At 61.3% G+C, this 52,147-nt stretch carries 75 protein-coding genes (2 of these 75 running past the window's edge); 26 read left to right on the top strand and 49 right to left on the bottom strand.

From position 1 onward, the window contains the following. Together D1227_RS06495 and D1227_RS06490 are read right to left on the bottom strand one after the other, a co-directional pair. Positions 1-52, bottom strand: partial view of a Rha family transcriptional regulator gene (locus tag D1227_RS06495; RefSeq protein WP_119404277.1) — the start only. Its footprint begins 662 nt before the window's first position; the window shows 52 of its 714 coding nt (coding positions 1-52); the start codon lies at positions 50-52; its stop codon lies off the left edge, out of view. A gap of 9 nt (positions 53-61) precedes the next feature. Beyond that, positions 62-304: a hypothetical protein gene (locus tag D1227_RS06490; RefSeq protein WP_119404276.1), complete on the bottom strand. Its 243-nt coding sequence runs from the start codon at positions 302-304 to the stop codon at positions 62-64. 139 nt (positions 305-443) lie between these two features. On the opposite strand from D1227_RS06490, the gene D1227_RS20030 reads away from it, so the two are divergent. Continuing rightward, on the top strand, positions 444-599 hold the full coding sequence (locus D1227_RS20030) for a hypothetical protein (RefSeq protein ID WP_199288312.1): 156 nt from the start codon (positions 444-446) through the stop codon (positions 597-599). Here the strand turns inward: D1227_RS20030 and D1227_RS06485 are convergent. The 12 genes from D1227_RS06485 to D1227_RS06435 form a co-directional block, all read right to left on the bottom strand. Then, a complete protein-coding gene (locus tag D1227_RS06485; protein ID WP_119404275.1) occupies positions 596-1,213 on the bottom strand; it encodes a hypothetical protein in 618 nt (205 codons plus the stop codon). The genes D1227_RS20030 and D1227_RS06485 overlap by 4 nt on opposite strands. Positions 1,214-1,219: 6 nt before the next feature. Beyond that, a complete protein-coding gene (locus tag D1227_RS06480; RefSeq protein WP_119404274.1) occupies positions 1,220-1,675 on the bottom strand; it encodes a hypothetical protein in 456 nt (151 codons plus the stop codon). A 107-nt stretch (positions 1,676-1,782) separates the two neighbouring features. Beyond that, entirely contained in the window at positions 1,783-5,250 is a 3,468-nt protein-coding gene (locus D1227_RS06475) for a phage tail tape measure protein (RefSeq protein WP_119404273.1), read from the bottom strand. Then, on the bottom strand, positions 5,250-5,387 hold the full coding sequence (locus tag D1227_RS19905; protein WP_158586586.1) for a hypothetical protein: 138 nt from the start codon (positions 5,385-5,387) through the stop codon (positions 5,250-5,252). Before D1227_RS19905 ends, D1227_RS06475 begins: the two co-directional genes overlap by 1 nt. Positions 5,388-5,562: 175 nt before the next feature. Continuing rightward, positions 5,563-6,039, bottom strand: a complete 477-nt coding sequence (locus D1227_RS06470; protein ID WP_119404272.1) for a gene transfer agent family protein — start codon at positions 6,037-6,039, stop codon at positions 5,563-5,565. After that, the gene (locus tag D1227_RS06465; protein ID WP_119404271.1) at positions 6,039-6,491 is read right to left on the bottom strand and encodes a phage tail tube protein; all 453 of its coding nucleotides are present in this window, start codon (positions 6,489-6,491) and stop codon (positions 6,039-6,041) included. Before D1227_RS06465 ends, D1227_RS06470 begins: the two co-directional genes overlap by 1 nt. Positions 6,492-6,595: 104 nt before the next feature. Continuing rightward, positions 6,596-7,015, bottom strand: a complete 420-nt coding sequence (locus D1227_RS06460) for a DUF3168 domain-containing protein (protein WP_119404270.1) — start codon at positions 7,013-7,015, stop codon at positions 6,596-6,598. Continuing rightward, entirely contained in the window at positions 7,002-7,298 is a 297-nt protein-coding gene (locus D1227_RS06455; protein WP_119404269.1) for a hypothetical protein, read from the bottom strand. The genes D1227_RS06460 and D1227_RS06455 overlap by 14 nt, the downstream gene beginning before the upstream one ends. Before the next feature lie 4 nt (positions 7,299-7,302). Continuing rightward, the gene (locus D1227_RS06450) at positions 7,303-7,713 is read right to left on the bottom strand and encodes an HK97-gp10 family putative phage morphogenesis protein (protein ID WP_119404268.1); all 411 of its coding nucleotides are present in this window, start codon (positions 7,711-7,713) and stop codon (positions 7,303-7,305) included. Then, positions 7,706-8,065, bottom strand: a complete 360-nt coding sequence (locus D1227_RS06445) for a hypothetical protein (protein ID WP_119404267.1) — start codon at positions 8,063-8,065, stop codon at positions 7,706-7,708. The genes D1227_RS06450 and D1227_RS06445 overlap by 8 nt, the downstream gene beginning before the upstream one ends. Next, complete coding sequence (locus D1227_RS06440) at positions 8,065-8,439, bottom strand: DUF4054 domain-containing protein (RefSeq protein ID WP_119404266.1); 375 nt, start codon at positions 8,437-8,439, stop codon at positions 8,065-8,067. Before D1227_RS06440 ends, D1227_RS06445 begins: the two co-directional genes overlap by 1 nt. Positions 8,440-8,442: 3 nt before the next feature. Next, positions 8,443-8,727 carry a hypothetical protein gene (locus D1227_RS06435; RefSeq protein WP_119404265.1) on the bottom strand — a complete coding sequence of 95 codons (285 nt, stop codon included), beginning with the start codon at positions 8,725-8,727 and terminating at the stop codon, positions 8,443-8,445. A gap of 108 nt (positions 8,728-8,835) precedes the next feature. On the opposite strand from D1227_RS06435, the gene D1227_RS06430 reads away from it, so the two are divergent. Then, positions 8,836-9,423, top strand: coding sequence for a helix-turn-helix domain-containing protein (locus D1227_RS06430; protein ID WP_119455252.1), 588 nt, complete (start codon positions 8,836-8,838; stop codon positions 9,421-9,423). 26 nt (positions 9,424-9,449) lie between these two features. Here D1227_RS06430 and D1227_RS06425 read toward each other — a convergent pair whose 3' ends face one another. From D1227_RS06425 to D1227_RS06285, 27 genes are all read right to left on the bottom strand, one after another. Next, complete coding sequence (locus D1227_RS06425) at positions 9,450-10,469, bottom strand: major capsid protein (RefSeq protein ID WP_119404263.1); 1,020 nt, start codon at positions 10,467-10,469, stop codon at positions 9,450-9,452. A gap of 55 nt (positions 10,470-10,524) precedes the next feature. Beyond that, positions 10,525-10,902 carry a head decoration protein gene (locus D1227_RS06420; RefSeq protein WP_084398284.1) on the bottom strand — a complete coding sequence of 126 codons (378 nt, stop codon included), beginning with the start codon at positions 10,900-10,902 and terminating at the stop codon, positions 10,525-10,527. 3 nt (positions 10,903-10,905) lie between these two features. After that, the gene (locus D1227_RS06415) at positions 10,906-12,027 is read right to left on the bottom strand and encodes a DUF2213 domain-containing protein (protein WP_119404262.1); all 1,122 of its coding nucleotides are present in this window, start codon (positions 12,025-12,027) and stop codon (positions 10,906-10,908) included. 3 nt (positions 12,028-12,030) lie between these two features. Beyond that, positions 12,031-12,651, bottom strand: coding sequence for a hypothetical protein (locus D1227_RS06410; protein WP_233349771.1), 621 nt, complete (start codon positions 12,649-12,651; stop codon positions 12,031-12,033). Beyond that, positions 12,641-13,174, bottom strand: a complete 534-nt coding sequence (locus D1227_RS06405) for a DapH/DapD/GlmU-related protein (protein WP_119404260.1) — start codon at positions 13,172-13,174, stop codon at positions 12,641-12,643. Before D1227_RS06405 ends, D1227_RS06410 begins: the two co-directional genes overlap by 11 nt. Then, entirely contained in the window at positions 13,171-13,755 is a 585-nt protein-coding gene (locus tag D1227_RS06400; RefSeq protein ID WP_119404259.1) for a motility associated factor glycosyltransferase family protein, read from the bottom strand. Before D1227_RS06400 ends, D1227_RS06405 begins: the two co-directional genes overlap by 4 nt. Continuing rightward, positions 13,752-14,024, bottom strand: coding sequence for a hypothetical protein (locus D1227_RS06395; protein WP_119404258.1), 273 nt, complete (start codon positions 14,022-14,024; stop codon positions 13,752-13,754). Before D1227_RS06395 ends, D1227_RS06400 begins: the two co-directional genes overlap by 4 nt. A 4-nt stretch (positions 14,025-14,028) precedes the next feature. Next, positions 14,029-14,304, bottom strand: coding sequence for a hypothetical protein (locus D1227_RS06390; protein ID WP_119404257.1), 276 nt, complete (start codon positions 14,302-14,304; stop codon positions 14,029-14,031). Between the two features lie 16 nt (positions 14,305-14,320). Continuing rightward, the gene (locus D1227_RS06385; RefSeq protein WP_119404256.1) at positions 14,321-14,539 is read right to left on the bottom strand and encodes a hypothetical protein; all 219 of its coding nucleotides are present in this window, start codon (positions 14,537-14,539) and stop codon (positions 14,321-14,323) included. After that, positions 14,539-17,085, bottom strand: a complete 2,547-nt coding sequence (locus tag D1227_RS06380; protein WP_119404255.1) for a minor capsid protein — start codon at positions 17,083-17,085, stop codon at positions 14,539-14,541. The genes D1227_RS06385 and D1227_RS06380 overlap by 1 nt, the downstream gene beginning before the upstream one ends. Next, entirely contained in the window at positions 17,082-18,968 is a 1,887-nt protein-coding gene (locus tag D1227_RS06375; RefSeq protein WP_119404254.1) for an anti-CBASS protein Acb1 family protein, read from the bottom strand. Before D1227_RS06375 ends, D1227_RS06380 begins: the two co-directional genes overlap by 4 nt. Then, positions 18,968-20,401, bottom strand: coding sequence for a phage terminase large subunit (gene terL / locus D1227_RS06370; protein WP_233349777.1), 1,434 nt, complete (start codon positions 20,399-20,401; stop codon positions 18,968-18,970). Before terL ends, D1227_RS06375 begins: the two co-directional genes overlap by 1 nt. Beyond that, the gene (locus tag D1227_RS06365) at positions 20,370-20,864 is read right to left on the bottom strand and encodes a DUF2280 domain-containing protein (protein ID WP_119404253.1); all 495 of its coding nucleotides are present in this window, start codon (positions 20,862-20,864) and stop codon (positions 20,370-20,372) included. Before D1227_RS06365 ends, terL begins: the two co-directional genes overlap by 32 nt. 26 nt (positions 20,865-20,890) lie before the next feature. Then, on the bottom strand, positions 20,891-21,514 hold the full coding sequence (locus D1227_RS06360; protein WP_119404252.1) for a putative metallopeptidase: 624 nt from the start codon (positions 21,512-21,514) through the stop codon (positions 20,891-20,893). A gap of 331 nt (positions 21,515-21,845) precedes the next feature. After that, positions 21,846-22,049: a hypothetical protein gene (locus tag D1227_RS06355; protein WP_119404251.1), complete on the bottom strand. Its 204-nt coding sequence runs from the start codon at positions 22,047-22,049 to the stop codon at positions 21,846-21,848. A gap of 37 nt (positions 22,050-22,086) precedes the next feature. Further along, complete coding sequence (locus D1227_RS06350; protein WP_119404250.1) at positions 22,087-22,380, bottom strand: hypothetical protein; 294 nt, start codon at positions 22,378-22,380, stop codon at positions 22,087-22,089. Beyond that, positions 22,380-22,898, bottom strand: coding sequence for a hypothetical protein (locus D1227_RS06345; protein ID WP_119404249.1), 519 nt, complete (start codon positions 22,896-22,898; stop codon positions 22,380-22,382). Before D1227_RS06345 ends, D1227_RS06350 begins: the two co-directional genes overlap by 1 nt. Positions 22,899-23,112: 214 nt before the next feature. Continuing rightward, positions 23,113-23,649, bottom strand: a complete 537-nt coding sequence (locus D1227_RS06335; RefSeq protein WP_119404247.1) for a DUF1643 domain-containing protein — start codon at positions 23,647-23,649, stop codon at positions 23,113-23,115. Further along, the gene (locus D1227_RS06330) at positions 23,646-23,954 is read right to left on the bottom strand and encodes a hypothetical protein (protein ID WP_119404246.1); all 309 of its coding nucleotides are present in this window, start codon (positions 23,952-23,954) and stop codon (positions 23,646-23,648) included. Before D1227_RS06330 ends, D1227_RS06335 begins: the two co-directional genes overlap by 4 nt. Before the next feature lie 412 nt (positions 23,955-24,366). Then, a complete protein-coding gene (locus D1227_RS06320) occupies positions 24,367-24,738 on the bottom strand; it encodes a helix-turn-helix domain-containing protein (RefSeq protein ID WP_119404244.1) in 372 nt (123 codons plus the stop codon). Continuing rightward, on the bottom strand, positions 24,738-25,016 hold the full coding sequence (locus D1227_RS06315; RefSeq protein WP_267896853.1) for a DUF2312 domain-containing protein: 279 nt from the start codon (positions 25,014-25,016) through the stop codon (positions 24,738-24,740). The genes D1227_RS06320 and D1227_RS06315 overlap by 1 nt, the downstream gene beginning before the upstream one ends. Positions 25,017-25,100: 84 nt before the next feature. Next, complete coding sequence (locus tag D1227_RS06310; RefSeq protein WP_147373271.1) at positions 25,101-25,400, bottom strand: hypothetical protein; 300 nt, start codon at positions 25,398-25,400, stop codon at positions 25,101-25,103. Continuing rightward, positions 25,357-26,316 carry a hypothetical protein gene (locus D1227_RS06305; RefSeq protein WP_147373270.1) on the bottom strand — a complete coding sequence of 320 codons (960 nt, stop codon included), beginning with the start codon at positions 26,314-26,316 and terminating at the stop codon, positions 25,357-25,359. Before D1227_RS06305 ends, D1227_RS06310 begins: the two co-directional genes overlap by 44 nt. Next, positions 26,313-26,738 carry a VRR-NUC domain-containing protein gene (locus D1227_RS06300; RefSeq protein WP_119404241.1) on the bottom strand — a complete coding sequence of 142 codons (426 nt, stop codon included), beginning with the start codon at positions 26,736-26,738 and terminating at the stop codon, positions 26,313-26,315. The genes D1227_RS06305 and D1227_RS06300 overlap by 4 nt, the downstream gene beginning before the upstream one ends. A 94-nt stretch (positions 26,739-26,832) precedes the next feature. Continuing rightward, complete coding sequence (locus tag D1227_RS06295; RefSeq protein ID WP_119404240.1) at positions 26,833-27,516, bottom strand: hypothetical protein; 684 nt, start codon at positions 27,514-27,516, stop codon at positions 26,833-26,835. 118 nt (positions 27,517-27,634) lie between these two features. Continuing rightward, entirely contained in the window at positions 27,635-28,114 is a 480-nt protein-coding gene (locus D1227_RS06290) for a helix-turn-helix domain-containing protein (RefSeq protein ID WP_119404239.1), read from the bottom strand. Between the two features lie 77 nt (positions 28,115-28,191). After that, positions 28,192-28,584, bottom strand: coding sequence for a hypothetical protein (locus tag D1227_RS06285; RefSeq protein ID WP_119404238.1), 393 nt, complete (start codon positions 28,582-28,584; stop codon positions 28,192-28,194). Positions 28,585-28,628: 44 nt separating this feature from the next. Here D1227_RS06285 and D1227_RS06280 point away from each other — a divergent pair, with 44 nt between their 5' ends. Further along, the gene (locus tag D1227_RS06280; protein WP_119404237.1) at positions 28,629-28,835 is read left to right on the top strand and encodes a hypothetical protein; all 207 of its coding nucleotides are present in this window, start codon (positions 28,629-28,631) and stop codon (positions 28,833-28,835) included. Positions 28,836-28,960: 125 nt separating this feature from the next. Here the strand turns inward: D1227_RS06280 and D1227_RS06275 are convergent, their stop codons facing one another. Further along, positions 28,961-29,143, bottom strand: coding sequence for a hypothetical protein (locus tag D1227_RS06275; RefSeq protein ID WP_119404236.1), 183 nt, complete (start codon positions 29,141-29,143; stop codon positions 28,961-28,963). Next, positions 29,140-29,346, bottom strand: a complete 207-nt coding sequence (locus D1227_RS06270; RefSeq protein WP_119404235.1) for a hypothetical protein — start codon at positions 29,344-29,346, stop codon at positions 29,140-29,142. Before D1227_RS06270 ends, D1227_RS06275 begins: the two co-directional genes overlap by 4 nt. 90 nt (positions 29,347-29,436) lie before the next feature. Here D1227_RS06270 and D1227_RS06265 point away from each other — a divergent pair, with 90 nt between their 5' ends. From D1227_RS06265 to D1227_RS06185, 16 genes are all read left to right on the top strand, one after another. Beyond that, a complete protein-coding gene (locus tag D1227_RS06265; RefSeq protein ID WP_158586585.1) occupies positions 29,437-30,099 on the top strand; it encodes a S24 family peptidase in 663 nt (220 codons plus the stop codon). Next, positions 30,096-30,476 carry a hypothetical protein gene (locus D1227_RS06260; RefSeq protein ID WP_119404233.1) on the top strand — a complete coding sequence of 127 codons (381 nt, stop codon included), beginning with the start codon at positions 30,096-30,098 and terminating at the stop codon, positions 30,474-30,476. Before D1227_RS06265 ends, D1227_RS06260 begins: the two co-directional genes overlap by 4 nt. A gap of 81 nt (positions 30,477-30,557) precedes the next feature. Then, positions 30,558-30,893, top strand: coding sequence for a hypothetical protein (locus tag D1227_RS06255; protein ID WP_119404232.1), 336 nt, complete (start codon positions 30,558-30,560; stop codon positions 30,891-30,893). Next, positions 30,894-31,187 carry a hypothetical protein gene (locus D1227_RS06250; RefSeq protein WP_119404231.1) on the top strand — a complete coding sequence of 98 codons (294 nt, stop codon included), beginning with the start codon at positions 30,894-30,896 and terminating at the stop codon, positions 31,185-31,187. Beyond that, the gene (locus tag D1227_RS06245; RefSeq protein ID WP_119404230.1) at positions 31,184-31,564 is read left to right on the top strand and encodes a hypothetical protein; all 381 of its coding nucleotides are present in this window, start codon (positions 31,184-31,186) and stop codon (positions 31,562-31,564) included. The genes D1227_RS06250 and D1227_RS06245 overlap by 4 nt, the downstream gene beginning before the upstream one ends. Beyond that, a complete protein-coding gene (locus tag D1227_RS06240) occupies positions 31,561-31,998 on the top strand; it encodes a hypothetical protein (RefSeq protein ID WP_119404229.1) in 438 nt (145 codons plus the stop codon). Before D1227_RS06245 ends, D1227_RS06240 begins: the two co-directional genes overlap by 4 nt. After that, a complete protein-coding gene (locus D1227_RS06235) occupies positions 31,995-32,207 on the top strand; it encodes a hypothetical protein (RefSeq protein ID WP_119404228.1) in 213 nt (70 codons plus the stop codon). Before D1227_RS06240 ends, D1227_RS06235 begins: the two co-directional genes overlap by 4 nt. Next, positions 32,197-33,084 (top strand): PD-(D/E)XK nuclease-like domain-containing protein, encoded by an 888-nt coding sequence (locus D1227_RS06230; RefSeq protein WP_158586584.1) that lies wholly within the window; start codon positions 32,197-32,199, stop codon positions 33,082-33,084. The genes D1227_RS06235 and D1227_RS06230 overlap by 11 nt, the downstream gene beginning before the upstream one ends. After that, positions 33,081-34,010, top strand: a complete 930-nt coding sequence (locus D1227_RS06225; protein WP_158586583.1) for a recombinase RecT — start codon at positions 33,081-33,083, stop codon at positions 34,008-34,010. Before D1227_RS06230 ends, D1227_RS06225 begins: the two co-directional genes overlap by 4 nt. Further along, positions 34,010-35,008, top strand: coding sequence for a coiled-coil domain-containing protein (locus D1227_RS06220; protein ID WP_119404225.1), 999 nt, complete (start codon positions 34,010-34,012; stop codon positions 35,006-35,008). The genes D1227_RS06225 and D1227_RS06220 overlap by 1 nt, the downstream gene beginning before the upstream one ends. Then, positions 35,008-35,604: a 3'-5' exonuclease gene (locus tag D1227_RS06215; RefSeq protein WP_119404224.1), complete on the top strand. Its 597-nt coding sequence runs from the start codon at positions 35,008-35,010 to the stop codon at positions 35,602-35,604. Before D1227_RS06220 ends, D1227_RS06215 begins: the two co-directional genes overlap by 1 nt. Continuing rightward, positions 35,604-35,801 carry a hypothetical protein gene (locus D1227_RS06210; RefSeq protein WP_119404223.1) on the top strand — a complete coding sequence of 66 codons (198 nt, stop codon included), beginning with the start codon at positions 35,604-35,606 and terminating at the stop codon, positions 35,799-35,801. Before D1227_RS06215 ends, D1227_RS06210 begins: the two co-directional genes overlap by 1 nt. Positions 35,802-35,808: 7 nt before the next feature. After that, positions 35,809-36,150, top strand: coding sequence for a hypothetical protein (locus D1227_RS06205; protein WP_119404222.1), 342 nt, complete (start codon positions 35,809-35,811; stop codon positions 36,148-36,150). Then, positions 36,147-36,395, top strand: coding sequence for a helix-turn-helix domain-containing protein (locus D1227_RS06200; protein ID WP_119404221.1), 249 nt, complete (start codon positions 36,147-36,149; stop codon positions 36,393-36,395). The genes D1227_RS06205 and D1227_RS06200 overlap by 4 nt, the downstream gene beginning before the upstream one ends. Beyond that, positions 36,392-36,991: a J domain-containing protein gene (locus tag D1227_RS06195; RefSeq protein ID WP_119404220.1), complete on the top strand. Its 600-nt coding sequence runs from the start codon at positions 36,392-36,394 to the stop codon at positions 36,989-36,991. The genes D1227_RS06200 and D1227_RS06195 overlap by 4 nt, the downstream gene beginning before the upstream one ends. 216 nt (positions 36,992-37,207) lie before the next feature. Beyond that, positions 37,208-38,359 (top strand): hypothetical protein, encoded by a 1,152-nt coding sequence (locus tag D1227_RS06185; protein ID WP_119404218.1) that lies wholly within the window; start codon positions 37,208-37,210, stop codon positions 38,357-38,359. Positions 38,360-38,363: 4 nt separating this feature from the next. Here D1227_RS06185 and D1227_RS06180 read toward each other — a convergent pair whose 3' ends face one another. Continuing rightward, positions 38,364-38,984 carry a hypothetical protein gene (locus D1227_RS06180; RefSeq protein WP_119404217.1) on the bottom strand — a complete coding sequence of 207 codons (621 nt, stop codon included), beginning with the start codon at positions 38,982-38,984 and terminating at the stop codon, positions 38,364-38,366. A gap of 278 nt (positions 38,985-39,262) precedes the next feature. Between D1227_RS06180 and D1227_RS06175 the strand changes: the two genes are divergently transcribed. Beyond that, on the top strand, positions 39,263-39,766 hold the full coding sequence (locus tag D1227_RS06175) for a thermonuclease family protein (RefSeq protein WP_119404216.1): 504 nt from the start codon (positions 39,263-39,265) through the stop codon (positions 39,764-39,766). Between the two features lie 54 nt (positions 39,767-39,820). Here D1227_RS06175 and D1227_RS06170 read toward each other — a convergent pair whose 3' ends face one another. Together D1227_RS06170 and purL are read right to left on the bottom strand one after the other, a co-directional pair. Continuing rightward, on the bottom strand, positions 39,821-41,689 hold the full coding sequence (locus D1227_RS06170; protein ID WP_119404215.1) for a M2 family metallopeptidase: 1,869 nt from the start codon (positions 41,687-41,689) through the stop codon (positions 39,821-39,823). Positions 41,690-42,018: 329 nt separating this feature from the next. Then, positions 42,019-44,313, bottom strand: a complete 2,295-nt coding sequence (gene purL, locus D1227_RS06165; RefSeq protein ID WP_119404214.1) for a phosphoribosylformylglycinamidine synthase subunit PurL — start codon at positions 44,311-44,313, stop codon at positions 42,019-42,021. 128 nt (positions 44,314-44,441) lie between these two features. Between purL and D1227_RS06160 the strand changes: the two genes are divergently transcribed. Both D1227_RS06160 and D1227_RS06155 read left to right on the top strand, forming a co-directional pair. Continuing rightward, complete coding sequence (locus D1227_RS06160) at positions 44,442-45,047, top strand: hypothetical protein (protein WP_119404213.1); 606 nt, start codon at positions 44,442-44,444, stop codon at positions 45,045-45,047. 95 nt (positions 45,048-45,142) lie between these two features. Next, entirely contained in the window at positions 45,143-46,264 is a 1,122-nt protein-coding gene (locus D1227_RS06155) for an FAD-dependent oxidoreductase (RefSeq protein ID WP_119404212.1), read from the top strand. 20 nt (positions 46,265-46,284) lie between these two features. Here D1227_RS06155 and D1227_RS06150 read toward each other — a convergent pair whose 3' ends face one another. Continuing rightward, positions 46,285-47,520, bottom strand: coding sequence for a DUF3089 domain-containing protein (locus tag D1227_RS06150; protein WP_119404211.1), 1,236 nt, complete (start codon positions 47,518-47,520; stop codon positions 46,285-46,287). 158 nt (positions 47,521-47,678) lie between these two features. Between D1227_RS06150 and D1227_RS06145 the strand changes: the two genes are divergently transcribed. Beyond that, complete coding sequence (locus tag D1227_RS06145) at positions 47,679-48,854, top strand: hypothetical protein (protein WP_119374698.1); 1,176 nt, start codon at positions 47,679-47,681, stop codon at positions 48,852-48,854. On the opposite strand, the gene D1227_RS06140 is transcribed toward D1227_RS06145, so the two are convergent. Continuing rightward, complete coding sequence (locus D1227_RS06140) at positions 48,780-49,976, bottom strand: DUF418 domain-containing protein (protein WP_119404210.1); 1,197 nt, start codon at positions 49,974-49,976, stop codon at positions 48,780-48,782. The two genes, D1227_RS06145 and D1227_RS06140, sit on opposite strands and share 75 nt — an antisense overlap. 69 nt (positions 49,977-50,045) lie before the next feature. Beyond that, a complete protein-coding gene (gene purQ / locus D1227_RS06135) occupies positions 50,046-50,708 on the bottom strand; it encodes a phosphoribosylformylglycinamidine synthase subunit PurQ (protein WP_119374696.1) in 663 nt (220 codons plus the stop codon). Between the two features lie 127 nt (positions 50,709-50,835). Between purQ and D1227_RS06130 the strand changes: the two genes are divergently transcribed. The 3 genes from D1227_RS06130 to D1227_RS06120 form a co-directional block, all read left to right on the top strand. Beyond that, positions 50,836-50,985, top strand: coding sequence for an entericidin A/B family lipoprotein (locus D1227_RS06130; RefSeq protein ID WP_119374695.1), 150 nt, complete (start codon positions 50,836-50,838; stop codon positions 50,983-50,985). Positions 50,986-51,060: 75 nt separating this feature from the next. Further along, positions 51,061-51,999 (top strand): oxygen-dependent tRNA uridine(34) hydroxylase TrhO, encoded by a 939-nt coding sequence (gene trhO, locus D1227_RS06125; RefSeq protein WP_119404209.1) that lies wholly within the window; start codon positions 51,061-51,063, stop codon positions 51,997-51,999. Next, positions 51,999-52,147, top strand: the start of a protein-coding gene (locus D1227_RS06120) for a glutathione S-transferase (protein WP_119404208.1). 505 nt of this gene lie beyond the right edge of the window; the window shows 149 of its 654 coding nt (coding positions 1-149); the start codon lies at positions 51,999-52,001; its stop codon lies off the right edge, out of view. The genes trhO and D1227_RS06120 overlap by 1 nt, the downstream gene beginning before the upstream one ends.

Genomic DNA, 52,147 nt, shown 5'->3' with positions numbered 1-52,147 from the left:
CCGTGAGGCTGTCGGCCTTGGGTTCGCCGTCGATGATATGAACCAGTTCCATGCTCGCCTCCTATGCGTCTGACTGCTGTTGCAGGGTCTTCACCTGCGAACGCATAGAGATGAGCGCGACAGTGAGCGCCTCGTTGAAGGTGTTGCAGTGCCCGGACAGGCCGCGCATCTGAAGCACCTGCCAAAGCTCATCCTGCATGGCCTCGGCCAGGGTGATGAACCCGTCGATCATGCTTGCGGCTTCGTGAACTTCATCCTTCAGGTGATTTACGTCCTTGGGATGTGCTAGGGCAATTGTAGCCATGAGAGTCTCCAAGACAGACTTGAGTGGTTAGGCCCTCTTCGGTGCGGTAACACCGTGGGGGGCCGCTGTTGCATTTGTGTGCAACTGAGTGCATATTGCCTTCTTCGTTTTGAATGTCAACTGCACACAAAGTAATTCAATGGCAAAAACCTCTGCAATATCCGTTCGCGTTCCAGATGCAACAAAGGCCGCTGCAGAGGCAGCGGCCCAGGATGAAAGGCGTTCGGTCGCCTCGCTAGTCGAGCTGATCCTTACGGACTGGCTGAAGGATAAGGGCTATCTGCCGAAGGATTAGCGGGGTCGGTGCTTCTTTTTGTTCAGCCGCTCAACGCGTTTTTGCCAATCTCCATTCCAGCCGCTGCTGATTGCCGCCTCACACAGATCAATCGCCCGGTCGAAATCGCCCCGTTTCTCTTCGATGATGGCGAGTTGCTTGAAGCAGTGGTGGGCGGGTACCGGATCGCCATATTGCTGTTTCCATTCTTGCGCAGCCCGCTCATTAATCTCGATACTACGCTCGCAAGCTGCGATAGCCCTTGAGAGAGCGGCTTCGTCCTCATCCCGCCAGCGATAAAATACCTGGCAGTGGTTCATGTATGCAAAGTGCAGGTCGAGCACATTCACATCATCGACCGGCGACTCGTAGGCTTTGTCGATGAACGCATAAGCGCAGTGGCGATAGCCTTCTTTGTTGAACCAAACTGCTGCATTCGAAAGGTATACAAACGGATGCGGCCGGGGCGTGTACGGCCTGCCTTCGATTAGCGGTCGCGCCGTTGCCCCCATCGGGGCGTAGGTGTCCGCCATCCATTGGCGATCCTCTTCGGTGAATGTCTCAAACCACCAGTGCTCAAGCCCAAGCAGCGCGATGTCACCTCGCACTCGCTTTTTTTTGAATATCCCAAGCATGCCACCTCAGCCGCCTGCAGCAGATATTTCAGCCGAAAATCGTCTCAGGGCGTGATACGCTTTGCTGTCCTTGCCACCGTCGATGACGGCATCTTCGAGATTTCCATCGCTGGTCGTGACGCGCATCCAAACCCGATCCGCCGTAAGTATACGGTCAATCAAGCTGATCGGAGCAACAAAGTCCTTTTCAGAGCCTTCGACGGTATCGAGCACGCGCTCAAAGTCGGTGAATCCGCCAGCAGGTTCCAGTTCGACCACCTCACCGTCGATATTGAACGAAGCGCCGAGGATGGCCGTTGTCTCATTGAAGACTGCCGCCCTGAGCAGAAACATGTCGGGCTTGGCCTCCTGCCATTGTCCGCCGAAACCCGTACAGATGAACTGCGTGCAGGCGTTGCCATGCGGATTGATGTGAACGACGGCAGAGTCGTCAAATCCACTATACGTGGTCTTGGCCGCCATTCCGGTCGTGGTCCCGCAGGCTGCCAATGCGAGCGCTGCCGCCAATGCTGTGAATCCCCTCAAACTGTTGTCCTCCTGTGCTTGGGAGAAGGCAACGTAAGGCAGATTTACCCGTTAAGGAACCTCTCCCTTTGGTGGCGCGGCGTAGACCGTTTCTTTTCCCGGCTGATTTCGCGGCGAACGTTTTCAAGCATTCGACGGTCACGCGCCTCCAGTTCGCGCATCATGTCCGGCAACGTGTCCTGATTGACAGGGCCGTAGAAGTTGACCGGACTTCCCGTCACGCTCACCCGCTGTCCGCCACCTGAGACGTAGGTCGGATTTACAGGCTGGCTGATGCGGGCGAGCTGGGCTTCCATGTTCGGCGCGGTCACCGCTGGCTGGACCTGCCCGTATCCGCCAGACATCAGGTAGTATTTGCCGCCGCGCTCCAGCAGCTCCGGCTTTCCCTTCTCGTTGACTTCGTAGAACTCGTCGGGGCGAACCGGACCACCGCGCTCGCGCCCGCCGCCGAAATTGGCGGCAACGCCCTGGATCGTGGAAACGACCTGGGCGCCCTGCGCTGCCACCGTCGCGGCCGCCGCAAGGTTTGACGGGAAGGGCAGGCTCAGCGCCTTTGCCACGCCGCTCTGGATCTGGACAATGGAAGACGCGATCGCAAACGCCTTCTCGACGGCGAAGAGCGCCTTGTAGATGCCGGACTGCTCGCCCGCGAATGTCTTGGCGAGCCCGGCAAGCCCGTCAAACAGCTGCTGACCGGCCTCAAGTTGCTGGATGGCGGATTGAGCCCGAATTTCGGCGATCTTCTCTTCGCTTTCAGCGATGATCTCCTGCCGGCGAAGCTCATACTCCTCCTCAAGAATTTGCTTTTTTTCCAGAAGCTCCTTCAGGTCTTTTATTTCGGTATCTCTCTGCGCTTCGATCTGATCGGCCGGGTCAGACGAATACTCGCCCTCGCCCATGACCTTTTTGCGATATTCCTCTTCGGCCAGCGCGCGTTCTTCCGCCAGCGCGGCAAGCGCTTCGTTCCTGCGGCCCTCATGCTCGATCTCGTCTTCAATGGCCTTGGCCCGGCGGTCATATTCTCGTTCGATCAGCGCGAAGCCGCGCCCGGCAAGGCGGTCTCGCGCAGCGGCGATCTGGTCGATGATGTCGAGTTCGCGATCAAGCTTATCCTTATCGGCCTTCTCTTCCGCGTCATTGATGCGGTTGACCTCTGCAAGGTATGCTTCGAGCGCATGGCCACGCTTCAAAGTGGCTTCCTCGCCTTTCAGGCCGAGCGTTTCTATCGCCTTGATTTGCTCGTCATAGGCGGCTTTGGCCTCGTCGCGCTCGATCTGATAGGTCGTTTTGAAAGCGTCTTCGAGTTCCTTTAAGGCGTCCTTGGCGGCGTCGATGTCGGCGGTCGATGTCGGGCCACCGGACGTGCGTTCGCCCTGCACCGTTTCGCGCGCCAGGTCGCGGGCTGTGACTTCATCCAGACCGGCTTCGAGAAGTCGGATGGTTTCTTCGGCAATTTCGATCTGCTGCTGAAAGCGCTCGACCGCAGCGTCCGTTCCGGCAGCGCGCGCCTGCTCAAGCGAGTCCTTCAGCTTATCGATCTGCTCTAGCTCTGCCTCGATGAGGCCGACATTGCGAAGCTCTGTCGATCGTCTGTCGAGCGCCTTCCTCAGTCCCTCGACACCGCCATCGGCCAAGGCCTCGCCAATATTGACGCCGCCTTCACCAAAGGCACCCTCCAGTATGCCGGAAGCCTGTCCGCGCAGAACAGCAAGCTTCTGCTCAACTTCCAGGATGCTGTCTTCGAATCCCGTTTCCTTGTAAACGGAGCCGCGCTGGATGCGCTGGATTTTTTCGGCGTCGGCCTGCTTGTCGCGAAGGTCTTCCAGTTTGGCTTCGGCCTTCGCAATCTCGCCCGTTACGAGAGAGAATTGCTGGACGATGGTTGCTGACGTTACCTCGTTTAAGGCTTCGCTGATCTCACGCACCGCATCACGCATACGGTTAAGCGCTGGGATGGAACCGTCGGCGCCGTTCCGCACCTCATTGAAAGCGTCAAACTCTGACGTGTTCTCCAAAGCAGCGTTCATGCTTTCGATGGAGGCCCTTGCCTCCTCGATGGCACGCTCTCCCGCGCGGGCATCCCTGCCGAGTACGACAAAGGCTGTCGCCGCTGCCGCGATGGCGAGCGTCAGCGGCCCGCCCATCAGGAGACCCAGCCGGCCAGCCACGGCGCTGACTGCGCCAAGACGGGTGACGCTTGTACCTGCGATGGCGTTTGCCACGGTGAGCTGCGCGTTTAGCGCTGCGATCCCGCCAGCCGCTGCGGGCAATGCCTTGGCGGCAAGCGGCAGCAGCGCCCGCACAGACAGCGCGATGATCGCGACGCCAAGAATGTCTGCGTTCTCCGCGGCGACGATGAGGAGCTTTTGCAGGTTTTCCAGCGCGATGATAAGACCGTCTTCCGCTCCGGCTTCACCAAGCGCCAGAACTAGTTCTTCCAAACGAGACCGAGTCTGAAGCAGCGCGCCATTGAGGTTGTCGTCCATGATCTTGGAAACGCGCTCTGCCGTACCGCCTGCCTCGTCGTAGGCTTTGGACAGCTCACGCACCTTCGGGATTGACGACTGCAGCACTTCAAAGGCTGGACCGCCACGAAGGCCGAACAGCGTCATGGCGTCAGCCGTGGCGATCCCAGCATCGGAAAGGCGGTTGAGACTGTCTGCAAGCGATCCCGTCGATGAAAGCGCGATGTCTTCCATCTTGAGGCCGTACTTCGCGAGCACCTTCTCGCCCTGGCTCGACTGTTTCTCGAGACCGATCATGACGCGGCGGAGGCCCGTGCCGGCCATTTCCGCCTGAATGCCTGCGTCCGATAGCGCCGAGACCGCAGCTGCCGTGTCCTCGATGCCCACATTCAGGCCCGCCGCCACCGGCGAGACGTACTTCATGGCCTCGCCGAGCTGGTTCACGTCGGTGTTCGATGAGTTCGCAGCCTTGGCCAGCACATCGACGACACGCGCGGTTTCGGACACTTCCAGGCGGAAGCCCTGCAAAACGTTCGACGCGATATCCGCAGCCCGGCCGAGATCAAGATTACCGGCCTGGGCGAGCTGTAGCGTACCCTCGATCGAGCCAAGCACCTGTTCGGTGTCGAAGCCCGCACGAGCGAGGAAGAGCATGCCCTCTGCGGCCTGCGTTGCGCTGAAGCGGGTTGTGGCGCCAAGCTCGCGCGCCCTGTCCGTCAGGGATGCGATCTGCGCTTCCGTGGCCTGAGTGACCGCCTGAACCGTCGACATGGCCTGCGAGAAGCCCGCAAGCACACGAATACCGGCGGCCGCGCCAGCGGCAAGCGCCAAGGCGGAAGCAGCGCCCGCGAGCGTGCGACCCATATTATTCGCCGATGTACTGATGTTGTTGAATGCCTGGACATTCCGGCGCTCAGTCAGACCGGCCTGCCGACGCATGGAATCCATGTGCTTGTCGAACTTGCGGTCTGCGCCCGCGATCTTGCGCTCGTACTCGGCGACACGAGCTTCAAGTTCGACGATGACCGAATCTGCACGGACGGCCATTATTCACCGCCCTTCTTCGACTGCCGCTTCTCGCGCATCTTCTGGTCGAACCGCTTTTCGGCATGCTTGAGCGCCTCCTGATACGGAGCAATTCTCTGCTCAAGCTCGCGCAGTATGACTTCCGCTCTGACGGCCATGCGGGGCATCCTTCAGGAAAAGAAAAAGCCGCCCCGGAGGACGGCTGTTATGGAGGTGGTCAGACCCTCACATCGGGCAGGTTCATGGCCCGGATGCGGTCTTTCATGGCATCGAACTCCTCATCAGATGGGGGCTCGGCCTTGTCGCTTTTCATGAGCTTGTTGTGCTCGGCGATCATGCCTTGCCACTGCCAGAGCGTGAGGTCGTCGATGTCTTTCGGCGGGATGCCTTTTTCGAGGCCGACCGCGTAGCAGGCGGCGAGGGGGAAGTATCCGTCCCCGCCGCCTTCTGCTTTTTTGGCGCGCCCGCCTCCGGCTTCTTCTCGGCGACCTCATAGCCCTCGACACAGGCGCCGAGGATCGCGAGGGCATGCTTGTGCCACTCCTGGAGCGGCCACTGATCGCAGTAACGCTCGATCAGCTTGCGGGCATCCTGGGCATCCATGCCGCCGCCGATGAGACCGAGCCTGACGGTCTCGATGAGGTCGTTCGCCTTGTAGTCGCCAGTGAGGCAGACACGCTTCCAGATCGTACCGATGGGGGCGCCGCATTTCTCTTCCAGCTCCGCGATACGTTTGAGCGGGAGCCGGAAGAGATAGTCTGCGTCTGCGAACTCCAGCGTGACTTCGCAGCTTCGATACGGTCCGGGCATCAGGCGTTGCCCGGCACGAAGGTCGGCTTGCCGTTGAGAGCGATGCCGACGCTGACGTTCCAGCGCTGGCCGCGAGAGCCGGTTTCCTCATAGGAGGTGATGATCGCCGGCGCCTCGAAATAGCCGCCACCTTCAGCCGAGCTGAGGTCGCGGAACCAGCGGACATTCTTCTCGGCCGTATCGCCGAACCACCAGTCCTGCCAGGTCTGCAGGGCGTCCGTGTCGAGCACGCCGGAACCGGAGAGCGTCATCTGCTTGGAAACGACATCCGAGACCAGCCAGGACGGGAAATCCGGGTCCGAGCAGTCTGGAATGTTGGTGGTGTTGCTCTCGATATTCACCGTCATGGTCAGCTCGGTGAAGCCGCACGGAGCAGCGAATGCCTCAGACGAGGCTCCGTCGCCCAGCATGATCATCGCCTTGCCGAACGTCATGGTCTTTGCTTGTGCCATAGATGGGCATCCTTCTATTGGGCCGCGCCGCTTCACAGCGGTGCATCACGGGGCTGCCCACACCCCATGTCGTTGATTCCTCCGCCTGGGCCGGGCGGGGTCTTCTATCCGGTGGTGACCACCGAAAATTCGATGATTGCGTGATAGTCCGTGCTCTCGTCGCCATCCTCGAGGACCTGCGTGCGCTGCCAGTCGAGGGAGACGAGGCCGAGACCGCTCTCAAGCGGCAGCTGGTCGGCAGAGAGGGCTTCGACGATCGCGGCCGCAAGGGTTGCGCATGCACCTTCGTCGGGACCGCGCGCGAAAGCGTGAACCGTGATGGCGCTGTCGCTGCCGCCCTGCCCGGTCGCCTCATAGGGCCGCGTGTCGGGGACGCCATAGCGAATGAATGGCCATGTCGGATTGTCCGGCACACGCCGACCATAAATCCGGTTGGCGGCAACGATAGCCGTGACGGCGGGAACGCTGCGCAGGTGCGCAACCACCGCCTGCCTCAGCTGGAGAGAATGATCAGCCGGGTTCACGGTCTGCCGTTCCTGTCAGCTTGCCGATCAGCGATTGTCTCTTCGGTGTCTCGTCTTCATCGATCTCCTGGGTCTCGGTGAGGACGACGTCGGGTGTCTCGGTTTGCGAGGTCGTATCATCTGCGGCATCGGCCTCCTTGGAGGAGCGCTTGCCCTTTCCGGCCGCTTCTGCCGCCTCGGCGCAGGCCAAAGGCACATTGACCTTCTGGCCCTTGCGGAACTGCCGCATGCCGCGCTTCGAGGAGCGCCAGTTGAAGTCCTGGTTAAAAGTCACCCATGGCATCGGGCTATCCTTTCCTGATAATTGAATTGACGCCTGCGCTGATATTGACCGTGTATTGCGCCTGAACCTTGCGAGACGCCGGGCGCATGAAGGGGCGCTCCGCCATCTTCGATGTCCCGTATTCCAGGGCGACAGAATAAGGCGCTGCAGACTCCGCCACCGCCTTGAGCGGCGCCGTCCGGCGCGCTGTGGTTTTGGAGGTAAGCAGCCCCGTATCGAGGTTCGGAGGCTCGCCCGGCTTGGAGGGGACGTGCCCCGCGCCTTGGACCGAGCCCCGGGCAATGAGGACGTGCGCCTCCGCCCGCACCTGATCGGCGGCGACGAAGACACGCTTTCCCAACTCGTTGACGAGCTCCCGGCCCTTGAGCCTCTGCAATCGGCGCCGATGACGGCCGACGCCCTTGAACTTAGCCATTGATCGGCCTGCCCTGAATGGTCCACGCGGCCTGTGCCGGGTCTTCCTCGATGGCCTGGACCGAATAGAGCTGCCCCCGGATCGTGATCTTGCTGTCGAGGTCTGGCGTGAGCGCCACATCCTTCTGCAGGATAATGAGCTTCACGTCGGTGGATGGGATGTTCGCCTGAGCGCGGGTATAGGCGCTGTACGCCTCGACCATGCCTTTTGCGGCGGCGGTCTGCGTGCTCTCGGCGAAGCCGCCCTTGCCGTCATCGGTGAGTGAGACTTTCGTGATCGTCGCATCCAGCAGGAGCGGCGCAAAGACGCTGCCGAAGACCTCCTGCAGGTCGCCCCCGAGAAGACCGGCCATCAGCTGGAGCCTCCGAGCGCGACCACACCCGGCACGTTTCGCTTCAGGATCGCGAGAAAGCGCTGACCGTAGGTGGTGAGGTTGTACGTGCTGGACGAGCCAGACTGGCCGCTTTCGCGCTCCAGCTCCAGCGAGCCGAGCTTCAGCCGGCGGAAGCCTTGGAGCTGCGCCTCGCGTGTCGCGCCGAGACCGTCCAGCGTCATCTCATGGGCGGCGTGCAGGCTCTCGGCTTCCTGCCGATCGTCAGCGAGCCATGTCGCATCGACGACGCGGCGCGCCCGGACCAGTGCCGCATTGATGACAGCATCATCGACAGCGTCAAAGGCCGGGAAACGCGCCTTGAAGGTGGTCGCATCGGCGGCGGTGTAGGCCATGGCCTATTCTTCCTCGCCGTCTTTCTTGGTGTCGGACTTGGGCTGGCCACCATTGCCGGAAGTCTTGGTGCTTCCGCTGTCCTTCGATGCGGACTTGCCGCCGGACTTGGAGTCCTTCGCTGGCGTTATGATCACATCGTCGCGCGCGAAAGCCTCGACTTGTTCCGGGGCGAACTCGTATTCGCAATCGACGGTCTTCGTCTCGCCGCGCTTGACGACTTCCGTTCCGCCAAAAACCTTGAAGGCCTTGCCGAACGGGGAGTTGTTCTCGATCTCGTATTTGGGCATTGGAGGATTTCCTTCATATAGAAAAATCGTCTATATTCAGGAACGAACCCGCCCGGCGCGCCAACGCCGGAACGGGCCCTGACCAAGCCAACCTGTAAGGAGGTTCGAATGGCTGAATCCCGAATATGTTCTGTTGAGGGCTGCGACAAGCCTTTCCTCGCTCGCGGCTGGTGCGACAAGCACTACAGGCGCTGGCAAAGGCACGGCGACCCATTGGGCGGGCAACCGCCTCGCGGAACCACCATGCAGTGGCTGCTTGATCACGCCAATCACGGCGGCACAGATTGTCTTCTCTGGCCCTTCGCGCGCAACAAGAGCGGTTACGCCACGATCAGTCACCCAGACAGACCGGGCACAATGATCGCCTCCCGGATGATGTGCATCATCGCGCATGGCGAGCCGTCTGATCCTTCAGACTATGCTTGTCACGATTGCAACAATGGTCACCTAGGATGCGTGAACCCCAAGCACCTGCGCTGGGATGACAACCGGGGAAACCAGATGGACCGCGTTGCTGCCGGAAACAGCAATCGCGGGTCTCGCCACGGCAACTCCAAACTCACTGAAAGCGACGTTCGCCAAATTCGAAAACTGGCAAAGTCGCTTACAAGACAGGAGATAGCGGAGCGCTTTGATGTCAGCGTCTCCGCTATCCACTTGATCATGCAAGGTCGCACGTGGGGATGGTTGAAGTGAGGCGAGCCTAAACCCGCCTCAGATCATTAGATGTTCCCAACCGCCTTTCTGAGCGTGTTAGGGCGGACGCACATATAAAGCGGGTAGCTGTACTGTTCGCCACGGGTCCAAGCCTGACGATCGCGGTCAAGAACGTTGATCGCGTAGATGTCCTGGCCCAGCGTGTTGACGTACGGGCCGAACTCAGCCGGCGCCATCGCCTTCTTGAAGACGCCGCTCGCCCCGACCGGGAAGAACTTCGCTTCGTTGGCAGCCACCGCAACCGTCGAATTGTCGTCGGTGCCGCGATAGTTGTGCCAGGTGATGCCGCCAAAGGTGAATGCGCTGAACGCCTTGTTCGAACGCAGGTCTTCGGCTGCCGCCCAGTTCTGGTAGGTCTTCTCGACAGTCGGATGCGAGATCAGATTGTCGTAGAACGTGTCACCGACGAGTGCATGCACGCTCGTCTGAGACGTGAATGCACCCTTCGAGGACCGGGCCATGGCGCGGGTGACCGCCTGACACTTTTCGCGAACCTTCGTCGTGCTCGTGGTGAGCGCGAAGTCGATGGCTGCGGCTTCGCTGACGCCGAACTCGGAGAAGTAGTCGTAGATCACCGTAGTGCCGTCAGCATCAAGCAGCTTGCCTTGGAGCGCACCGAGACGATGGTACTCGTGGGTGAGTTCCATGTCGTCGCGGACGCGGGACATGCGACGCAGGTATTCAGCCTGCACCTGCATCAACTCGGTTTCGGACCCGAAGCCGCGAATACCCTGCACTTCCTCGGCATAGAGCGTGAAGCCCTTGGCGAGGCGCGTGGTCTTCAGCGGAACCGCGCTGCGGTTGTCCTTGACCAGTTCTTCCGGCGGAGCGCCGGTCGGAGAGGACGGGATCAGCGAGAGTGTGCCCTCGCGCTCGTCCACGAAGACGGTGCGGGTGCGAACCGGCATGTCTTCGAAGATGCCCAGCTCACCGAGCAGTTGCGGTTTGTAGTCGGTTTTCTCAACAGCGCCGGTCAGCGAAGTCATGCTGAACGCAGAGCTGTTGAACACATCCATGGATGCCATGATGAAAGTATCCTTCTATGGGAAAGACGCGCTTCTCAGCGGGCCAATAGTGGTGCTAGCGGACGATGATGCCCTTGGTGGCAAGCGCCGCGTTGGCGGTTGCCTTGGCTGCGTCGTCGGCTCCATCCACATAGGTGAGATGAGCGCCAACGACTTCGGCATCACGTTCGATCAGGGTGACAACGCGATCGACGGCCGATCCGCTGTCGTTCACGAGCGTCTCGTAGAGAAGCGCCTGGTTCTCCAGATCACCAGAGGCGAAGCTGAAGTCCGGATTGACGTACTTCTCGGCAGACGTGTCGTAACCGAGGATGGTGCCGGCCGCGAGCGTGGTATTCGCCGGGACAACAACCGTGGCGGTGCCACGAGAGCGATAGTTGTTCGCTTCCGAGACGAGGAATTGCGCGTTACGAGCGCCTTCGGTAAGTGCCATGGGTTATGCTCCCTTCTTGGCGTTGACGCCCGCACGGGCAAACACGTCATCACCCCAGTCGGAGAGAACGACGACTTTCGAATCTTGGATGCCATCAGACAGAGGATTGCGAGGTTTCGCGTCGGCGGTGAGGTGGTCGAACAGACCGGCGACATAGTCGTCGGACTTGTCTTTCACCTTCTCGTCACCGAGCTTGGCGGCAACGGCCTGCTTCTTCAGGTCCGCATTCGAGACGTTATCCGTCTTCAGGCTCGGCGCGATGGCCTTCACCTTGGCGACGATATCCGCGCGATCGGCGACCATCTGGTCGAGCTTCGCGTCGTCGAACTGCTTCGACTTCAGATCCTCGATCTCGGCGTCTTTCTTGCCGAGTTCGGTGTCCTTGTCGGCCAGCGCCTTCGCGTGGTCCGCCTTGGCATCGGACAGGGCTTTCTGAGCCGTGTCGCGGTCGCTGATTAGCTTCTTGATGGCCTGGGCGCCTTGATCAGTCGTGCTGACATTAAGGCCGTCGACCACCACTGTTTGCAGATTGTCCGGCATATGCGGGTTCCTTTCGTCTGCTTTCGGGGTGACGGGGCTGGCGCCCCAATTCGCATCATCTCCGATGCGAGCTCGTGAGCCCGCCCTGGCCTTGTCGACCACGGCGAGGTGATTGATCCTGATGCCGCGCTGAACGGCGTCGTATTCCTGCCCCTCCGGCGAGGTGCCCGGTGTCCAATCGAGCTGACACGAATATCCAGCTGAGAGTTCGCGTTTGCCGTCCTCGACAGCCTTGATCGCGGCCGCATCCTTGAGAATGAGCGGCAGCATGATCCACTCGCCGTCCTGCTTGGCAGCGGTCGAGACCTCGCCGGCGGCCAAACGCTTCCAGTTATCGCCGGTCACAGCCTCGGATGGGTGATCGATCGTGACCGGCGCATGGCTGAAGCTCTGCAGGCTGTCCTGAGCAAACACCTCTTCCGGCGGGCGATAGACGCGCACGGTCTCCATGTCGGCCTTGCCGACTTCGGAGCCGCGGTACAGTTGAATCCCCGTCCGAACACTTCGCGCCTCGGCAATCAGGTAGCCGTCTTCAGTGCGCCGCGTCCCCGAGATCGGGGCGGCGTCGGTGAACTTGGTTGTCATGGATTATCTCCAGTGCTGGTCGACCCAGCCTTCTTCGATCTCGTGCGGCTTTTCCTTGCCGTGAAAATACACGATCCGCGCGCCCCCCAGCCCGTTCGGCTTGACGTGGCACTTGTAGCTCAGCACCTGCCCCGGAAAGAGCGTGTCCAGTACGTCCGGGTTCTGCCGGCGTATCCACTCCATGTCGTTCTGGCCGCGCCAGCGCTCATAAACATGGGCGTGTCCGGCCGGGACCAGGGCGACCCCGTTGCACACCCGCGTGGGCCGGTATGGATCGAGCGGCACGGCGATGCGCTCTGCGGTGAAGCAGTATTCGGCCAGCGCATCGCAATTGCCGGTGACGATCGTATCCAGCCCCACGAGGATCATCGGCCGGTTCAGCCGGTATGGCTCTATGCAGTCGCCATAGCCCGGCGTCCGGTTGGTCATCAGCCTTTGCGTGATCGGCTCCTCGAAGTCGCGCTCCCGGTCAGTGAAACAGACGAACTCGAAGGGTATAGTCAGGTTGCGGGCGAAGCCGCGATAGAGCTTTTCGGCCCAGCTTTCGTCATAGGCCTGGCTGAAGCTCTTGCTGTTCTGATTGCTGTCCCAAAGGAGGGTCGCGACGACGAGATCAGGCCGCAAAGCGTACCCGCCTGTTCTGCCGGCTGATTTCATCTTCCATTGTGATCGGCCGCATTTCTCCGTGCTTCATCCAGACATGGCAGGCGGGCACATCCTTGGACACCACGGACCCTGCGCCGATCATGGCCCCGACACCGATCCGGACACCCGGCAGGATGACGCTATTTGCTCCGATGCTTGCATCAGGCTCGATGATGATGGCCGGGCGATCCTTGTAGGCCGACACATTGAACCCGGTCTTGCCAGCGCGCGGCCAGCCATCGTTGCACAGCGTGCAGTTAGGTCCGATGAAGACCCGGCTGCCTATTTGAAAGCCCGGACCAGCGGCGAGATTATGGGCGATGACGGTTTCGTCACCGACCGTTGACCCGTCGATACAGGCCCCGCTCGCGATCGAGCAGTCCGCTCCGATCACAGCGCCCCGGATCACCGAAGCAAATTGCCAGATGCGGGTGCGCGCTCCGACCGTCGCCCCCTCCACCAATGCCATAGGATGGATGAAGGCGTCGGGGTGGATGCTCATTGCGGGTGCGTCTCCAGCGAGGGGAAGCAGCGAAGGGCCGAATTTGGCGTAGCGTTGAACACCTCGACCTTCCCCTCCAGCCGAACCGCCATTCCCTCGATCGAGGGAATAAAGTCGGCCTCGTACTTGTTCACCGGCGTCTTCACGCGGTGGTCATCGTGATAGTTGCCCGGCCTCATGTCGAAGCCGTGCAGGATGATGCGGCTCGCGCCCATAAGATAAGCGAGGTTCAGCGCCATGGCGCCACCACACTCGCCAGCCAGCTTCTTCGGATCTTCACTCAGCGTCCCGAACTTGTCGTGTTGCAGCTCGATGACCGGCCATGGCAGCGTCCAGCCGCGCGGCTCCTGGAACTGGCGGATGACGCGGTATTTCGACCGGTTCAGATGCAGCCGCTCCCGGTTCCAGTCGAACCAGCGCCGGTCCATGACAAAAAGGACGTCAGCATCGGGGAAGACATCGAGCCCCGCATTGTTCACCGCGATCACCGGATCAGAGCCGAGGGTGCGGATATCGAGATCGTTGATTGAGGGTCCGCCGCCGAGGATGTGAATTTGCTTTCCACGGAATGCGTCGATCATCGCTTTTCGTCTACCGCCTCAAGGTAGGCCTTGTGCGCCGCGCGCGCCATTCGTCGCCACTTGGCCAGCGCCGTCATTGCATCGACTTCGCCGTTCCTGTCGGCTGCGATAACCAGCGCCTCGAACCCGTCACCGCCGGACGCCGTGAAGATTGCCGCCGCCATCCGGTCGATGATCTCATTCATGGAGAGGCCAGACTCGCCCTCCTTGGTGATCATCAGCTTTGAAATACGCTCAAGCAGGTCGTCTGAAAATTCCGATTTCGCCATGTCTTTACCTTACCCACCCCAGCACACCCGGCGCGATACTGATGGTCAGCCCGCCCTTGCCGTCGAACTGGACGCTGCCCGCCTCAGAGGCAGTGAAAATGGGCTCGCGCGGTAAGCGCTGCGCCACATGCGCCGCAACCGCCCGGATGTCGAAGCTGCCCTCCAGAGAGACCGACGAGAAGTCATCGGCCTCGACCATCATGAGGCGCGGGGCCTCGCCTTGCGAGCACTGGGCTTCCAGCGCGTCCATCAGGAGCGCCGTCATGTCTTCGGGTTTCATGGTGTCCCTTTCGGGGCTAGACGAACACGCCTTCCGGCACGTCATCAGCATCGATTGCGCCGACCGATTCCAGTTCGCGCGCCGTCAGTTGCTTGCCGCGCTTCACCGCGGCATCAAGAAGACGGTTCAGTTCAGGCCGATCATTGACCATGATCGTAACGATCCCGTGCTCCGGAAATCGCTGGTTGTAGACATCGAGGCTGGTTGGCTGTGGCGGCTTGTCGAAAATGGACATCAGAGCGTTCCCCGTGCGGCCTTGGCGAACTCCGGCACAAAGCGCTCGATGATTTCGCTCCAGGCTGACCCATTCGGGCCACCCGTCAACGCGAACCAGTTTGCATACGCTTCAGCCATGTGCCCTTCGGTATATCCGTCCTTCAGCTTCCGGAACCGCGCATAGTACCCGGATCCATGACCATACCCATACCGCGTCCGCGACACCGACTCAAGCAGATCAGCGAAGAACAGCCACTCCTTGCCAAGCTCGCCCGCCGCTTTTTGTTCCAGCCATCCCGCAAGGTTCTTTGCATAGCGAAGATCGCCGCGCCGCATCAGCTCGATCAAATCGTCGGCCCACTCCTTTGTTGGCGTCAGCTTTGCCGCGGCATTGCGTGCAACCGCAGAAACCGTCATGAACTCGCCGGCGTCTGCGGCCATCTCTTGGCGCAACATCGCCTCGAAGTCCTTGCGAGCCGCACCCGTCAGTGATGCCGAACGAAAGTTGAGCAGACGTCCGCGCATATCGACGCTGTGGCCCAGCTCGTGCCGCATAACGGGAGCGCGAGCAGACGCCGGCATGTTCGCCGGCATGAAGATCGCGTGATCGCGCGGGCTGTAGTAGGCTCCGCCGCCCTTGGCATGGACGCGCGTCGGTAGCTTCTTGCGAACGGCCTTTTCAGCCCATTCCTCGGATTCCTTCAGGGTGCGCTCCAGCACCTCGTTGAACTCGTCGTCCAGCATCGGAGCGGTTGGCGGCCTTTGCTGTCCAGCGCTCGCCATCTCTGCGGCGTTCTGCTCCACATCGACAACCGGCTCGGACACGCATCCGCAATTCCCAACCCCGGCTGTTCCTGCTATGTACCAACCTGAAGCAGTTTGGAAATTGTAGACATGTCCCTCCCAAGCCCGACTGACGCAGACCTCGACCTTGCTATATCGAAGCTCGACGCCGGCGAAACTCTCAAGGCGATCGGCGCCATGGTCGGGTTCCATCCCGATTGCTTGTCCAAGCACCTCCACTCCAGGCGCGGATACAGGATCAGCACAGTCGGCCGCCGCGCGAACAACAGCATACAGTACGATGAGGCGGAAGCGATCCGGGCCTACCTTGCCGGCGAGTCCGTCAAATCTCTCAGCAATCGCCTTGGCCCCCAGCGAAAGACCATCACCGAAATGCTCAAGCGCAATGGCGTACCAATCCGAGGCGCTGCCGAGGCCGGGCGCATCGTCTGGGATAAGATGACGCCAGAAGAGCGCTTCAAGCAGACGGAGGCTGCGCACGCGGCTGTCACGGGCACTAAGAGACCAATGCGGCAGCGCCTTAAGCGCGCCCGCACGTTTGAGGCCAATGAGAGTCGCATGGGCATGTTCGAAGACACACTCCGAGACGCCCTGACTGATGCAGGCTGTGAGTTCACGCCGCAGGCCGCCGTCGGCGTCTACAACGTCGATATCCTCGTCGGCGGTAACGTCGCCGTGGAAGTCTCCCGGTCGAGCGTAACCCGTTACCGATCCAAGGAGGGTCTTGCCCGCTGCGAACACCTCGCCAATCGAGGGCTCTCGCTGTTCTACGTATGGGTCCAATGCATTGAGGCCGCAAACATCAGGTTGGACGATATAGTCGCCGACATTCAGCGCCTCAGCCGGCTTCCATCCGGTGCTCGTGAGAATCGGGTGGTTCGCTGTACAACTTACTCTTTCACCCGATTCCGTAACGAACTCGGTCAGATGGCCGCTGTGCCAACGGCGCCAGATTTTAAGTACATCGTCATGGATGCTGACTGGTTGCCCTGACGGGAAGCAGTAAATCGCAAATCCGGGCTCATCGCCCGCAGGCTGTCCGAGCTCATAGATGCGGCCCTCCCGGCGCTTGTGCTGCGGTCGAAACCGACGCTTGCCCGAGTGGCGCCAGCGATAGTGCTTCACGCCCGCCTCCCCCATGCGGATCCGGGTCAGCTCGCCGTTCAGCTTCTGCGCCTGGTCGACGGCGATCATGTTCGCGCGGCGGCGGGCAATGCCGATGCGTTCGGTCAGCTCCTTCGCGATCTTCTTCCGGGGCGTCCCCTCGGCAAAGCCGCGCCAGATCGTATCGGCGATTTCCTTCTTCGTCTTCGCGTCCACATCCTTGATGAGGTTGGCGATCTGGCTCTGGAAGGCCTTCACCCGGGCCGCGTTTTCCTTCCGGTCGATGAAGGGGAAGATATCGATCCCCGTCCCCGCCTTCACCGAGTCGGCCCAGCGCTGTTCGTGCCACTTCAGGGCGTCGCGCACCCAGCCGCGCACCTCTGCGTCGACCATGACTGTCGCGCCGGCTGCCTGCGCCTCGGCAATCCTTATCGCTTCGGCCAGGTCGTCGCTCTCATCGTCGCGGGTCAGCGTGGAGAGCGCCTGACCATAAGCCGGACGAATCCGGTCGATGACCTGCCGCTCCCATGCCTGCACCGGGCGAACCACGATGCGGTAGAGCGAGCGCTTCAGCGTGTCCGTGATCTCGATGCCGCGAAGCACCCGGTTCTTGCGGATGCCGTTCTGCCGGGCCAGCTCGGCGAGGTCGAAGCTCATGACCGTTTGATGAAACGTCCGCGGGCGTCTCGGGGTTGAGGCGAGCGGTCCTTCATCTGCTCAGGTGACCAGCCCGTGTCGATCTCCTCGAACACTTCCGGCCCCAGCTCGATCTTGCCGCGGTAGGGCTCGATGTCCTTCAGGTCGATGTCAGTGTCGTTCCACGAGATGGTGATGTGCGGCTGGTACTCTTCATGGTCCCAGCTCGCGCCCATATGCTTCATGTGCTCGTGACGCCAGCTGAGTTCGGATGCAGCGAACAGGAGCACGGTCGCATCGCCGAAGCGATCAACGAGGCGGGCACCGCCTGGCGCGATGGTGAGACCACCGTCTTCATCGCCCCAGGACTGCCCCATCTTGAGCCAATCCACCGGTGTCTTCGAATAGGTGATGGTGACGTGCAGCTCGCTGCCCGGCATCGGAGACTTGAAGCCTTGGTCCTTGGCCCAGCGGAGAATGTCTGCCGTGTTCAGCACCTTCCGGTACACATACAGGGTGCGCGGCGCCGCATCGGCAGCCTGCGTCGGGTCGTCTTCCGGGTCGAGATCGTCCGGCGCGTCCGGGTCCGGGTTGTTCGGGTCGCCGGCTTCGGGGTCGAACTCTTCGGTCTCTTCTCCGAACTCCTCGTAGGCGGCCTCGATGCCGGGGAAGCGGCCGCTTTCAATCAGCGCATTCTCGACGGCCTTGGCGAGGACGCCGGACGGGACAAGGCCCATGCTGGCATACTTGCCGAAGGTCTCGGAACGGCCCTTCTCGACCTCCATCTGTTCCTTCTCGTCAAGCTGATAGAGAGGATTCCAGAGCGCATGAACATCATCGTCACGCTGACCGGTCGCCGAGCGGATCAGCACCTCGTCCAGCCGGGAAAGCGCAGGTCCGACTGTCAGGGTCTGTTCTGCACGAATGCGGTCGTAATAGTTGCGGAGCGCGCTTTCACCGTCGCTGTTCAGCCCGCCGGGCGCCTGGCCGAGAAGGCGGGTTGCAGGGATGTCGGACACACCGGAGACGATCTGAAGGTATTCGCGGATGATCTCAGGCAGATTGGAGAAGCTGATCTGCTTCTGGTCGTGTTCTTCCTCTGCGTCGAGGATGATGCCGTTGATGATGGATTTGATGCTGTCGGAGGTCTGAAACCGCTTCACCAGGAGGTCGGAGTATTCCTTCGAGGCGATATTCTCGGACAGTCTGGGGATCTTGTAGATATCGACCTTCGCCTCGAGAACGAGGGAGGCGATGCCTGAAATGGCTGCGCTCGCATTCTGGAGCGACTCGTTGACCGACTGCAGAACACTGTCGCCCCAGCCGTGCGGGTTCATGTCTTCGTCGGGGTGTTCGTTTCCGAGAAAGCGGACAACGCGGGACGGGTGAACACGGTGGGATTTACCGGCAGTGGTCGTAAACTCGTACCAGACCGGCTCGCCGCACCATTCGTCTTCAGGATCGGTGCGAAGTTCACCGGCCGTCAGACGGTAACGATGCATGACGTGCGCCCAGCGCAGCGCATCCTTGCCAACACGCTCCGCAGTAAGCGGCTCGGTCGGATCGTCAGCACCCACACCAAGCACGAGACCGGCGCCGCCGTAGAGGCGCGCGAGGTTCTGAGCCTTCTTGACCTTGGCTCGCAAATTGAGCCGGCCTTCCTCTTTTTCGATGGCTTCGATCTGGTCTTTCTCTGCCTGCCAGGCGCGCCACTCACGCACCATGTCGAAAGCCGGCGCATCGATTACCTTTCGAGACAGCCCATCGCCACGATAGGCGTTTGAGAGCTGCTCACGGGTGAGTTCCTCGAATCTCCAGCTATTGGAGGAGCTCTTGTCGCGCGTACCGCCGAGGCCCGCGAGGACGTTGACCAGCTGATCGCCGATGAAGGAAAAAGCGCCCATCAGAAATTCGCCAGATTATAGCTGGAGCCGGACACCAGCTCAGAGAAAGCCCGCGATGCCGCGTCGACCTGGTCCTTCCACTTCCCGACCGGGAATGTGGTGATCTCATCCAGAAAAGCTGCGTTCCAGTCGCCTTCAACGAGTTTCACGTTACCGACCTCCGCTTGTGCTGCGAGCGGCTGGGCTCGCGTTTCCTTGTCGCCGCTCTCGGTCGAGGCGGTGTAGCTGTAGCCAGCAAGTTGCTTGATCAGGTATTGGGCCTGCGCCTTGCCGGATTGGCCGGGGTCTTGCGGGATAGAACCCTTAACTGATCGGCCATCCTGAGAGGCCGTGTTCACGAGAAGGCGCTCGACCGCCGCCGGCGCGCCTTGAATGCGCTTCACGTCCGCGATGATGTATTCGCCATCCGGCGAGCGCCCCATGAGCAGACCCGCCGTCCAGGCCGAGTCCTTGTCTTCGGACGCGGCCAAGTCCCAGGCGCGCACCCACTTGCACTTTGCCGGCGGGGCCTGAATGACCTGAAACCATTCCCGCTTGAACATGCCGCCGCCGCGTGGCGCGGGCCTCTGCTGGAGCTGACCGGCTGCGCCATAGCTGCCGAGCGTGATTTCAAGCTCCCTGACCTGCGCCTCGGGAAAGCGCTCGGGAAACATCAGCTCCCCATCCCTCTGTCTCGGATCCTGCCAGCCGAGTGATGTCACGCATCGCCGGTCGGCCTCGAAGCGCATCGGCACGCAGAGGTGCGTATAGGGCAGCCCCATATCGAGGATGACCCCAGAGGTATCCTTCTCGCTGAGCCGCTGCATGATGACCACGATGGCCGAGCGCTCGTTATTGATCCGGGTCGGCAGTGTCTCAGTGAACGTCAGCCGCGCGTTCTCCAGCTCAGCATCCGAGTTCGCATCATCGGCACTGATCGGATCATCGAGGATAACCCGGTCTCCACGAGAGCCGGTCATTGACGTGAAGGCCATCGCCTCCCGGAATCCGGTGCGATCGTTCTCGAATTTCGTCTTCGTGTTCTGGTCATCGACCAGCGGCATCGGCCATAGCGACTGAAACCATGGCGACTGGATCAGCCGCCGGCACTTCATGTTGTCGCGCACGGCTAGCGCCTGGGCATGGGCCGTCCCGATAAAGCGGTTCGCGGCCAGCCCCTTCGGTCCCCATTCCCATGCTGGCCATATTACCGCCGTGAGCATAGACTTCATCGAACCCGGCGGCACATTCATGAGCAGGCGCTTAATATCGCCTGCCGTCACGGCTTCCAGATGCTCGCAGATCGCATCCAGCACCCAGCCCCATTTCAGTTCGGCTGAGGGCTCCAGGACCGACCAGGCCCGCTTCGCGAAATTGGCCAGAGACCGGGAGCAATATTCCCGCTCGATGCAGCGCCAGTCCTCACTCGTCAGATTCAGTTCTGCGAGCGGCAAGGAGAGCCTCCATCACGTCAGTGGGCAGCTTGCTGGGATCAATGGTGGTCGTGCCATCCACCCTGCCAGAGTGCTCGAGCTGGCGACGGTTCGTGTAGGCGTCGCCCATTTCCTTGGCGGCCTGCTCATGCAGCGAGGCAGCGAGGACCATGTTGCCCTGCTTCTCGGCCTTTTCCGCCATCCTCTGGAGCGCGCGGAGCCGAACTGCACGGTGGCTAATGCCGATTGAGGATGTGTCTTCGAGGAAGGTCTTTCGGGTCTCCTCAAAGAGCGCCTTCCACTTCTTCGCAACCGCGGCCCCCGCCTTTTTCGTGGGGTCATATGTCTCGACATGCTGGCGGGTGATGTCCTGGCCGAACTCATCCTTGACAGCCTTTGCCACAACGGACGGGCTGTCGAAGCAGGCGAGCGCCTGAACGATAAAGGTCTTCTCAGCCTCAGAGAGTTTCGACTTGGCTGCCATGGGTTGTCTACAATCTGTCTATAGGCTCACGCCACCTGTCGAAGGCAGACCCCACATGCATGAGCAATACTTGCGCGGCCGATCTCCGGCCCTTTCTTCGCGGCATCGATGAACGCCTGCGCGTGGGCAGGTTCGGCACCGTAGCGGCGAACGATCGATGTGAACTCTTCCACGTCATGGCCCCGGATCGCGAACTTCGGGCGTCCCGTGGACTTGCTGAACTTGGGCGCGCCAAAGGCATCCCGCTCCTGTGCGGCGTGAAGCAGCTCGTGCTCTACAAGCGCGCACCATTCCACATCTGAGCAGGTCGCCGCGTATCCGGCGTCGAAGGTGAGAATGAAGTCAGGGATGCCCCCGAACCATTGTTCGATCTGGACCTCGGCTCTCGCCTTTGCCCATTTCCCCATGGCGCGGGGTGCGCCGGTCTCGCACTGAGCGAGGATGATGCGGCCGTGCCGGCCATTCGGGACATTGGTCCAGAGCGCGCCGATTAGCGCATGGTTCAGGTGTTGGTGCTCGGGGTTGTGGAGCGTGGCGCTGTCTTCGATAAAGGTCTCGCGTGCCCACTGAACAAGATCGGGCGCCGGAACGAACTGCTGCGTAACGTGATCAGCGAGAAGGCTTTCGGGTGGGCTGGGTCTATGGGTCATGATGCATCACCGCCCGGCGTACAGACGCTCTCGGCACGCGGGCATACAGGAGGAGGATGTCGGCCGGCTCTGGGTCCGGGCGGTGAAGGGGGTCTGCGGGCCGGGCGTCACTCCGGCTCTAGCGACCTATTGAACACGGGATGCGCCCGAGACACAGCGTGCCGCCAGCCTGGCTTGGCCTGCGCTTCCACTTTCAGCGCCGCCGCAGATACGAAAAGCGCCCGGCAAGCTCTGGGCTTCGGGCGCACTCTTCAAATCTGAATTTCTGCAGGTTCTCTATCTGTTCGGAGAGTATGTCAAGGGGGTGGGGCTAGAGGTTGTGGATAGCGGTTCAGGCTGACCGAGATATTGTGATGCGCTGCCAGATACGTCCGAGTTCGACATAAAGCGTGCGGCGCAGCCTCCTGAGCGCCATTCGCAATTCTCGGCGGCCGCTTTCAACATCCACAAGCTCGTCTAACCACTCTTCGCGCGCAGTGGCCCAATCCTCTTTCATGATGAAGCCGGCGAGGTTTCCTTGAGCGAGCACTTTCATGGCATAGCCGTGAGGAGGCGGGACTGGATGCGGGTCATTAGAAGCGAAACTCTCCCCCGTTCTTTTTCTGCAGAACATGGTATGCCGCGTCATAGGCATTCATGGTCCATGACGTTTCCGCCAGCTGCACCGCGTAAAGTCGGCTCCACGGGTCGAGCATGTTCATCAAACTGACGGCATCAAGGTACCAATCTGGATATTTGGGCGGGAGCCCAGACAGAGCGAGCGCGGCCTTGATCTTTGGTTCGACCCCTTCGAGGCGGGATCGGACACGAGCTCTCGTCCCTTCTACAGGAGTGTGTATCGCTTTCAGAGTCGGGTTGTCGCTCATCACAATCTCCAAAGCCTGATCAGCGCATCCAACCCGATCCTGAGCCTGCCGACCTCATGCCCTCTTGGGGGCTGGTTGTCGATGCACACGCGCTCGATCACGCGGCGAACGTCAGATCCGGCATCATACACGCATTGCCGCGCCTTCCGCCACTCGAAAGCGGCGCGACCATCATCGGCCGGCAGGGTTGCGACTGAGCTTCCGCGGTCAATCCATTCTGAGAGACGAGGCGACTTCGCCTCCGGTGTCACACCCGCCGCCCTGAGCGCACGAAGACGCGCCGTCGCATACCGCCGCCCGGCCTCTGCCTGCTTCTGTGTGAGAACCTGGCTGACGGGCGATGCGAGATGGTCCAGCACGCAGTCTGTCTCACCAGCGGCGTTCTTGCCGCCAAGCAGGGCCTTCCTCCGCGCTTCGAGCTCCGGCGTCGGGCCGACTCGCTCATCATGGCGGTGGACGCTGCCGTTCGGATAGCGCTTTGCCTTGAGGTTACGCTTGCGTCCTGCTCTCTTGGCCAATGAGGGCCTCCGTGAAATGGCTAGGGTGGTCAATTAGCGTCCCCTTTGGTCTTCGGCGCTGGCGGCTTCTCACGCTCGCTGAATGGAAGCTGCTCCCGCTCCCACCTGACTTTGCGGAGGTATGAATCCCCGTCGGCCGCATCCCGCGCCAGCGCCGAACAGGCGAGGGTGTGCCCGCCGTTCGGGCGACCGCAATAGCTGCAATAAGTGTCGGTCATGGTGTCGGTGGCCTCCATGGAGTCAGCGGCGTTGAATACGCCAGCATGAGAGTGTGGCGCGGCTGGCCATCCTGAGCCGTGCCGAAGCACCAGAGCGTGTCGTGGCCAGCATCCTGTGCGATATGAACGACACGTCTCCAGCGTTGCCGCAGCGGCCTTGGCAGCTTGGCCAGCGGCCCCCATGCCGGGACGACCAGATCGGCCTCCTTGAATATCGAGTAGAGGTATTCGTCGGCGTATGGCCCTATCGGGTCAGCTGCATCCCTGAGTTCCCGAACGTCAGTCGCGCAGAGCTGAAACTTATTGGGCTTTATGATCCGCCCCCAGCCGAGACGCTGGCCAAAGCCAATGTCCTTGCGGATCGTGGCATCGTTCTTTTCAGCGTCGGCTGTCGATGGATTGACGCCCGGTACGGCAACGACGGGGCCGGTGTCGGCGACCTTTCTGTCGAGGCGGTGACGATAAAGACCGCACGGCGAGAAGACAGCCGACGACCCTGTTTCGGCAAATGCGAAGGCCCCTTGATCGCTCATTCCGCCTCCACCGGCTCAAGCCGTTTCACTGTCAGGGATTTGAGGGCGGAGAGGGCCGCAGGGTCGGGGGAAAGCTTCTGGAGCTTGCGGAAGCGCTCGCCAAAAAACGGAGCATCATCGCGAAACATCACGAGGCGATGGTCTGGAGCATGAACGTCGTCCAGCCAAACCGCTTCATCCATAAGCTTCCTGACCGTATAAACGGCCCCTACCGTCAGGAAAGCAGCCGCATAGTGATCATCTCGCGCACCGTCAGACATGCGCCCAACCTCAACGCACTGCACACGATCTCCGAGATCGAACATCAAAACCTCCCTGTCTTCGATTGAGCTTTCCCGCCTGGCCACCGGCCAGTTCCCGGCAGAGGCGCAGTTGAGCTTTTATGCTCGTCGCAGAGCTGACCCTTGCAGGTCTTGCCGCAACGGCGAACGGTTCCGTTTCGTGGGACGAGGTAGACGCAGTGACGCTGCGTTGTGGGTGCTTGCGGTCTTGATGGCGCTTCTGCCTCTTCCAGCCTGGCGCGAATGGCATCGACGCCAAACTCGTTGATGAGTTGGATGTCGGAGCAGAGAGCGGCCAAGGAAATATCGACCGCCGCAGCGATCTCCTTACGGCTCATGTGTGCCTTTCGCATCCGGTCGACCGACAGGAGCCGGCGAAGGCGCGGCGCCCGCGTGCGGTCGAGAGCCGAACCGGAGCAGTGGAAGCCCTGAGTCGTCATGATGCCAGCCCCACAGCTTCAAGGCGGTCTCCGATGGCTTCATCAACCGGCTGGCAGAAAATGGCGTCGGGGTATCTCTCCTTCGCCGTTTCCTGTGCATGCATGATGGTGGTGTGATCCTTCATCCGGAATATCTTGGCGATGCGCGGATAGCTCATCTCCGGATACTTCCAGCGGATGTAGGCCATGCACCACTGGCGCGGCCAGACGTTGTAGCGGGCCTTGCAGCGGTCGAGGACGCGGGCTTTCGTGATCGGCTCGGCTGCTATCGCGCCAGAGGCGTTTGGCTTGCTGAAGTATCTCGACGCCGCATCGAGGGCCTCGGATAGCAGACGGTCTTTCGGGGTCTGGGGAATGTCGATGGCCATCAGATTTCCCCCAGCGCGATCATGTAGGTTTCGAGCAGGCTCTCCTGCTCCTGGCGCTCGTCGCGGTCCTGCTTCCGAAGCTTCACCACGGATCGCAGCGTCTTCGTGCAGTAGCCCATCGCCTTTGCCTCGGCGTAGACGTCCTTGATCTGGTCGGCGATCTCGGCCTTCTCGTTATTCAACCGTTCGATGCGTTCAATGGTCAGACGCAGCTTTTCGCGGGCCACGTCCGAGAGCATCCCGGACTCGGCTGGTGTGAACATGTTTCCGTCAGGCATTGGTCTGTCCTCCTGTCAGTAGCGCAATGAAAATGGCGGTGTAGGCGAGCCAGATCAGAACGGCCGGCCAGTCGATGCGGCGGGTCATGCGTGCGCTCCATTTCCGAGCGCGGCCTCGACGGCGAGACGCTTCATCTCGATCAGCTCGGCGTGCGTCGTCGCCTTGGCGAGCACCTGGCCGGGCTTCGGCGCAAACTCGCGATCAGAGCGCAGGAAGTGCTCATAGGCAGCAAACAGGCTGGCGAGCGGGACATCGAGGAACAGGCGAATCCAGTCCTGCACCACGGACTTGTCCGAAGCCGATGTGTCGGACCAGATGCGCAGCAGGCGGGTCACGACCTCAGCGATCTGACGCGGCGAGCCGGGTGAACTGAGACTGGTCAAGGTCGATAACGCGGCCTCCGCCTCGGCTCTCGAAATGTTGAGGACCGTCATCTTCCTCGCGGTATTGCCCTCCCATGAGAGCTTCGAACTCGTCAGCGACCTCGTCAAAAGCTTGATCTCTCTCGGCATGTCTGCGAGCGCTGGCGGTGCTGGCCGGGCGTTGGGATGAGCGAGCACCTGGCCGGTGTTCGACTTCTGGCGCTCCGGAGAGGCGGGCGTCCCGGTTTCGGATGATTGCGTCATGGCAGTAGCTCCAGTTCGTGATTTTCTGGCCACGCTTGGCGAGCGTGGCGGCGCATTGCTGAATTGCGGGGATGACATCGAGGTCGAGATCGGCCGGGTTTTCCGGCGCGTTAACGAGGTTTCTGATCGAGATTGGCGAGATCGTGCCGGGACCGAGATCGGCTTCGGTCAGACCAGCGGCTTTCAGGCAGGCGTCCCTGATCGCGTCAGCCGGAACAGCCTCGCGCGCGGACTCAACACTACTCTTACTCTGGTCTCTGGCTTCTGGTTTCTGGGTCTTATCCGCTTGGTTATCCAAAGGCGGATTTTCCGTTTGTTTTCTGAGGGCTGGGTTGCCGCCCTTCTTGCCGTTTTCTCGCAGTTTTCTCCGACGATTCTCGTCTTTTTCCATTCGACGCGAGAAGATGACGCCATTCTTGCGGACCGAATAAACGTCAGCCTCAAGCAGTTCCTGGAGCCAAGCCGTGACCATCTCGACCGGCTCACCGACTTGGCGAGCGAGCTGCGCAGGCTTCAGCGGCACGCCAGCAACACGAAGCTCGCCATAGGGCTCTGCCTCGTGCATCAGGCAGATCATCTCCATCCAGAGACCGCGAGCCGCCATAGAGACGAGCCGCAGCTTCGGATCAGACCTCCAGTCCGATGGATAGAACTTCATCCACGGATTGCTCACGCAGCCTCCTCGGCGCGTTCAGCGCCAGTGTTGGGTTTCGCCTTGAATGTCGGGATGATGGCCGCCAGGACGGCCTGCACGTCATCGACAGAGCGCACGATGTGGTAGACGCCGCCTGCACGCTCGAAGTCGGCCTGCCATGCTTTCTGCTCCGGCGACTGGCGCCCGTTCCGGGTCTTGGTCTCCATGGCGATCGCCCGGCCCGCCCAGAGAACGAGAATGTCAGCGACACCCGCCTTCACGCCTTCCTTCTTCAGCCGGATAGCCGAGAGCGGGACTTTCTTGCCTCTGACGGTGACGGTCTTGCCGCCGCGCTTCTCGCCGTTCGGGACAGCGAAGAAGGTAGCGTCAGCCGGGAGCGCCCAGTCGAGCAGGGTGACGATGGCGCATTGGATCTGGTGTTCTTCGTGGTTGTGGCTCAAAACACCGCCCTCCCGATCATCACGATCAGCGAAGACGTGAAAAGGGCAGACAGGGCTATCAGAGCGAAGCCGGTACGGCGGGCTGATTTCACGGTCATGACACCTCCTTAAGCGGGGTCGGGGCGTGTTGATTTTCGGGGAGGTCGAGAAGCTGACTGCCCCACTGATCGGCCATCGCATTGGCAATGCCCTCAAAGGTGCGAGAGCGGATTTTCCAGCGATCAGGGCCGGGCGGGGCGCGATGAACGGCAGACCATGCCTTGTGCGCGTCAGTGCCCGTCTTTGGTGGCGTCAACCGATCGGTCGGGTTCAGCGGGTCGACTCCGCGCAGATAGAGCCCGGTCGCCTTGAAGGCCGGATCACCGAACCACCACGGCTGCACGGTCTGAGCCGGCGGCGCGTAATTGCGGATCAACGCCTTGGCGTGCTTGTGCATGACGGGGTTCTCGACAGCCACGCGGGGGCAGTCGGCATTCCAGACAGCGGAGAATAGATCAGCGCCCTCTTCCAGCTCGGCCCACATCTCGGCGCGGGTCCGGCCGGGCGGCGGGGTATGCAGCCAGCGCACCCCGGAATTGCAAAGCCGCGTGCACGGCGGGTGAAAGACCGCGATCAGATCCCAGCCATCATCCAGCACGTCGCGGATGTCGCCGGTGATATGGCGGTTGCTCCGATCCTCTGCCGGCAGCAGGTCACACGACCAGGCATCGTGTCCACGCGCAGCAAAGGCGCGGCGGACAACGCCGGAGAACTCGCAGCCGATCAGAACGCGCCCCATCAGCCCTGCCCCCTCTGTTCAGTTTTCTTCTGCCCGCCCGGCTTCCGGCGTGTCTTTCGCTCGATAGCCTTTGCGGCTTTTTCAGCGCGCTTGGAGAGGGGGCGGAGATTGTCGGAGGTCATGCGGCGTCCCTCCCCTGCTCTGCCTTCGAGACAACGGCCTCTCCGGCCGCAGTCAGCTGATAGACGTGCGCTGGATTGCCCCGGCGTGTGAGCGCGGTGCGTGGGCCTTTCTCGGCCAGTCCGAGCGTCACAAGCTCCGACAGGCGCGGGCTCACATAATCGGCGTCCAGGCTCAGACCCTTGGCCACGTCCTCAGCGCCGTGTGCGCCGTTCGAGGCCAGCCAGCGGACAATGCGCATGCGGTCCCGGCCTGCCTTGCTTTTCAGTTGAGCGGCCATGTCGGAAGATGCACCGCCGCCCTTCGAGCCGACTTCGCCGCGATAAGGCCCGCCAGCTTTCGACGCATCAGATTTGATGCGTTCACAGCAGCCCTCACAAATCGTGCGAAAACTGGTCAGGCGCGGATCTCGCTTCTTGCGAACATCGAAATACGGCCACGATTGATGGCATTCAGGACATGTGAAGCTATCGCTCATCTTTCAGCATCTCCTTTGCTTTGGCCATCAGGCGCTCGGTGCTGCGGCGGATACGGTCGGAGACGCGGAGCTTTCGCTCAGCCCTCCAGATCATCGCTGAAGCCAGCCAGCGCCTGGCGAACGAGGGCGAGCTCTCTCTCGGCTGCTGCGGCAGCGGCTTTCTGGGTTTCAACCTGGGCCTCCAGTTCAGCGATGCGGCCAGCGGCTTCGGCGGGCTCGTAAGCCCGGTCGAGAAGCGACTTGAAGCCCGCGCGGATCAGCTGAAGCTTGTGTTTGTTGGACGGCAGCTGGCCCTGGCGCCAGCCGCTCACGGTGCGTGTGTCGACCACCACATGACGGGCCTGCAGGTCTGCCGCCTGCACTTCGCCCGAAGGCCACCGGGCGGCCTGAAACCGTGCCCAGCGGCGCGAAATGATATCGGCCAGCAAAGTGTCGCCGATTTCGGAATTGGAATGCATCGTCGTCTCCATCAGATTGACCTCCGTGGAGACGAGGCAGACAAAACGGAGCCGCCATGACGACAGATGCGAGAGCCCGAACCGCCTATAGCGAGGGGCTGGCTCTCATCGAGAAAGGCATTCAGAAGCTGCGCATCGGGGTGGAAATCGAGCGCACGCTTCAGGACAAGAGCGAGCCGGCCGCTGCGGGGACATGCAGCGACCGGCTCTCGCGCAACAACAGGCCGGGTGGGGACGAGCCCATGTGCGCGAATGGAAACTAGGCCGGGATGAACGCCATTGAGCGGGGTATGGAACGCAGCCCCTTGCTGGTCCGCTATGTCATGGCGAACGGGTTTACCTGTGCTTTCCCGGCAGCACTCAGGCGGGAGGTTTCCAGCGGGGCATTTCATGCAAAGCGCCTCCACACATCCAGCGCCAGCCGGACAGGCCAGAACGCCGCGCAGGCGATGATGAAAGCGAGGACCATCAGGGCGGACACGATGGAGTCGTCGGTCCCCTGAAAGCTGATCTGCCGGGCCGTCATGTCGATGAGGCCGATGGCAAGATAGAGGAGGATGAAAACCGTCATGGCTGCACCGCCTCGGGCGCGCCCTGCTCTTCCAGATAGATTTCTATGCGCTTGACCGTGTCACGCCGCAGGTCGCGGCCATCGCGCAGGTCAAAGACAAAATTCGGATCACTCAGCGCCGCGACCCCAAACGCCGTCGGGGTCTGGCCACTGGCCGCCAGATGCGCCTCTATGCGCGATAGGATGGGGTGCGTGTCTGCCATATCGAATAGGATGAATAATCCTATTGATAGGATAGGACAACCCCTATTCGCATTTTTTCGCGAGCCCGGCGATTAGGGGGCATGGCCGATATGAAATTGTCCCCCGCCCGACAGCTGCTCGTGGACCGTGCTGCAGAAGCAGATACCACGCTGAAGGAGCTCTCCCTGAAGCTGGGCAGAAACCACGCTTACCTGCAGCAGTTCGTGATGCGAGGCTCGCCGCGGGTTCTTCCGGAAGATGTCCGGGAAAAACTGGCAGACAGTCTGGGCGGAGCGCCCGGCGACTATAGGGATGGTGGCGTGCCCTCGATTGCGCCGCGAACGAATACCGAAGACGATTTTCTGACAGTGCCGATCTATGACCTGCGGGCCTCGGCCGGCGCAGGCGCCTTTGCCGAGGATGGCGAGCCTGTCGGGTACCAGCCCTATCGGGTTCAGCAACTAAGGAGGCTCACGCGATCCGATACGGAATCGCTGGCCGTGATAACGGTCGGCGGCGATTCGATGTGGGAGACGCTGCACGATGGTGACCAGGTGCTCGTGGATAGATCGGTCAACCGGATCGTGCGTGATGGGATCTACATCCTTGCTTTCGAGGATGAGCTACTGGTCAAGCGCTGTCAGCGCGACCTGGAAACCAAGGAAGTGATCGTGAAGTCAGACAACCCGGTTTATGACACGTTCAGGATATCGTCAGCTGACAAGCTCAATGTGCTCGGCCGCGTGATCTGGATCGGAAGGGCTCTCGGATGAGGGCGTTTGGCATCTTTGCGACATTGGCTTCAGCCGCCGCATTTTTTGTCGGGGCGATGATGTACTTCGCGATGGACCGGCCAACGAAGACTGACTTGGTCCTCCTGGAGAGCGCCCAGTCATTGCTCGATCTGTGCGAGTCCGGAAGAGCTTTGGATCGATATACGAACACGACCACCTATTGCACGAAAGAGCGCATTGATCTTGAGCGCCGCCGCGATGAACTCCCCTCTCCGGATCCAGCTCTTGTAATGACGGGCCTGGCGCTCATGAGCGCAGCACCATTTTTCTTTCTTGTGGGCTGCATCTTCCTGGCCGCTGGCAATCTGCAAAAAACGGTCTTGAGTCGGCTGGATGGAAAATTCGCCGAAAAATAGGGAAATAAGAAAATTCCTATTTCCTATTGACGGATAGGATTATTCCTATCATAACGGTCTCAACCCAACAGGGAGAGACCGATGCCCAAGCACGAATCCGAAAAGCACGCCGAGAGCTACACCGACCCTCGGCAGGCATGGAGCGAAGCGCCCGACCAGAACGCTTCCTATGAGGCCTGTCAGGAATGGATGCGCCGGAGTGACTGGCTGCATTCGCGCACGAACGACAAGCTCTTCCATGCGGCCCGCTGGGGTGTCGCACAGACCCGCAACAAGCGCTTCACCGAGCGCGAGCATGAGCTTCGCGGTGAGGCGCTTCGGGCGGGCATCTACTGGATGGAGACGCCGGAAGGCTTCCGCGTGAACCCGAACTGGAAGGTCGAGCTTGCGGCCCTCACACAAGGGGAGGCAGCGTAGATGGCCACCCTCGTCAAACTCTCCGAGCGAGCCGACCAGTTGCGTCAAGCACAAGAGACGTTCGCTGACTCCTTCGCAGACCTGCTTTTTCTGGCCGGTGTACCGACTTCGCAGGAGTCGCATCTGGTCGAGGCGGTCTGCAAGGCCATCGATCGCCACGAACCAGAAGACGCCATTCAGCAAGCGCTGTGGAGAGGTATCTCGCATGTGCACGACGGGCGCGGCGAAGACCGCGACACCTGCCTGCGCTGCGGATGTAATTTTCGGCATGAAATCCACCGGAGGTCCGCATGAGCATCGCCGTCACCCTCACCGCCCGCGACGTGGTTCGCAGCTCTTTCGTCCACCGCGAGGACATCATCCTCCGCGACCAGCGCGAGCACCTCGAAACCCTTCGCAACCGTTGCCAGGGCATGATGGGCTACATCGCCGCAAATGGGCTGACCGATGGCGTGCTCAACCGGGCCTGCATGGCCGGGGCGCTGATCGCGACCGATGCGATCCGGCTCCTGCCTCGTGAATGGTCGAACCCCTTCCTGATCCTGATGGCCCTGCCGCGCCCCATCTCGGAATACGAAGACCACTTCGCGCTGCGCCGCTACTTCGACCGCGCCTTCAATGACACCGCGAAGTTCCTCGACGGGGACGATCCGGAAGGGGTGCCGGCATGAGCAAACCACCAGTTTTCTACACCACGTTCGACCGGCTCTCGCGTTTGTCCGACGGCACGAAGTCTGCGCATGAAAAGATGGTCGCCGCTGGAAAGGCTTTTGATCAAGCGACTCAAGAGTTCATCCGCGCAGTCGTCAATACGCCCGAGTTCTCAATCATGAAGGTTATGTCGCCGGATGGTTACGACTCTCACAAGAACTTCGATGTCGGTCGTCAACGCCTGACCTTCACGGCGCACGAGTTTGCGCAGATCGGAGGACAGCTGTCGCTTCGGGTCGACCGCGAGGCATCCGAGACTACCCGGCCCGTTAGCCTCGACAGCAAGACGCTCAACCTCCTGCTGTCCGGAAAAGTTTTGTCCGAGGACGAAAAGCGACAGCTTTTGGTTCAGCAAGGCCTTGGGTTCCTCAGTGAAGAGGGGGCAACCCAATGACTTTCAACCTCTCCACCGCTCTCGCCAGCCCCGCCCGCACCCGCTGTGCCCGTAACGGCATCGGGGCCGTCGAAAGGCTCTACCGCTTCGCCAAGGGCGCCGGTCTGTCCGACGCCACCATCCGCCGGATTGAATGGGGCCGCAGGGAACTCGCCGCCGCTCATGGGCGGCAGGAAGTCATCACACTGGAGGAAATCGATGCCCGATAGCGCGAAACCCGTCCTGATCGACAAGCCGGGGATCTACGACCTCGACATGGACACCTATCACAGCCAGTGCTGTGACGGCCCATCCATCTCGTCCGGCGGTCTCCGCAAGATCGAGAACGAAAGCCCAGCCCACTTCTGGTGTCAGGCTACGGGCCTCAATCCCGAAGCGATCGAGCAGCCCCGCAAGGCGGCGTTCGAGTTCGGCAAGGCCGTGCATGCGCTTCTCTTCGACGACCAGGAGGAAATCTCCCGGCTCGCGATCTCGCCCTTTGAGAGCTTCCGCACGAATGATGCGAAGGCATGGCGAGAGGAACAATGGGCCGAAGGCCGCACCATCATCACCGAGGACGACTTCGCCGCCATCAAGTCCATGCACGATGCCTTAGCAGCAGAGTCCGGTGTGCCCGAGTTGCTGACCGCCGGTGAGCCTGAAAAGTCGATGATCTGGAAGGACGCCGAGACAGGCATCTGGCTGAAGTCGAGACCCGACCGCATCCCGACAGATGGGGTGCTGGCTGATCTCAAGACCTGTGCCAGTGCAGACCCGCACATCCTCAACGGCGACATCATCAAGCGCGGCTATCACATGCAGCTCGCGCTCGCCGCCGACGCCCTGAAAATCCTGACCGGTCAGGATGTCACCGATGCCTGGCTCGTCTTTGTCGAGAAGACCGCACCCTTTGCCGTGACCACCGTCCGGCTGGGCGACGAGCTCATGGACATGGGCAAGCGCCAGTGCCGGCGCGCGCTCCGCAAGTTCGCGGACTGCCTGAAAGAGAATGACTGGCCCGCATACGTCGAGGGGCCGATCACGCTCCACGGGCCGAAGTGGTTCACAGAGAAATGCAACAAGGAACTGGAGGCCAACCTGCTATGAGCAACGCCAATCTTGAACCCGTGGATCGCGTCAGCGAGCAATCCAACTCGCTTGCCCTCTCCAATATGGGCGGCGGCTTCCTGCCTGCCCCCGCGACCGTTCGCGAAGCAATTGAGTTCGCGCAGTGCATGGCCAAGGCGGGCCCGCTCGTTGGCGCTGCGTTTCGCGGCCAGCCGGGCGCTTGTCTCGCCATCTACATGCAGGCCGGGCGGCTGGGCATGGACCCCTTCGCACTCTCGACGAAGGCCTATCTCGTCAACGGCAATATCGCCTATGAGGCGCAAGCCGTCGCGGCGATGGTCTATTCCTCGCCTGTGCTCGTCGGTCGCCTGCGGTTTGAATACCGGGGCGAAGGCGATGACCGTATGATCATCGTCACCGGGCGGATTAAGGATGATCCAGTGCCCGCCGTCTATGAGAGCCCGCCGCTTCGCGTGATGCGCGAAGGCGGCAAGTCCCCTCTCTGGAAAAAAGACCCTGATCAGCAGATGGCCTATTACGGCACCCGCGCTTGGGCCCGCCGTCATACGCCTGATGTTCTCATGGGCGTCTACTCCGTCGATGAGGCCGAAGAGATCGGCATGCGGAATGTGACCCCGCAGGACGGCGCTGGTGATCGGCTCAAGATGAACCTCGCCAAGTTCGAAGAGGACCGGAACGCTGGCCGCAAGGGCCTGACCATGCCGGACCCGGAAAAGGTCCAGGATGGGGAGGTCGAGGAGCCGATCGAGCCGGAGCCCGACGCTTACGCGGATTTCGATGATATCGAGGCCGCCCTCGTCGGCGCACAAACCGAAATCGAGGTCAGCGCCATCCGCGAGGCCGCTCTTGCCTGCTCATGGCTGGACGATGCGCGCCACGGCACGCTGCAGAAGCTCGTCGCCAACCGTTTCGATGAACTTGAAGCCGAGAAGGAGGCCGTGTGATGGCCGATACAGCAACGATTGGACACAACTCCGCCGCCGTTGGCGAAATGCTGGCCGAGGATCCAGCCCTCATCTTCCGCGACCCGTCCATGCTGGATGCGCTTGTGAGGGAGATTGAGGGAGAGATCGAGGCCCGCGAAATCGACACCGAGACGGACAAAGGCCGCAAGGCTATTGCCTCGCTCGCCTATTCCATCGCACGCCGCAAGGCTGCGCTCGACGACGCCGGCAAGGCGCTGAACGAAGATCACCGGAAAGCCATTAACGCCGTGGACGCGGTGCGCCGCGATCTCCGAGATCGGCTCGACAGCCTCAAGACCACAGCCCGCAAGCCGCTCGACGAATGGGAAGCGGCAGAAGAAAAGCGGAAAATGGCCATCGACCGGGCGCGCTCGATCTTCCGTGGTGCGCTTGGTCACTTCGACACTATCGAAGCGGTCGAGCGGATGCGCGAACAGGTCCAATCCCTGATTGTGACCGAGGAAGTCTTCGGTGTGCAGTACGAAACTGCCGCAGCGGAACAGAAGCGAGCGCTTGAATCTCTGAATGAACAGGACGCCCGGATCGATCGAGAGATCAACGAGCGGGCTGAGCTCGAAAAGCTCCGAGCCGAGAAAGAAGAGCGCGAGCGCGCCGAGCGGGAGAAGGCTAAGAAGGAAGCCGCCGAGAAGGCCGAAGCCGAGCGCATAGAGTGCGAGCGGAAGAAGGCAGCGGACGAAGCCGCCGAGGCCGAACGCCGGAAGCACGAAGCCGCCCTAGAAGAGGAGCGCCGGAAGTCGGAGGCCGCACAGGCTGAACTCGACCGGCAGAAGCGCGAACGTGAACAGGAGGCCGCTGCCAAGGCCAAGCGCGAAGCTGACCAGGCTCACCGCTCGAAGATCATGACCGCCGCGAAGGAAGCCATCATGGAGCATGGCGGCATCGGCGAAGACCGGGCGAAGAAGATCGTCCTGGCCATCGTCGCAGGCTCCGTCCCGAACGTGGAGGTGCGCTTCTGATGTTCCTTTTCTTCGACACCGAAACCACTGGTCTCCCGAACTCTCGCCTGCCGATCGATCACAAGGACCAACCGCACATTGTGCAGCTTGCGGCCCTTCTCTGCGATGCCGAGCAACGCACACTCGCAAGCTTTTCCTTGATCGTGAATCCCGGCGTTCCGATCCCGAAACAGGCATCTGATGTCCACGGTATCACCGACGAAATGGCCCGCACTTATGGTATCTCGCCCAAGCTAGCCGTCGACCTGTTCAAGCAGCTCTATCAGCGCGCCAACATGCTCGTCGCTCACAACATCAAGTTCGACGTTGCCCTGATCTCCACGGCCATCGCTCGCACCATGGGCGGGGTCCGCAAGCTGGAGAAGCCGCAATACTGCACGATGGAGACGGCAACCCCCATCGTAAACCTGCCGCCGACTGAGCGAATGATTGCGGCGGGCTTCAACAAGCCGAAGCCGCCCCGGCTGGAAGAGTGCATGAAGTACTTCTTCGATGAAGACCTGGAGGGCGCCCACGACGCCATGATCGACGTCGCAGCCTGCCAGGTTCTGTTCTTTCACCTGCGGTCACTCGAAACCAAGAAGGTCGAGGCGTGATGACCGACAAGGATCACGCCCTCCAACGCCTATCGCGGGCGCTGAAGAATTGCGAGGCGTCTGGCGACTTCGATCAGGAGGAGTTAGACCACCTCAACGGGGTCTTCAGCATCATCTCCGAGCGGGTGCCGACCCACTATTTTGACGGGTTCGAGAACTTTCGGCCCGTCCGCCCCCCCCCAACCTCAAAGGAATAGGTGACGCATGAGCGCTGACCTCTACCAAGGTATCGACCTGTTCGCTGATGGCGTCCGCGCTCTCGGGCCGCGGCCAAGAGACGAAGACGACACCACCACCGCCCTCAATCGCCGGACGCGCCACGAAGACTGGCCGCGCTGTATGGCCGCGCTCAAGCGAGGATGCGTCTTCCTTCGCCACGGCAAGATCGACAAGTGGGTCGCCCACGAGGACGATGACACCGCCGGGATGATGGACCGCACCATGGTGACGAACCTTCTCAGGGCGAACATCCTCGAAGCTTGCTGCCCTGCCGGAACGAATGATCGCGTCCAGCTTCACCCCCAATACATCGGAGCGTCCTCATGACCGCCCGCACCGTCACAGACACCGACAAGCATGTGAGCCGCCAGATCCGAGCGGCCCGCAAGTCTCGCAGCCTGACCATGCAGGACATTGCCGACAGGCTCGGCTGCTCCTACCAGCAGGTCCACAAATACGAGCGCGGCGTAAACCGCGTCTCCGCCGGGACTCTCTTCGAGATATCCGAAATCCTCGACGTGCCCGTCGCCAGGTTCTTTCCAGTGAAGGATGGGGAGGTGCTGGCAGGATGACGCCTCAAGCTTTTCCCCTCGCATGGCCATCATTCCGGCCTCGCACGCACTGGAGCGACCGCCGGCGCGGCGACTTCACCTATGCCAAGAAGCGGATCAAAATTCCTGAAGCAGCCGAACGGCTGGAGGTTGAGGTCGAGCGGCTGGGCGGGACGAATCTCGTCATCAGCACGAACATCAAGCCGACGATCACGGGACGGCCTGCCGCCAATCAAGGCGAGCCGGATGATCCGGGTGTCGCGATCTACTTCACCATGGGCGCGGACCCGATCACGCTCGCCTGCGACACCTACGAGAGTGTTGCGCAGAACCTCGCCGGGTTGGCTCAGCATATCGAAGCCACGCGCCGCATCGAGCGCTACGGCGTCCAGAGTGCGAAGGAGACCTTACAGGCGTTCTCCGCTCTGCCGCCGCCAAAGTCGGATCATTGGCGTGATGTTCTGGGCTTCGAGGCTGGCGAGCCCGTCTCCGCAGAGTCGGTCAAGTCGCAGTATCGGGCGCTCGCGCGAAAGGCTCACCCCGACGCGGGGGGCTCAACCGAGAAGATGGAGCGTCTGAACCGCGCCCGTGACGAAGCTCTGAGGGAGTTTTCGTGAGCAGTCGCCAACCTTCCCGCCCCCAGATCGTGTCCGCCGCCTGTAAGGAGATCATCTCCGCAGGCATGCGCCCGGTCATGCGCTGCCGCTCAGACGGTTCGATCGAGGTCGAGGCCCTGCCTATGGACAGCGCGCCCCTTCCTGCGCTTGATGCGGGATCAAGAAAAGCGGGAAATCTGATCGAGGGGGCCTTCGGTGGCAAACAGGCGAACGGATATGGAGCCGATTGAATACACCCGCGTAAAGAACGGAGTGCGCTACTGGGAACCGTCGAAGAAGCTGCGCGCCCTTGGCTTCAAGGCGAAGCACTGGCCGGAATCGGCGGAAGGCCGCGAGAAAGCACGCCAGGAGACCGCCAAGGCAAAGAAGGCTGTGGAGACCCGCGAGGCCCCGCCGACCTATGTGGCAGGCTCTCTCGCGCACTTCTGGCACCATTTCCGCGCGCGGCTATGGGAACGGGTCGAGCACGGCGAAATCAAGCCACGAACCGCCATGGAGTACGACACGGCCTGGCTACGGATCGAGCCCCGCTTCGGCGATACCACCATCACCGATATCGGCCCTGATGATGTGACCGATTTCAAGCGCGAACTCGACCGCGACTTCAGCCCCAGCACCCGCCGCCGGGCCATCGCCAAGCTGCGGGAGATCCTTCAGGATGCGGTGCGCCGGAAGGTCATTCCCGTGGACCCGACAAGCCATATCCGGAACACCGCGCCGAAGGGTCGAAAGGCCTTCTTCTCACCAGATGAGATCGCCGCACAGGTCGAGAGTGCGAAACTTCTCGGCATGGACGGCATGGCGCTGTGTATCAGGCTCATGTATGAGACAGCCCGCTCTCCTGTGGACGCGCGCCTGCTCAACTCTGCTGCGCTGCGCATGTCGCCCGACGGGCCATACATCGACCGCTCACGAGAGAAGACCGGCGTCGACGGCTTCCAGGCGATTAGCCAGAGCCTTTACGATGACATCCTCGCCTATATCGATGGGCTGGGTGTAAGCCTGCATCCGGACGCCCCCATCTTCCGCCGGCATGCTTCGAAGAACGCCCGCCGCCGCAAGGCCGAGCCATGGAAGTCTCCGACCGATTTCTCAACCGACTTCGCGGAGGTGCGCAAACATGCGCTCGGACCCGAGGATACCCGGAAAGCAATGGACATCCGCAGGACGGCCAACCTCGAGGCCGCTCTCGGCGGCGCCAGCCCGGAAGACCGCGCCGCGCTCCTGGCCAACAGTCTCGACCGCAACCAGACCCTCGACGCGATCTATACCCCGCCGACGCTTGAAGCAGCCCGCAGAGCGAACCGCGCACGCGCGACTGGTCGAAGCCTGATAGCGTCATCGCTCAGTCGAAATGCTGTTGTTTAGCTTTTCACTCTGGTGAGCTGGCGATTGTTGGCTCAACAAGGGCGAATAGCAAAGAATGAGCTATTATCCAGAGCGATCCGAGCGAGACTATTTCCACGACGAAGAACGCAAACAGGTAAATGCCCTTCTCCTCTTGGGCAGCTCGCTGTTCATAGATATCCGTCTGAGGAAGGTACGTTGCCAAAGACATGAAGCCCCAGACCGACGTAAAGACTAAAGCAAATATTGGCGACGGCAGGCCAAGCCATTGGTGTGCTACCTCGGAGCCGGTTCCACTCTCGATCAATGGGAAAGAGGCGAGGTGTATCGACGCCAGATACATTCCGGTCACAGCTGCAACAAATCCGAAGACTGGCAAGATGCACACGCCAGCAAAAGCGCTGCTCTTGTACACGTTGCTGCCCCACCACCCCAGCAGGAAGCAAACCGCCACGTACAAGAGCACCCACGTCACAATGCCGGACTTGCCTCTGGCAGTAGGCTCAATCGACCCAGTGTCAGAACCCATCACATTCAGAATTTCTGGGTTGTGCGTAAATAGCGCCAACACCGCCGCGATCGCTCCCAGCGTAGTGACCGGATTCTGAGTGAACTCTCTCTTCGCGGATTCCCAGATTTTTTTCATTGCGCGCGGCTGTTGACTTGACTGATCCTGACTGAAGTCAAGGTAGAACGATTCGGGACGAGATGTCCCCAAACAGAGGCGGAGGGGAGATATAACCAGAACGGTTTGACGGAAAGCATCCGTCACAAAGCGGTTTGGCGACGGAAAGTGGCACGCGAGAAACAAGCCAAATCGCCCGCCAGCACTACACATCCGGCATGTGAGTTGTTTGCCAATTGTAAAGGTTTTCGTAACCTTTTGGAAAGACTTTTGCGGGGTCTCAGCCGGGAGCCCGCATCATGGTTCGCCTCGTCAGGTCCTTTTTCTTCGGACGCTGGTTACGCGTCCAGGGTGGCGACGTATCGCTCATCCCGCTTCTCATCCTGCTCGCCGTCGCGCTCGCCATCTCCTATTTCGGCCGCGAGAAGGCCAAGGTGACGCCGCTGCCCGGCCCAATCAGCTTTGCCGAATGCGGCAACGGGCTTCGCATGAACTGCGTTGTTGATGGCGACACGATCTGGGCGACGGGAGAGAAGATCCGCCTTGCCGATATTGACGCTCCCGAAGTGTTCTCGCCTGAATGCGACTGGGAACGCGTCCTCGGTGAGCGCGCCACGCACCGGCTGACCGAACTTCTGAACGAGGGCGAGGTCGCGCTTCAGACCTCTTCGTCACGCGATCGCGACAAGTATGGCCGCCTGCTGCGTGTTGCGACGGTGAATGGCCGCTCGGTTGGCGATAGGCTGGTCGATGAAGGGCTTGCCCACCGCTGGGGCCAGCATCAGCGCGGCTGGTGCTCATAAGAACACCCCGGACCAAACGGCCCGGGGCACTCGTTTCTGCGCCAGGTTGCCAGACTAGTTCCAGCCGCAGCTGCGGCCTTGATTCTCGTCTTCGAGCCAGGTGATCAGCGGGTCGAAGTACTCGACAATCGCCGATCCATCCATCTCGCGCGTGCCCGTGAAGGTCTCCAGCACATCCGGCCAGGGCTCCGACGCACCCATGGCGAGCATCGCCTCAAAGCGCTTGCCGACCTCTTCGTTTCCATAGATCGAGCAGCGGTGCAGCGGGCCATCCCATCCGGCCTGCTCACAGGCCGCCTTATGGAACTGGAACTGCATGATGTAGCTCAGGAAATAGCGAAGGTAGGGCGTATTGCCGGGAATGTGGTACTTCGCCCCCGGGTCAAAAGCGTTCTCGGGGCGCGGGCCAGGCGGAACGATCCCCTGATACTTCGTGCGCAGTGCCCACCAGTGCCGATTGTAGTCCTCAGGCTCGGTCGTGCCATCGAGTACGTCCCAGCGCCAGCTATCCACCGTCAGCGCGAAAGGCAGGAAGGCGATCTTGTCGAGCGACGTGTTGAGCAGAAGCGCGATGTCTGCATCCTCGCCCGGAATCTGGGCGTCCGAGATGAGGCCGATTTTCTCGAGGTATACCGGTGTTATCGACAGGGCGATGAAATCGCCCACCGCTTCATGGAAGCCGTCATGGGCGCCGGTCTTGTAAAGGTAATCAGCGTCCTTGTAGGCGCGCTGGTAGAAATTGTGACCGAGTTCGTGGTGAACGGTGTAGAAGTCCTCCGCATTGACCTCCGTACACATCTTGATGCGCACATCCTCCTCGTCATCGAGGTTCCAGGCCGAAGCATGGCAGACAACCTCACGGTCCTCGGGACGCACGATCATGCTGCGCTCCCAGAAGGTCTCCGGCAGCGGGTCAAAGCCGAGTGAGGTAAAGAAGGCCTCTCCGGTCTCAACCATCCTGATCGGGTCATAGCCGGCGTCGACCAGCTCCTCTGAGAGATTGTAGCCCTGACCTGGCAGGCCCTCGGGCTCGACGAGCGGATAGATGTTCGACCAGCTCTGCGACCACATATTGCCGAGAAGGTCAGCACGGATCGGCCCCGTCGCGGGCTGGATCTCGTCGCCATAATAGTCGTTCAGCTCACCGCGGACATAGCAGTGCAATTCCTCGTAGAGCGGCGAGACCTGCTGCCAAAGCCGGTCAACCTCATCGGCCATCTCTTCCGGCGGCATGTCATAGGTCGATAGCCACATCGTCTTGAGATTATCGTAGCCGAGCTCATTGGCGCCCTCATTCGTAATCGCGACCATGCGGGCGTAGTCCACCAGCATCGGAGGGGAGATGGTGCGCCAGCCTTCCCAGACGGCCTTCAGCTCGTCCGGGTCGCGGCTGGTCTCGATGATGGTGGAGAGCTGGTCGAGGTTCAGCTCCTCGCCCTTATAGGTGAAGGAGCCGGTGCCATAGGTGGCTTCCAGACCTGTCGTGATCTCCGACAACTCCTCAGCGGCCCCTTCGGCGGAGGGCGCCGGAATGGTTATGCCGGACTGGAGACGCTGCATCTTGCGCGCGAGCTCGGCCGGAAGATCGACTTCGTTGAACGTTTTCGACTGGTTCGCCAGCGACACCGAAAGCCTGGTTGCGCGCGCGCCGGCCTCCGCTGCGGCGGCGTTGGTCTCATCGGTAATATTGGTCGCCTGCTCCCAGAAGATGGGGCTGATTTCCTTCGACATGGCCGCAAGTTCGGCTTCGGCGCGTTCGATGAAAGCCTCGGCCTCGGCGACCGTCGGGCCGTCATGCGCATCGGCAATTGTCGGGGGCGGCGGCGCTTCGGCGGGCGGCAGGTCTTCAGCCTTGTTCACGCAGCCGGACAGGAGCGCGAGGCCAAGAACGGACGCACTCACCTGGGTCAGTCTGATTTTCATTCGGGGAACCTCCATACTGGCTGCAGCCAAGCGCCAAGCCAGCAGAAGGTCAATCAGCGCCCGGCAGATTCTTCCGCGTTTTGACGGACAGCCCGGATGACTGTTCCTGTTTGCCGCCAGTTCTCAGAAAAATATGCGCGCTGACCCTGTTGGTTCGGAGAGGGAGGGGAACCGGACCGGTCAGCGCGCTCAGCGAGGAGAGATGAGACGCAGGCGACGAACACTGCGCGGGACAATCTCCTCTGAACACGCGTACGGCGAGTGACCTCAGCTGGATCACCCGGATGCCGATTTTTTTGAAATCCGTCTTAAAAGACCAGACCGGGTCGCTAATCGCCCTTCATGAAACGCGGCAGCCAGCCTTCATGCGCTTCGCGGAGGGTGGTGAGGGAGATGGCATCTTTCGCCAGATCATCAAAGATGATCGCATCACCGCCAAATTGTCCTATATTCCATGCTGATATCTGGTCGCGGGAAATAGCCTCCCAAGTCTCGGCGAGCCGTCCAAGGCTAACCGCAACGACATAGCGGCCCAAGTCCTCATAGAATAAATCGGGCCAGTCTTCGCCGGACTGTCCGCCAAAGGAATAGGTATTGCCGTCGATCTCTCGGATTTGATGATCTTGCGTAATAAGATGGATGCCCGAGGCAGTCCCCAACGCCATCTCAGCCGCAGCGCAGGCGATCCCACCATCGCTGACATCATGGACAGCATTTACTAGGCCCTCCTCGATGAGCTTGCGAACGAAGGCAGCGTTTTTCATCTCTTTTTCGAGATCCACCGGCGGCGGCGGTCCGAGCTCCTCCCCCTTCAGGCCCAGCCATTCGCGGGCATAGAGCGAGGCGCCGAGGTGTCCTTTGGTCTCGCCGATCAGGATCAGCACGTCGCCCGGCTGCGCGCCCTTGAGCGTCGCAATCTTCGAGACATCCTCGATCAGCCCCACGCCGCCAACCACTGGCGTGGGCGGGATCGCCTTGCCGTCGGTCTCGTTGTAGAGGCTGACATTGCCAGAAACGACGGGGAAATCGAGCACGCGGCAGGCCTCGGCCATGCCTTCGATGGCCTTGACGATATAACCCATGGTGGCGGGCTTTTCCGGATTGCCGAAATTGAGATTGTCGGTGATGGCAATCGGCGTCGCACCAACGGCTGACAAGTTGCGATACGCCTCTGCCACGACCGCCTTGCCGCCCTCATACGGGTCGGCGGCGACATAGTGCGGGTTGCAGTCGGAACAGATCGCCAGCGCCTTGTTCGTACCGTGGATACGCACGATGGCCGCGTCGCCCATAGACTGCGAGCTGTCGATCGTGTCGCCCATGACGTGCCGGTCATACTGCTCCCAGATCCAGCGCTTGGACGCCATGTCAGGCGAGGACATGAGCTTCAGCAGAACCTCGCCATAATCCTCAGGCTCTGGATACTTCGAGATGTCGAAGGCCTGGCGGGTGCGCGGCTCGACCCATGGCCGGTCATAATTCGGTGCGTCTTCGGCCAGCGGCGGCACGGGAATATCGCAGACTACCTCGCCGAACTGCTTGAGCACCATATGGCCGGTATCGGTGGTCACGCCGATCACTTCGGCGTCGAGATCGTACTTGTCGAAGATCGCCTTTGCGACGTCTTCCTTGCCGGGCTTGAGCACCATGAGCATCCGCTCCTGGCTTTCGCTCAGCATGATCTCATAGGCGGTCATGCCCTCTTCGCGCTGGGGCACTTTGTCGAGGTCCATCTCGATGCCGATGCCGCCCTTGTCGGCCATCTCGACCGATGAGGACGTCAGCCCCGCTGCCCCCATATCCTGGATCGCCTGGATGGCATCGGTTGCCATCAGTTCAAGGCACGCCTCAATCAGCAGCTTTTCAGTAAACGGATCGCCCACCTGCACGGTCGGGCGTTTTTCCTCGTCGCCTTCGGAGAATTCAGCCGACGCCATGGTCGCGCCATGGATGCCATCGCGGCCGGTCTTCGAGCCGACATAGAAGATCGGGTTTCCGGGCGTTGCGCCGCGCGCATAGAAAATCTTGTCCTGGTCCGCGAGGCCGACGGCCATCGCGTTGACGAGGATGTTGCCATTGTAGCCCTCGTCGAACTGCGTCTCGCCGGCCACGGTCGGCACGCCCACGCAATTGCCATAGCCACCAATGCCGGAAACAACGCCAGCCACAAGCGAGCGCGTCTTCGGGTGATCCGGCGAGCCGAAGCGCAGCGCATTGACCAGCGCAATCGGACGCGCGCCCATGGTGAAGACATCGCGCAGGATACCGCCAACGCCCGTCGCAGCGCCCTGGTATGGCTCGATGTATGAAGGGTGGTTGTGGCTCTCCATCTTGAAGATGGCCGCCTGCCCGTCACCAATATCGATCACGCCAGCATTTTCGCCCGGCCCCTGGATGACACGGTCATTCTTGGTCGGGAACTTGGAGAGATGGCGCCGTGAGGACTTGTAGGAGCAGTGCTCCGACCACATCACCGAATAGATGCCGAGCTCGACAAGATTTGGATTGCGGCCAAGCCGGGTGACGAGGCGGTCCCATTCCTCGGCATTGATGCCATGGCCGGCTGCGTCGGTCTCGGTCTGCTCGGCCTTGAGGTGGGCCAGGATGGCGGATGTGTCTGTCATGCGCGCTCCATAACCACAACTGCTGCGAGTCGCCAGATTAGAAGGTGGAAATTCCTGTCAGGGTTGCTTAAACCGAAACTTGTGAACAGTTTTCGAGTTACGAATCCGATTGGATTGGAGGAATTTCCATGCGCCATCTCCCATTGAGCCTCGCAGCCCTCGCCCTCGCAGCCTGTGGCGGCGGCAGCGTCGACCCGGACGCGCGGATGCCCACGCCGCACCCGGAAGGCAGCGACGGCAGCGTCACGTCGATCCAGCTCGCCGATTTCGAATACGCCGTGACATCGACCGAAGCAACGGACGACGCGATGGAAGGCGAGTGGGAAACCACCACGATCAGCCGTGCACCGGCCGCCGTATTCTCAGATATCGACGGTGAGGCCCAACTCGCCGTGGTCTGCCAATCCGGCGAGGAAGGCCAGGCCAACTCGGTCTCCATGCTGCGCTACCTGCCCGACGATTATGAGCTCTCGGAACAGTCCTCCATTGCGATCTACACCTCGGCTGGCTCGAAGGCCTATGTCGCGGCCGATAATCCGGTGAACATCACCACCTCGATCAACGACTATTTCGCGACGATGATGGGTTCGGCCAAAGGCGTGATCCGCGTCGTGATCGATGACTCGGACGTTGCCACCATTCCGGCAAGCGAAGCGGCCCGCCAGATCGTGGCCGACTGCCGTCCGGAAATCAGCTATCAGCGCCCGGAAAGCGAAGAAGAAGACGGCGAATAGACCGGCGCCAGTCATTCAGACCTGATGGAAGGCCGGGCCGCTCGTGGTGTCCGGCCTTTCCTGTATCTGGCGGTGTGCAGAAAGCGGGGGATGCGATGAGACGACGGGACATGCTGTCAGGCCTCGGCCTCTCCGCGCTGGGTGCATGCACATCCATGCCGGTGCCCTCGCTCAAGACATACCAGCCGGGGCGGACCTATCCTCCCGTCCAGTCATCCATGCAACGAGTGACGCGCACCGTGGTGGGCCTGCGCCCCTACAGGCCACAGGGCTACAGGCTTGAGGCCGAGGTGCTGGTTGGAAAGACCATTATCCATAATTATGGCCATGGCGGCTGCGGCGTCACGATGAGCTGGGGCACCAGCCCGGTCGCCGCCGAACTGGCTGCCGAGGCGTCAGAGGGCGGCCCAATCGCCGTGCTGGGCGCGGGTGTGATGGGGCTTACGACCGCCCTGATCCTGGCCCGGCGCGGCCATGCCGTGACCGTCTATGCCGAGCATCTTCCACCGCATACCACATCCAACATCGCAGGCGTTCTCTGGTTTCCAACAGGCTATTTCGACCGTAACGTAGCCACGCCTGACTTTCTCCGCCGCAACCACTTGCTGATCCGCTCGGCCCATCGTGGCTTCCTGCCTTACGTCGATCGTCCCGGCTATGGCGTCTACTGGGCAGACCACCATGCCCTCTCGAGACGCACGCCGGTCGCATACGACTCGCTGCCGGGCGGCGACGATATCTATCCCGAGCTGCAGCGGGCGCATGAGAACACGCTGTTCGGCTACGCCTTCATGGAGCGGTTCAGGGCCATGATCATCGATCCTGATTTTTACCTCGACGAGATCATGCAGGATGCCCAGATCGCAGGCGCACACTTCATCGGCACGCGCCTTTCGGGCCTCTCCGACGTGGAAGCCCTGCCCGAGCCGGTCATCGTCAACTGCACCGGCCTCGGCGCGCGAGACCTGTTTGGCGATGAGAGCCTAGTGCCCATACGCGGCCAGCTCTCGCACCTGCTGCCGCAGCCGGAGATCGATTATTCCTATGTCGCGCCGACCGCGGAGGGCGTGCTCTACATGTTTCCGCGAAAGACCGGTATCGTCCTCGGTGGCACGCACGACATGGGCGAGACGGCGATGGAGCCGGATCCCGCCCAGATCAAGCGCATGATCGAGGGGCACGCTGAACTCGCTAACCGGCTGTCTGCCAGCAGCTGACCGGCGGCACACGTCCCGTCCTAGTCACCCGCCTGTTCGGCCACCCAAGTCTCGGCCTGCGCCTTCACGATGTCGACGAGGTTGCCCATGGCGACATTCATGTCGATCAGGTGGAGCCCCCAGTCTGCAAGCACTTCGCCGCCGACCACGACATCCCCGATGATGTCGTCGGCGCGCGGGTCTACAGGATCACCGGTCACTTCGATCGCCAGATAGGTGTGGTCATCCGCTTCGACACACTGCGCTGAAAGCATACCGGGCATGGCTGCATAAGGCGTCTCGATGGAGGCACCCTGCACGAAGGAGGCATTGTCCAGTCCGAAGAAACCGGCCTTGGCAAGGCGTGCATCCAGGACACCATCATCACCAGACAGCTCGCCGGGATTGACGCAGAGCGCGCGCTGCCCATCCGGACCGGCGGTGCCGAAGCGGCTTTCAGCCGGGGGCGGCAGGTCAGAGCGGAAAGAGACGTAAGCCACAACACATTGCGTCTGGCCCTTTGTGACGCATGGTTCGAATGGGCCAACATTGCCTGTCTCGGCGTCGCCATAGACATTGTAGCCAATCGGCATCGCGGACACGATAAGGTCTTGCGAAGGTGTTCCGAAAACGTCGCGGCGCAGCAACTGCTCTATGACGCGCGCGCCCTGTGAGTGACCGACGAGAACGACACCGCGGCCTTTGTTCTCCGTCTCCAGGTAACGGTCCCAGGCTGCCTTCACATCGCCATAGGCAAGTTCGGCGTCGGCCTTGAACTCACCGCCGGCCATCATCGATTGAAGATGTGTGAGCGTGACCTGCCGGTAGACCGGGGCGAACAGCCGGCATGTTTCAGCAAAGGCGCCAAACTGGGTCGCGGCAACGCGCTTCTCCTCCGCGCCGGCGACCAGATCACTATTGGGCGTCGTGTCAAAGGATATGGTCGGATAGACGTAGAAGCAGTCGACTGGTGGGTTCTCGGCAGCCTCGAATGGCACGACATCCAGCGCCCCATCGCCATTCACGATCGTGTAAGACAAGTCTTCCTCGCAGGCACTGTCGGCCTTGTCGGGATGGCAGAGCCAATTGTCCATACTGGCATAATCGGCCGCTTCAGGCCCTGCTGGGGCCTGTGCATTCTCATTTCCCGCATCGGCGCCCTCATCCGAAGAAGCGGCCGCGTCGGGCGTGTCCGCGATCTCTGTATTCTCCGCCGGTTGTCCGCAGGCCGCCAGCAACGCGCCGAGCGCGGCACATCCCGCAAGTCTGAGTGTCATCCCGTATCCTCCAGCCCTTTTGTCATTTCCCGAAAGATAAACAGCTTCTGGCACATCGCGCAAAAACTGTTTTTCGAAAGCGTGAAATCTCACGGCGCCGATTAAACATGTCTGAGGCTTATGCTGCTAACCTCCTGAGATCGGGAGGAAAAAACGACATGATTTCGATCCGCGCAGTCAGGCCAGGTGATGTCAGCGCCATAGCCAAGCTGGTCAAGAGCGCCGGCTTTCCGGTGCGAAGCGCGGAAAGCTGGCACTGGGCGCTGTTCGAGAATCCCGAGCAGGGTGACATAGCGCCGGCCCTCGTGGCCGAGCGCAGAAATACGCTCGTGGCCATGATCGGGCTTCAGGCCCGCCGGTTTCACGTCAATGGCCGTCTCCAGACAGCGATTTGCGGTCACACCTTCATTTCCGGACCAGATGGCCGCGGCGCTGGCTTTGCGCTTGCCCGGCGCGCCCTGCAGACGCATGGCGGGTCGGCGATCTACACACTGAACAACAATGCCATTGCCGGTGACTTCCACAAGCGCATCGGGCTCACCGCCTGGCTGGGCCCGCAGGGCCGCGAGCGGATCGAATGGCCGATTCACTCGATGACCATGGTGGCCGGTCACGTCATGACCCGCCTGGCCCGGGATGAAGTGCTTTATGACTGGCTGTCGCGCCGTGAATTCTTTGGCGGGGCCCCGCGCACGCTCGAACGGGCCCTGCCCGGACGCGGCAATATCCTGCCGCTTGATCCGCTGCGGCGGGGTGACGGCGAATTGATCGAGGAGTTCAACACCGCGGCCCATATGGGCTCGCGCGCCGTGCCGGACCGCTCGGCCAGCGTTTACGCCTACCAGATGGCTGACCCTGACGCGCCGGGCCGCATCGCGCTGCTTGGTCTGGAAGGCAAGGATGGTCTCGACGGGCTTATCCAGCTGGCCATTACCAAGCCGAACTCGTTTGAGCCGGCGGAGCTGGAGATCATCGACCTCGCCGTTCGTCCGGGCGTTGATCCGGCTATTGCATTGCCGCCCATGATCAATGCAGCCAAAGCCGTTGCCCGCAATGCCCGGCTGTCTCGCCTGAAGCTGCCGTTTTCAAGCCGTTTCGAAGAGGTCTGCTATTCGGGGACCGGCCTGCGTTTTGTCCGCAACAGCAATTATGACCCGGCACATGCCGCCTTTGAGCCATCCTCTGCCGGGCTGCAGGCCGACTGGTCGCCATCCGGTTTCGAAGGAGACCTGTTCTTCGCCCTTCGCATTCCACCGGCCTCAACGCGCTCCAAGATACGTCCAGCGGCGGAGGAGAAATTCCATGGGGCCGCGTGGGAACGCCAGGCGCCATAGGCTCGTGAAGGCAATCGAACCGAAGCCGACAGCAAGCGCCAGCAGGATGGTCACAGCAGCGCCCATCTCGCCGAAATAGCCAAGCCCGTAATTGTTGAAGACGAGCGAGAAGATCACGCTCTGCAGCAGGTAGGCCGTCAGGGATGCCGTCCCGCCGCGCGCAAGGAAGATCTTGAACGCGCCCTGCGGTTTCTCCGCCCATTTCGCGATCAGGCCGAGATAGCCCGCCGTCGAGAAGGGGCTGAACGCGACGATAAACATCATGCCGATCATCGCGCCGGTCGACATCATGCCGCCTTCCGCATTGACCATGAACCAGGCCCCCACGGCGCTGCCGGTCACACCGATGGGCAGGAAGACATGCCGGCAGCGTTTCCAGAACGGGCGGGCAGGATCGGCAATCGACCCCATCCGGACCGCCGCCAGGCCGAAGACGAAGAAGGCCATCGCGCCGATACCCTGCATCATCATGCCGAAGGTGATCACCTGGCCCCACTCGGTAAACCGCTGCGCGATGGAATCGGCAAAGGTTCCGCTGCCATAGGCTTCATTAGCCGAGACGATCAGCTCGTCATTCATGGCGATCTGTTCCTGCATCGCCTCGGGCGCGAACGCCATGCCGGCGATGAAAGAACCGGAGGCGAGGACGACGACAAGAATCTGCACCGCATAGAGCGCGATGGCCCAGCGGATCAGGCCCGATTCACCCATGTTCCGGAACAGGAAGAGCAGGCAGCCGAGGATGGCATAGATCACCAGGATATCGCCTTGGAACAGCAAGGCGACATGCAGCAGGCCGAGGACCAGAAGCCCGATGCTTCGCCGCCAGTACCGCCCGGCAAAGCCGACGCCCCGGCGCTCGGCAGACTTCATCTGGTAGGCGAAGCCGACCCCGAACATGAAGGAGAACAGGGTGTACGACTTCATCAGGAAGAAGGCATTGACGATGAAATAGGACCATTTGTCGGCCCCTTCGAGTGCGCCCTCAGCCGAATAACCGCCCATCATCGGATGCGAAAACACCGCAACATTGACGAGCGCGATCCCGATCAGCGCGCAGGCACGCGCAAGATCGGGAAACACTTCCCGGCCCGCATCGCGGGTTTCCTGGAGATAGGACACGAGGCCCTCCCTGTCCTGTTCCTGGCGGGAGACTAGCCGAACTTTCCGGTCCGGCCTAGGACGAACCGGTCAGATAGCCGCGAGCAGACTCTCGAACATGCCACGGCCATCTTCGCCGCCCTCATGGCCGCCAATGGCGCGCTCGGGATGGGGCATCAGCCCCAGGACCCGTCCATTCTCTGACAGGATACCTGCAATATCGCGGGCTGACCCATTCGGGTTGCCGGCATAGCGGAACGCCACGCGGCCTTCCCCTTCCAGCCGGTCCAACGTTTCCTCGTCCGCGACATAATTGCCGTCATGATGGGCGATCGGAACGCTGATTTCGTCCTTGCCCGCATAGGCGCTTGTGAAGGCCGTATTTGAGTTTTCGACCTTCAGCGCCTGCGGCTTGCAGACAAAGTCGAGGCCGGCATTCCGCAAGAGCGCACCTGGCAGCAGACGCGTCTCCGTCAGGACCTGGAAGCCGTTGCAGACGCCCAGCACATAGCCGCCACGCTCGGCATGACGCTTCAACGCAGAAATGACTGGTGAGTTGGCTGCCATAGCGCCGCAGCGCAGATAGTCGCCATAGGAGAACCCGCCAGGCACCATGATCAGGTCGGTCCCGTCAGGGATCTGCCCGTCCTTGTGCCAGACCATGACTGGCTCCTCGCCGGTCAGGCTCGCCAGTGCGACCTGAGCGTCACGATCACAATTCGAACCGGGGAAAACGATGACAGCGCTTTTCATGGCGCTCCATTAGCAGGGAGTCGGGGCCGAAGGGAACAAGCGATATCTGAAGCTTGTGCCGAATTTTCCGATTGCCATATTCGCCTGACCAGAGAATATGCTGGCCATTGGTTAAGGAGCGAAGCTCATGAAAAAGCTGATTCTGGTTTTTACCGCCCTGTTTGCCCTCCCGGTTCTGTCGGCCTGCAACACGATCAGCGGCATCGGCAAGGATGTCTCCGCCGCTGGCGATGTGGTCAGTGACACCGCGGAATCCACCAAGGACAAGATGGACTAGGCGCGCAGCCTGCCGGGCAGCCGCTCTGCCCGTCCAATCTGGCCTCTGGACCGCACCTCTGGCATAAGCCCGGGGATGAGTATTCGCGTTTCCGCCTTCTACAAGTTTACCCCGATCGCCGATCCGGGTGCCATCCGCGTACAGGTTGAAGCCGCGCTCATGGCCGCCGGTGCGAAAGGCACGGTTCTGGTCGCCCGTGAGGGGATCAACGGCACCATTGCCGCAGAAGGCTCTGGCCTGAACAGCGCCATGGCAGCCCTCTGCGCCCTGCCGGGCTGCGCCGACCTCGAGTGGAAGGAAAGCCATGCCGAGGCGATGCCATTCTGGCGGCTGAAAGTCCGGCTCAAGCGCGAGATTGTCACGATGGGCGTGCCAGACACCGACCCGAACCAGCTGGTTGGAACCTATGTGGCGCCGGAAGACTGGAATGCCCTGATCAGCGATCCCGATACGGTGCTAATCGATACACGCAACGATTACGAATATGCGATCGGCACCTTCGACGGCGCCATCGACCCGGAAACCGAGACCTTCCGGGACTTTCCGGAGTGGTTTCGCAATTTTCGTCAACAGCTTGAAGAACAGGGCCGTACGCCAAGGATCGCCATGTTCTGCACCGGCGGCATCCGCTGCGAAAAGGCGACGAGTTTTGTGAAGGCCGAAGGGATTGATGAGGTCTACCATCTCAAGGGCGGCATCCTGAAATACCTGGAAACCATTCCAGAACCCGAAAGCAAATGGCGCGGCGAGTGCTTCGTCTTCGACCAGCGCGTCTCGGTCGGCCATGGCCTGGAACTCGGCAGCTACGATCTCTGCCATGGCTGCAAGCGGCCCGTCAGCCACGCCGACCGGTCAGATCCGCGTTTTGAGGAAGGCATCTGCTGCCCGGCCTGTCATGACCAGCTGACCGACGCGCAGCGCACCCGTTTCGCCGAGCGGCAGAAGCAGGTCGATCTCGCCCGGCAGCGCGGACAGGCGCATATCGGCCGGGCACCAGCCAAATCATCGAGCTGATGAGCCGCCCGGTTCTCTATTCCTTCCGCCGGTGCCCCTATGCCATGCGTGCCCGCCTCGCCATTGCCTCGGCGGGGCTGGAATGCCGTCTGCGCGAGGTGGTGCTGAGGGACAAGCCGACTGCAATGCTCGAGGCCTCACCTAAGGG

This window comes from Henriciella mobilis (genome assembly GCF_003576315.1).
Taxonomy (GTDB): domain Bacteria; phylum Pseudomonadota; class Alphaproteobacteria; order Caulobacterales; family Hyphomonadaceae; genus Henriciella; species Henriciella mobilis.
Note: the sequence above shows the minus strand (reverse complement) of the source record. Positions and strands in the feature narration are given on the sequence as shown.

Coding starts and splice junctions, on each gene's coding strand:
- D1227_RS06490 (WP_119404276.1), bottom strand. CDS start 304: ATGGCTACAATTGCCCTAGCACATCCCAAGGACGTAAATCACCTGAAG.
- D1227_RS20030 (WP_199288312.1), top strand. CDS start 444: ATGGCAAAAACCTCTGCAATATCCGTTCGCGTTCCAGATGCAACAAAG.
- D1227_RS06485 (WP_119404275.1), bottom strand. CDS start 1,213: ATGCTTGGGATATTCAAAAAAAAGCGAGTGCGAGGTGACATCGCGCTG.
- D1227_RS06480 (WP_119404274.1), bottom strand. CDS start 1,675: ATGGCGGCCAAGACCACGTATAGTGGATTTGACGACTCTGCCGTCGTT.
- D1227_RS06475 (WP_119404273.1), bottom strand. CDS start 5,250: ATGGCCGTCCGTGCAGATTCGGTCATCGTCGAACTTGAAGCTCGTGTC.
- D1227_RS19905 (WP_158586586.1), bottom strand. CDS start 5,387: ATGGCCGTCAGAGCGGAAGTCATACTGCGCGAGCTTGAGCAGAGAATT.
- D1227_RS06470 (WP_119404272.1), bottom strand. CDS start 6,039: ATGCCCGGACCGTATCGAAGCTGCGAAGTCACGCTGGAGTTCGCAGAC.
- D1227_RS06465 (WP_119404271.1), bottom strand. CDS start 6,491: ATGGCACAAGCAAAGACCATGACGTTCGGCAAGGCGATGATCATGCTG.
- D1227_RS06455 (WP_119404269.1), bottom strand. CDS start 7,298: ATGCCATGGGTGACTTTTAACCAGGACTTCAACTGGCGCTCCTCGAAG.
- D1227_RS06450 (WP_119404268.1), bottom strand. CDS start 7,713: ATGGCTAAGTTCAAGGGCGTCGGCCGTCATCGGCGCCGATTGCAGAGG.
- D1227_RS06445 (WP_119404267.1), bottom strand. CDS start 8,065: ATGGCCGGTCTTCTCGGGGGCGACCTGCAGGAGGTCTTCGGCAGCGTC.
- D1227_RS06440 (WP_119404266.1), bottom strand. CDS start 8,439: ATGGCCTACACCGCCGCCGATGCGACCACCTTCAAGGCGCGTTTCCCG.
- D1227_RS06435 (WP_119404265.1), bottom strand. CDS start 8,727: ATGCCCAAATACGAGATCGAGAACAACTCCCCGTTCGGCAAGGCCTTC.
- D1227_RS06430 (WP_119455252.1), top strand. CDS start 8,836: ATGGCTGAATCCCGAATATGTTCTGTTGAGGGCTGCGACAAGCCTTTC.
- D1227_RS06425 (WP_119404263.1), bottom strand. CDS start 10,469: ATGGCATCCATGGATGTGTTCAACAGCTCTGCGTTCAGCATGACTTCG.
- D1227_RS06420 (WP_084398284.1), bottom strand. CDS start 10,902: ATGGCACTTACCGAAGGCGCTCGTAACGCGCAATTCCTCGTCTCGGAA.
- D1227_RS06415 (WP_119404262.1), bottom strand. CDS start 12,027: ATGACAACCAAGTTCACCGACGCCGCCCCGATCTCGGGGACGCGGCGC.
- D1227_RS06405 (WP_119404260.1), bottom strand. CDS start 13,174: ATGAGCATCCACCCCGACGCCTTCATCCATCCTATGGCATTGGTGGAG.
- D1227_RS06400 (WP_119404259.1), bottom strand. CDS start 13,755: ATGATCGACGCATTCCGTGGAAAGCAAATTCACATCCTCGGCGGCGGA.
- D1227_RS06395 (WP_119404258.1), bottom strand. CDS start 14,024: ATGGCGAAATCGGAATTTTCAGACGACCTGCTTGAGCGTATTTCAAAG.
- D1227_RS06390 (WP_119404257.1), bottom strand. CDS start 14,304: ATGAAACCCGAAGACATGACGGCGCTCCTGATGGACGCGCTGGAAGCC.
- D1227_RS06385 (WP_119404256.1), bottom strand. CDS start 14,539: ATGTCCATTTTCGACAAGCCGCCACAGCCAACCAGCCTCGATGTCTAC.
- D1227_RS06380 (WP_119404255.1), bottom strand. CDS start 17,085: ATGAGCTTCGACCTCGCCGAGCTGGCCCGGCAGAACGGCATCCGCAAG.
- D1227_RS06375 (WP_119404254.1), bottom strand. CDS start 18,968: ATGGGCGCTTTTTCCTTCATCGGCGATCAGCTGGTCAACGTCCTCGCG.
- D1227_RS06365 (WP_119404253.1), bottom strand. CDS start 20,864: ATGGCAGCCAAGTCGAAACTCTCTGAGGCTGAGAAGACCTTTATCGTT.
- D1227_RS06360 (WP_119404252.1), bottom strand. CDS start 21,514: ATGACCCATAGACCCAGCCCACCCGAAAGCCTTCTCGCTGATCACGTT.
- D1227_RS06355 (WP_119404251.1), bottom strand. CDS start 22,049: ATGAAAGTGCTCGCTCAAGGAAACCTCGCCGGCTTCATCATGAAAGAG.
- D1227_RS06350 (WP_119404250.1), bottom strand. CDS start 22,380: ATGAGCGACAACCCGACTCTGAAAGCGATACACACTCCTGTAGAAGGG.
- D1227_RS06335 (WP_119404247.1), bottom strand. CDS start 23,649: ATGAGCGATCAAGGGGCCTTCGCATTTGCCGAAACAGGGTCGTCGGCT.
- D1227_RS06330 (WP_119404246.1), bottom strand. CDS start 23,954: ATGTTCGATCTCGGAGATCGTGTGCAGTGCGTTGAGGTTGGGCGCATG.
- D1227_RS06320 (WP_119404244.1), bottom strand. CDS start 24,738: ATGGCCATCGACATTCCCCAGACCCCGAAAGACCGTCTGCTATCCGAG.
- D1227_RS06315 (WP_267896853.1), bottom strand. CDS start 25,016: ATGCCTGACGGAAACATGTTCACACCAGCCGAGTCCGGGATGCTCTCG.
- D1227_RS06295 (WP_119404240.1), bottom strand. CDS start 27,516: ATGGGGCGCGTTCTGATCGGCTGCGAGTTCTCCGGCGTTGTCCGCCGC.
- D1227_RS06290 (WP_119404239.1), bottom strand. CDS start 28,114: ATGAGCGATAGCTTCACATGTCCTGAATGCCATCAATCGTGGCCGTAT.
- D1227_RS06285 (WP_119404238.1), bottom strand. CDS start 28,584: ATGGAGACGACGATGCATTCCAATTCCGAAATCGGCGACACTTTGCTG.
- D1227_RS06280 (WP_119404237.1), top strand. CDS start 28,629: ATGACGACAGATGCGAGAGCCCGAACCGCCTATAGCGAGGGGCTGGCT.
- D1227_RS06275 (WP_119404236.1), bottom strand. CDS start 29,143: ATGACGGTTTTCATCCTCCTCTATCTTGCCATCGGCCTCATCGACATG.
- D1227_RS06270 (WP_119404235.1), bottom strand. CDS start 29,346: ATGGCAGACACGCACCCCATCCTATCGCGCATAGAGGCGCATCTGGCG.
- D1227_RS06265 (WP_158586585.1), top strand. CDS start 29,437: ATGAAATTGTCCCCCGCCCGACAGCTGCTCGTGGACCGTGCTGCAGAA.
- D1227_RS06260 (WP_119404233.1), top strand. CDS start 30,096: ATGAGGGCGTTTGGCATCTTTGCGACATTGGCTTCAGCCGCCGCATTT.
- D1227_RS06255 (WP_119404232.1), top strand. CDS start 30,558: ATGCCCAAGCACGAATCCGAAAAGCACGCCGAGAGCTACACCGACCCT.
- D1227_RS06250 (WP_119404231.1), top strand. CDS start 30,894: ATGGCCACCCTCGTCAAACTCTCCGAGCGAGCCGACCAGTTGCGTCAA.
- D1227_RS06245 (WP_119404230.1), top strand. CDS start 31,184: ATGAGCATCGCCGTCACCCTCACCGCCCGCGACGTGGTTCGCAGCTCT.
- D1227_RS06240 (WP_119404229.1), top strand. CDS start 31,561: ATGAGCAAACCACCAGTTTTCTACACCACGTTCGACCGGCTCTCGCGT.
- D1227_RS06235 (WP_119404228.1), top strand. CDS start 31,995: ATGACTTTCAACCTCTCCACCGCTCTCGCCAGCCCCGCCCGCACCCGC.
- D1227_RS06230 (WP_158586584.1), top strand. CDS start 32,197: ATGCCCGATAGCGCGAAACCCGTCCTGATCGACAAGCCGGGGATCTAC.
- D1227_RS06225 (WP_158586583.1), top strand. CDS start 33,081: ATGAGCAACGCCAATCTTGAACCCGTGGATCGCGTCAGCGAGCAATCC.
- D1227_RS06220 (WP_119404225.1), top strand. CDS start 34,010: ATGGCCGATACAGCAACGATTGGACACAACTCCGCCGCCGTTGGCGAA.
- D1227_RS06215 (WP_119404224.1), top strand. CDS start 35,008: ATGTTCCTTTTCTTCGACACCGAAACCACTGGTCTCCCGAACTCTCGC.
- D1227_RS06210 (WP_119404223.1), top strand. CDS start 35,604: ATGACCGACAAGGATCACGCCCTCCAACGCCTATCGCGGGCGCTGAAG.
- D1227_RS06205 (WP_119404222.1), top strand. CDS start 35,809: ATGAGCGCTGACCTCTACCAAGGTATCGACCTGTTCGCTGATGGCGTC.
- D1227_RS06200 (WP_119404221.1), top strand. CDS start 36,147: ATGACCGCCCGCACCGTCACAGACACCGACAAGCATGTGAGCCGCCAG.
- D1227_RS06195 (WP_119404220.1), top strand. CDS start 36,392: ATGACGCCTCAAGCTTTTCCCCTCGCATGGCCATCATTCCGGCCTCGC.
- D1227_RS06185 (WP_119404218.1), top strand. CDS start 37,208: ATGGAGCCGATTGAATACACCCGCGTAAAGAACGGAGTGCGCTACTGG.
- D1227_RS06180 (WP_119404217.1), bottom strand. CDS start 38,984: ATGAAAAAAATCTGGGAATCCGCGAAGAGAGAGTTCACTCAGAATCCG.
- D1227_RS06175 (WP_119404216.1), top strand. CDS start 39,263: ATGGTTCGCCTCGTCAGGTCCTTTTTCTTCGGACGCTGGTTACGCGTC.
- D1227_RS06170 (WP_119404215.1), bottom strand. CDS start 41,689: ATGAAAATCAGACTGACCCAGGTGAGTGCGTCCGTTCTTGGCCTCGCG.
- purL (WP_119404214.1), bottom strand. CDS start 44,313: ATGACAGACACATCCGCCATCCTGGCCCACCTCAAGGCCGAGCAGACC.
- D1227_RS06160 (WP_119404213.1), top strand. CDS start 44,442: ATGCGCCATCTCCCATTGAGCCTCGCAGCCCTCGCCCTCGCAGCCTGT.
- D1227_RS06155 (WP_119404212.1), top strand. CDS start 45,143: ATGAGACGACGGGACATGCTGTCAGGCCTCGGCCTCTCCGCGCTGGGT.
- D1227_RS06150 (WP_119404211.1), bottom strand. CDS start 47,520: ATGACACTCAGACTTGCGGGATGTGCCGCGCTCGGCGCGTTGCTGGCG.
- D1227_RS06145 (WP_119374698.1), top strand. CDS start 47,679: ATGATTTCGATCCGCGCAGTCAGGCCAGGTGATGTCAGCGCCATAGCC.
- purQ (WP_119374696.1), bottom strand. CDS start 50,708: ATGAAAAGCGCTGTCATCGTTTTCCCCGGTTCGAATTGTGATCGTGAC.
- D1227_RS06130 (WP_119374695.1), top strand. CDS start 50,836: ATGAAAAAGCTGATTCTGGTTTTTACCGCCCTGTTTGCCCTCCCGGTT.
- trhO (WP_119404209.1), top strand. CDS start 51,061: ATGAGTATTCGCGTTTCCGCCTTCTACAAGTTTACCCCGATCGCCGAT.